This window comes from Methylocystis sp. L43 (assembly GCF_015709525.1).
Classification (GTDB): Bacteria; Pseudomonadota; Alphaproteobacteria; order Rhizobiales; family Beijerinckiaceae; genus Methylocystis.
Genome location: NZ_JADNRA010000021.1, coordinates 1 through 56453, shown reverse-complemented (window position 1 = coordinate 56453; position 56453 = coordinate 1). Strand labels below are relative to the sequence as shown.

Below are 56453 nucleotides of genomic sequence, written 5' to 3'. Positions count from 1 at the left end.
CGCCATTGTTCTCGCCGCATCGGCTGTCCTTGAGCCAGATTTACCTGTCGTCGTTTTCGATTTGGCGGCGACGGACGCAATTTTCTTTTTGCGTCGATTCGTGGGACGAGCGCGCGCCTCATTGATGTATTTGTTCAATGTGCCGGGCGCGATGACAAAGCCATTGCGATGCATGATTTCGGCGAGTTCCGCGCTGGTGTATCCTTTTGCGCGGAAAGCGAGCAGATCCGGCAGCAACTGCGCGACCGCGGCTTTGAGAGGGCTGCGCGAGCGTGCGCCTTTTTTCCGCGGCGCCGAGCGTAACGCCGATCGCAAGGCTGACATTTTATCGGAGGTCGCTAGGCTCGCTTCAACCGCGTTTTTGTCCACAGCGTCGCCGTCCTTCAACCTTTGCGCGATCGTCATGTGTTTTGCTCTATGTGCAGTTGAAGAGGGCGGGAAATACCAGCTCGGGGTGGCGCGACGATCACGAATCGAATCAAGATGGCGTGCGAGAAAAAATATCGCGCCATTTGCGACGAGATCGCGGCATGAATAATGAAATCTTCAAATATCGACGCTGCTCTCGCCGCGGCCTCCGTAGCGGGGCGTTATCGATTCCGATAGGCGCGCCCTGTGCGATCCGCATCTGTGGTTCTTGCAAAGGACTTCTTTGCCGACGCCCGCGACTGCTTGGTTTTTCCCTCGACGATTTCCACTCGATCGAAGCGAGCGCCACGATGGCGATGATGCGCCATGCGTTCGCGCGCCGCGTCGAGAATGCGCTTGCGCGCTTCGGCGTCTTTGGGGAAAGCTGCAAGCGCGATGCGCTCGATTAGAGCGAGATGGGAGCGGTCGTTGCGGTCGTTCGCTCCGCCATTCGAATTCCGCTCGGTTGACGGCGACCGCTGAGCCGGCCCTCCTGCGCTTCTCTGGTCGTGTCCGAAGGCATGCTGCTGGCGATTTTCAAATCGCCCTTGCATCTTGGCGAGCGCGGCGCGATCGAGCTCTGACGGATCATAGCCCTTTGTCTCGATCCCGTGTCGGGATGCAGCGAGCCAGGCCTCCCGCCGAAATTCTAACGAGCCTGTCAGCTCGACCCTTTCCCAGCCGCGATGCGCGGCGACGGCGACAAGGTCACGGACGATTTCGACGCTGGCGACGAGCGTCATCAGGCGGTCGCGGCCGGCCTTCGCGATGAGATATTCGCCGTCGCGATCGGCGTATATTTTTGCCTCCGCCGGATCGACCTCTACGACGTAATATTTGCGGCGCAAATGCGCGGGCAATAAATCGAATTCGACTGCGCCGCTCGATCCGGAAGCCGAGCGCCGATCGGTTGCGTGTTCCCGCCGATCGTCGTCGCTGTCTTGCGCCGCTCGCTTCAACTCGAAGGCGCGGCCGTCGTCTTTGTCGTTCTCAGCCACGGCTCAACTCCCGACTTCGCCGGCGCCGCTGGCCGCGTCCAGACGCGCCCTTGGCGCGCGCGTCTTCGCTCTCAACGGGCTGGGGCGCGCTCGAATTCTCGCTCGCCTCAGTGGCTTCCGAACTCGCATCATAGCGGGCGGCGCCGTCGATATAGCCCGCAACCCAATCGTTTAACGCCTCCTCTGAGACGTTCTCCAAGTCGAGCGGCACGTCGGCGAGACTTGAGAGCGCGTCGGCGGGGATCGACGCGGGATCGTCAATTTCCGCCTCGGTCAATGGGCGGCGAATGACGATGGCGCGCAATTCGGCGACGTTCTGTTGTAATTGGAGCACCTGCGAGGCGAGCGCTTCATTGGCAGGCGCCGGCATCGGTTCAATGATCGGCGGCGGGAGCAGCCGGGACGTAAAGCGGCGGTCCTCATGATAGACGAGCTTGTCGGCGAGGATCGGCGGAACGCCGGCCATCAACACGAAGGCCTTGGCTTTAGGCGTGAGCTTCAATTCCTGCGGCAGGAGCAGGGGGCGCCGGTGATCCGAGATCGTCTCGGAACAAGAGCGATTGGAAAAGCCCCAAGGCCGCGATCGGCTCTTCGCCTCTACCGTCTGCGTTCCGAAGCGCTCCGAGAGCTCGACGGCGACGTCGTGCTCCTTTGGCGTAAACACGATCTCGACGGCATGATTGGTCAGAAAATTTCTGGCTTCGTCCGCGCCATAGATTGCCCGCAATTGCGAGGGGCTTTGCAGGACGGTCAGGAGCCTGACGCCATAGCCGGCGACGAAGGCGACGCTCTTCGCGAGCACGCCGACATGGCCGAGAGAGGGGAATTCGTCGAGGAGTAGCAGAAGCTGGCGCGAATGCGCCGGATTGTGCTCGGGCAGTTCGCGGGCGTTGAGATCGACCACTTGTTGAAAGAAGAGATTGAGGAGCGGCGCCAGCCGGTCGAGATTGTCAGGCGTCACCGCGAGATAGATCGAGATCGCCTCGGAGCGCAGCTTGCTCAAATCGAAATCGCTCGCTGAGGTCGCCGCATCGATGCGCGGATTGAGCCAAAGCCCGAGGCGCGCGGTGACGGTCTTGCGGACAGATTGCAGCGTATTCTCTGAAGCCGCGAGAAAATCGTTGAGCGCGGCGACGCAAGAGGTGGAGAGCGGGTCTGGTCCTGCCTTTCGCGTGGTCAAAACGCTTTCGAAATGCGCTTTCACGTCGCTCGCGACTGTGAGCTGGCGCAGGATTTCGCCGATGGTAAAAGGCAGTTGCGGCGTCTCGGCGATGTAGCCGCCGATGGCGATGAAGGCCGAACGCGCCGCTTCCGTCCAGAAGGGATCGCCGCGGGGTTCGGGCGGGAACAGCATGCCGGCGATCCGCTGCAGATCGTCGTAGAGGTCGGCGGGATCGCGGCGCACGAAGGAGAGCGGGTTGTAGCGCGCAGTGCGGCCCTCGGGATCTACGGGATCGAAGAGATAGACATTCTGGCCGTGCGCCGCGCGAAAGCCCGCCGTCTTAATGAAATTCTCCTTCTTGACGTCGAGCACGACGACGCTGTCGCTCCAGGAGAGGAGATTGGGAATGACGACCCCGACGCCTTTGCCTGATCTCGTCGGCGCATAGACGATGACGTGCTCCGTTCCGCCGAAGGTCAGAAGCTTGCCATTCACCTGGGCGAGCAAGAGGCCGTTTTTTGCGCGTAGGCCCGCCGCTTTGATATCGTGCGGCGTGGCGAAGCGCGCGGCGCCATGGAGCGGCCTCGGCCTGGCGCGCAAGATCATGCCGAGCAGGGCGAATGTCGTGACAGCGCCAGCGATGAAGCCAATAGTCAGCCAGCGGTCGAGGCGTTTGTCGGCTCCGAACTGCGGCGCCAGGGTCAAAATATCAAAGAGATGCAGGCCGCCGTCATGGGCGCGCAGGCCGATCAACAGCACGTTTGACGCGACAAGGAGAAAGATCGCCGCCGCCAAGAGCGAAAGACCTATCGCGAGCGTCAGCCGCGGCCAGGATCGCTCCCATTCGGACCGCGCAATCTTGCCCAGAGCGGAGAGACCTCCGAGCGATCGCGAGTCAGAAGGCATTTCGGCGCTTGGCCTCGGGATCATAGTGGATTTCCGTGATGCGGTAGCGGCCATTGCTGCGGTTAATCTGCACCACGACGTCGACCGTGAGATGCAAGAGCCGCCTGATGTCCTCGCGCGCGAGTTTTCGCCCCTCGGCGCTCTCCTTGACGAGCAGAGTGAGCTGTTCGAAGGCGAGCCGTGCGCTGTCGGCATGGACGGTGGTGATCGAACCCGGATGGCCGGAGTTCACGTTGCGCAGATAGTAGAAGGCCGTGCCGTCGCGCAGCTCCTGCAGCAGGATGCGATCGGGGCGCATGCGCAAGGCCGATTCCAGCAATTCGCGCGGGCCGATCTTGGCGACGCCGGAGCCGTCCTTGGCGTAGAGCAGGCGGACGTGATTAGGCTGCGGAATAGTGAGCTCCGCGGTGTCCTCAATGGTGAGGATGCGCTCGTCATCAGAGATCAGAGCGACGAGGCCCTTGGCGAGCGTCGTCTTACCCGAACCTGTCGCCCCGGAAATCACGATATTGCGACGGCTGGCGACAGCGCGTTCGAGAAATTCGCGCCAGTGGCCTGAATCTCTGAGCCGCACAAGCGCCTCTTCGTCGTTCGAGAGTCCGCCGCTTGCCTGGCGAACATCGGCAAAAAGCGAGCGGCGTTCGAATTCCTCGAGGGTCATCGTTGCCGCGGCCACTTTGCGGATCGTGAGGCTCACCGTGTTTGCAGGGACAGCAGGCGGAATGACGATCTGGCAGCGCTCGCCCACCGGCAGAACGGTCGAGACGATTGGATGGTCGGTGGCGATATCCTGGCGAGTGAAGGCCGCGGCGGCGGTCGCGAGGTTCATCAAATGCGAAAAGGCAAGGCCCTTGCGCACATGGCGCGTCCAACCCTGCGGGCCTTCGGTGAAGACTTCGCCCGGCCGGTTGACGACGATCTCGGTCAATTCGGGGTCGGCGAGGAGATCGGCGATCGGCTCGAGCAATCGCAGCAGGACGCGGCGCTCGGCCGATGATTCGGCGCCATTCAATCGGTCCGTCGCAAGAAACTCGTCGAGAACGGCCGCTTCTTCGCCGCTCATGGCTTCGTGATCCGTTGCGGTCCTAGGACGCCGCCGGCAATCGCGCGGTCAAGAATTTGCGTGCGCCCTTCGATGATCCGCAGGCGATAGACAGAAGAGAAGTCAAGGTCGCGGGCGACGAAGACCGAAACGAGTTCGCCTTGATTCTTGTAGAGCGTTGGCGGGATATTGATCGATTGTTCGGTGGCGATCGCCGCGGCGCCTTGCCCCGAGTTTTGGATCGAATTCACTTGCACATTGGCCTGCGACAGCCGAGTGGCGGCGATTTGTCCGGCGTCGTTGACGATCGACAGCAAAAGAGCGCCGCCGAAGCGCTCGAAGAAATGATTGTCGATTTCGCCATCGAATCCGGAGCGCCCAAGCGCGTCGGTCGCCGGGCTCGAAAGCGCCACGATCACGCCGGTCGGCGTTTTTACCCTGGTCCACAGGACGAACATGCGCCTCGATCCGCGTCGCAGAGTGCTGCGATATTCGCCGACGATTTGCGTCCCTTTCTCCATCAGCACGACTTGGCCGGAGTCGGACATGACATCGCGTTCAACAACGCAGGAGACGAACCCGGCTACGTCCGACGACATAGCTGTCTCCAAGACGCAGGGGATGGCGGTTCCCTGCGTTACCATGAGATGACGATTGGGGAGGCGCGCCGCGCGCACGCCTTCGATCGCGGTTGGCCTGAGGTTGCTCGCGAGTTCGTTGCGAGCCTCAGAAGCGCCGTAGCCGTTCGCGTAAACGGAGCCCGTCGGCTCAGCGTCTACGTCTGGAAACGGGACCGTCGGCGCGCCGGATCTGGCTTGCGGCGGCCGATTGAAGGCCAGCACAGGCGCGCGCCGCGCGCTGTCCATGAGTTCATCCGCCTTGGATCGCTCGGCTGTTGCCGGGATCGCGACCGGAAGCGCGACCGGCTCCAGCCGGGCGATTGGCGGATCGCGCGGACGTTCGAACGCATTCGCCACGGAAATCGTCGGCTTCTGTCGTGCTTCTACTTCGGCTGGCGTGCGCTTCCAGCTCGCCCAAAGCACGAGGCCACACAGCGTGACAAGTCCGATGACGCCCAATCCTTTGCGCCATGGCAGCTGCGCGTCTCCAACGGAGGAGACCGGTGTGATGCGACGCTCCTGATCGAGTGGCCCGGGTGCCGGATCTTCATTCATTGTTTTCGCTCTTGAAGGTGATTGCGATCGTCATCGCGTCCGCGCGGCGCGCTGTGGCAGCCGGGCGACGCTGGGGCTCGTCGTTCGTGTGATGTGATTGACGCCTACAGGGTCGAAGGCTTCATTGAAGATGCAGAGCACCTCCGTGCCTTGGCGCAGGCGCAATTCACGCCCGACTGCGTGGATTACGACGAGTTCGCCGCGCACGTCTTTCGGCACGAGACTTTCGGTCCCGTCGGAGGCGACGAGAAAGATCGCCGGGACTTCGCGATTGCCCTCAAAGCGCAGCGTTGTTTCCTTACCATCGTCGTAAACGGCGTCGGGCTCCAGGTTCGGCGTCCCCTGCGCCGAATAGCTCCAATTGCGCGGCGCCGTGGCATTGTGGAGAGCGAAGGTTTCATCGACCGCGCGCGCCTCCATCTCATTGCGCCTCGATGCGGCGGCGTAGTGACGAGCCTCCGCCTCGTCGCCGGGATAGGCGAAGCGAACCATGAAATAGCTTTCCCCAAGCGAGCTTTCGGCGATTGACAGCTCGAATTGATAGGACCGCTTGCGGCCATCGCGGCGCGTCGTCACCACCTGCAAATTGGTTGGCGGATGCCTTTCACGCGGCTTGAGGAAGAGAATGTTGCCGGCGGGCGCGACTTCCCAGGAGACGGAATCGCCGATCGCGACATGGGCGATTTCTTCATCTTCGGAAAAGACTACCTGGGTCGAGGCGCGGATGACGCCGTTGATTTTGACCACGTTGAAGGGATCGTAGGCGACCATGCGCATGCGCGCGTCGCGCGATCCAGCTATCGGCTGCTGCAGGGCTAGACTCGGCAAGGGCGCGAGCGAAAACCCGATAGCGACCATCGCCATCGCGCGGGCGATGGAGAAGCGGTTCATCATGGCGCGGTCTCCGGATCGGAGCGGTATTCGGAGACGAGAAAACCGAGGGGATTGATCAGGCGATCGGAAGAGGAGATCGTCGCCTTCTTCTCGAACGAGAAGGCGACCGTTGCGATCCAGTGAGAAATCTTAATCTCGTCGCCATGACGGATTTCACGCAAATAGCGCACCGAGGCGAGATTAGGACCGAGGAGCGAAATCGCCTTGATGCGGATTTCGGCGACGCCGCTCTTGCCATAAGCGACTTGAGGACTGTCTGGATTTGAGCCGCGATAAAGGGTCGAAAAGCGCGTCTGCTCGCCCTGCGTCGAGAGCAACGAAATAGTGCGGAAATTCACGGGCGCCTCGACAAAACTGTAGCCCTCCCGAGCTCTCACATATTGAGCAAGAAAATATTTTGCGATCGCTTCGTCATAGGCTTGCGGCTCGTCCTTTAGCGCGGAAACCACATCGACAATGCCGGTCGCGTTGTCGACGCGAATAACGAAGGGCTCGACGGTCTTGAGCGGAGTGAGCGCCGCGACTGCGCCGATCGAGACGAAAGCGAGAGCCGAGGCCGCCGCCGCAACGCCCCAGGCGATGCGCTTCGAGCGTTGCGCCGAGCGAAGGAGATCCTGCTCCCAGAGGCGAGCGCGTTCGAAATAGGCCTTCAAATCGCCGCGCTCAACCATGGTCTCTATCCCCACAGCGCCGCGCCGAAGCGGCGATATCGAATACGGGGAGAGCGGCGGTTCGCTCGTTCGCATGCGCCCTGCCCTTGCGAATGATTGGTTCGCCAATTGCGGGTTGCGTCGGCGCCTCGATCGGCGCAGCGTTCTCCCAATCCCACAGCGACCGATTGAGCGGACGTCGCGTCCAGCCGTCGCAGGAGGGCGCGCCCGCGCCCGTGAGACTTGCGCAACTGGTTAGAGGCGTGGCGAGCGCCAGCGCCAGAAATCCCATTCGTGCCGTCATTGCGTCTCCGAAAACCATGATCTTCGAGATGGCGAGTAATGCGTTATTCCGCGGGAACGTGGCGGATGCTGCCGCCTCTCCGCCTTCGTTGCAGCGCCTGCAACGATCGTGTCGCGGCGACATGGGCGCCGGCATAGGCGCCGATCGTCGCACCCAGAGTGGCGGTAGTTGCAGTGGCAGCCATCCAGCGGTTGAGCATATGGGCGGCAAGCGAGGCGCCGCCGCCGGCGAGCGCCCCGGCGATTTCGGGCAATTGCAGAGCGATATAGGCGGCGAGGCCGAGCACCGCGCTGATCGCCACGGCGCCGACGATCAACTGGCCGCCGGTCGCGGCGTTGGCGCCGTATTTGTCGACGAAATGCCCGACGGTCGTCAGCATCAGCCCGATCAACGCGACGACGAGGACATGCAGGATCACGAAATTGGCGAGCTGGCGCGTCCAGGCTTCGCCGAAGGTGCGCGTCGCCTCGAACAGCATGAGCGCGATGAAGATCGGTCCGAGCGCCAATACGAGCGCGAGGCCGACTTTGGCGTAGAGCATGATCGCGAATTGCAGGAAGCCGCTCACGGCGGTGAAGACCAATAGGATGGCGGCGACGAGTGCGGGTACGATATCGGTCAGACCGGCTTGATCGTATATTTGCTGAGCGACCGCAATTCCCCTGGTCAGCAGTTGGTCGAAGGGCTGGCCGGACTTCATGTCGAACCCCCCGCCGGCGATCGCGCCGCTGATTTCCTTCGGCAGCGACTCGAAAAAGAGCCCCGTTACATATTGCTGATAGGAGGCGGCGTTGGTCGCGAGCAGGATGACGGAGACGATACGGATCGAACGCCAAGCGAAATCGAGAATCGGTTCCTGGATCGCGCCGCGCATGACCGCGATCCCATAGATCACGACGTACAGCATCACCGCGACGCGCAGTGGCGCATCTACGTAGGAGGTGAGATTTTGAACGGAGTTCGACACGAATAGCGTAATCGGCTGTTCGAACTCTCTCAAAAATTCGTCGAAAACCGTGACGGCCATGCTCAGTGGCCCTCACGCGAGCGGCGCAAGGCTTCTTCGCGCCCCCAGACGAAAATCTGCTTTTGCGCTTGATCGGCGTTTATGCACTCCGCCGTCTCGCGTAGCGCGCCCGGATTGGCCTTGCATCGCCGTTTCGTTGCGTCGTGCTCGGCCTCGTGCTCGAGATACCAGGCGACGTCATGGACCGGTGCCGCCGTCTTCGGTGCGGCGTCAGAAGAACTGGGTTCCTTATTGCATCCTGCGAGGCAGGTCGCGATCAGCAGAGTCAAGATAAGCGTCTTCATTGGAGGGCGGCCTTCATTTCGTCGATTGTTTGGCGCCGTCGTTCGTGTTCGCGCTCGACGTCCATGTCGGCTTGCGCGCGCTGAACCATTGCGAGGCCTTGCAGGCGTAGCACGTCGTTTTGCAGCAGCGCCTGTTCGGCCTGAAGGCGGGCGGAAAGATCGAGCACTTCCTTGGCGTCCTTGGAGGCGCTGATCTGGCGGCGCAGTTCCTCGAGTTGATCGATGCGCCGAGAGGCCGTGTCGTAGACGGCCTGACCGAGCGAGTGCTTGGCGCCCGTTTGGCGGGCGATGCGATCAAGCTCGGAGGCGTAGAAAGAGTTTCCTGGGTTTTCCGTATAGACGCGGTTTTGCGAAAGATAGCTATCGATGGAGGAGCCGAAACCGCCCGAGCCTGATCCCTTGATAAGACCCTCGATCTGCGAGAATTCCCCCGGCAGATATTTGCGGAATTCCGACGAGTTCAGGAGACTTGCGACGTCATTGGCGTTTGTGAGCCTGTTGAAGGAATCGTAGAGTTGTTTCGCCTGCGAGAGCTGATCCTGCGCGACTTTCAATTGCGAAGTGAGTGTCTCGACCTCTTTCTTCATTTCGATCAGCTGGTCGAATTGGCGGGCGAAGACGCTCGGATCGAAAACGACCTGACTTGACGCCGGAAAGGGCAGGGCGGACATGATCACGAAGGGAATGAATCGAGCAGGCGCATTCATGCGAGCCCCTTTCGGCGAGGGTGAAAAAGTGGGAGCCAGTTCGCCGGATCGTCGCCGACCTCCGCGCGCAGCTGATCGAGTAGCTCGACGGTCGCGGTGCGCCCGGAAAGGACGGCGAGGATGTCGTCCATTCCCTTGAGATCGAGCTCTGCGACCACCGCGTCGTGGCCTTGTTTCAGAAGGAAGCGACGGCTTTCGGTCGAAAGCTCTTCGCGGATGAGCCTGAATTCCGTCTTGGTAAGATGGAAACCATCGACATAATCCCGGGCCTGACCGCGGGCGTTCGGAAAGAAGATTTGCGTCGGGCATTGCTCGACGATCGTATGGGCGATCGGCGAGGCCAGCGCATCGCGCGGCGATTGCGTCCCGAACACCATCACGCCATTCTTCTTGCGGATGGTCTTTAAGCCGTCATTGGCAAGATCTCGAAAAGCCTCGTCGCCGAGCGCCTTCCAAAATTCGTCGATCGCGATGATGATGCGCCGGCCATCGATCAGCTCTTCGACCCGTCGAAACAGAACCATCATCAGCGGCGTGCGGATCACCGGGTCGTCGAGGACCTCGGTCATGTCGAAGCCGAAGGCGTGGGAATCGATGCTGATCGCGTCTTCGTCAGCGTCGAGAACCCACCCGAGCGCGCCGCCTTTGCACCAGCGTTCCAGCCGCGCGCCGATTCCTTCCGTGTCGCGTTGGCCAAGAAAGACGCGCAGCGCCGAGAAGGAGCGCTCATGGCGCGGCATAGCGCTCAGCGCCAAGAGGCCATTGTCGATCCTCTGTTCGTCGGCGACCGTTAGCGGCCTTCCCTCGACGCTGACGAGCTTGCGCACCAGCGCGCCGAGGAAGGCGAGGTTCGACGGCGTCAGATCGAAGCTCTTCAAAGGCGCGCAGCCGGTAGGCCTGCCGCTCGCCAGGGTCAGGTAAGAGCCCCTGATCGCCCGAATGAAGAGCTCGGCGCCGCGATCCTTGTCGAAGAGGACGAGCTGGCAATCGAGCTTCTCCGCCTGCGCCAGGGCGAAAGTCAGGAACGCGGTCTTGCCAGACCCCGAGGGACCGCAGATGAATGTGTTGCCGAGATCGCCGACGTGGAATGAGAAATGAAACGGCGACCCCGAGGCGGTCTTCAACGCCGCGACGGCGGGCCCCCAATGATTGCCCTCGGCCTTGCCTGAAGGATAGGCGTGGAAGGGCGAGAGCCCCGCGAAATTACGCGAAGTGATCGCGCCGGCCCGCGCCCGGTATTTAAAGAGGCCCGGTAATTGCGCCCAGAAGGCGGCCTCTAACCCCAGGTCTTCGCGGGTGACCACCGCTCCGGCGTCGGCGAGAATGCGCCGCGCCTGGCTCATCTTGTCAAGGAGAGCCCTTGGCTCATCGGCTAGGATCAGAAGCGACAGATGATGATCGCCCATGACGAAGCGGTTCGATTCAAGATCATCGAGCGCCGCGTCGAGCTCGCCAATCTGCGAGGCGGCGGGATCGTTCGTGGAGAGAAGCTGATTCTGCTTGCGCGTCATCACCGTCTTCGCTTCCGCCTTGCCAAGGAAAGCGAAGCTCTGCGCTAGGACGAGTTCGAAAGGCGCGGCGAGAAGGCCGTCGAGCAGGCCCGGCCTGGTCGTCGCCGGATAATCCTTGAACGCCAGCATGCCGGCGTAGCGCGAACCGCCGGGGCCGCGGATTTCGATCGTCTCGCGCCCGAAGATCAGGCGGTTGGCATAGAGGGCCGGTCCGATCGGACCTTTGACGAGCGGGAAGGGGAGCCGCTCGCATGCGACGAGTTCCTGGAGGAAGGCGCCAGTCTCGGAAAAGATTACGCCGCGCTGTTCAATGAGGCCGAGGCGGCGAGGGCCATAACGATCGAGCGCCGCCATCAGATCGCGCGAGACGTCATCAAGCTTCTTTAGCCCATATGCGTCAATTTCGACGCGGGCGCGCTCTGCGCGCGCGAGGCGTGAAAAGAACAGCGAGGCGCGCTCAGTTGCGTCACGTCCTGGATGCCAGACGAGCGTCAAATAGAGCTCGTTGCTAAGAAGCGTCTCGGAGACGAGCCGCGCCCGATAGGCTTCATCGAGCTCGCGTGCGAACGCTGAGCGAAAAGAGCCTTTAGGATAATCTGCGGTCCGCCGGCGGATGACATGCGTCCACAGCGCCAGCCGTTCGTCAGCTATGTTGCGCAGAGTCAGATTGAGCTTAGCGTGGAGGTCGTTGAGATCGGCTGCGTCGGCTGTCTCGAAGGAGACGCCGGAAAGTCGAATCGTAGTGATTAGCGCCCGCGTGGAGAGCGAGATCACATGCTCGGTGACATGGCGTAGGTAGGGGAGGTGAGCGCCAGCCTCCACCTCTCGCGCTTTGATACGCGCAGCGACGCTAGCCATGAGCGAGCTCCTCGGCGCGGAAGCGGCGCACGAGCCGCAATGGCGTGCAGGAAGAGCCGCCCCAAAGATTCGCATTGCGGTGACGGCCCCGCGTCTCAAACCAGGCGAAAAGAATCCGGAATTGATTGGCGTCACGCCGGCAGACGAGCCGGCAGGCGAAGTGGATCGGCAAGGCGGCCAGCCCGTAAAGCAGGCTGCCGGCCAAGACGAATAAGATCGACGAGAAGATGACGTTGAGGCCCATGGCCTCCATCGTCACGCCGAGGATCATGGCTGGGCGCGTGCAAGCGAGAAAAAGCGTGTCCTCGACGAGGCGTTCGTCGCTCATGAGCCGTTCCGATCAAAGAGATGGAGGGAAAGAGACGCAGCTCTGCGCCTATCTGCCAGTCAGCGTCGAGACGATCTCGGCGGCGCCGAACAGGATCGCGACGCCGAGAATGACGTAGCCGGCGCGCCTCAAGTCGAGATAGCCGAACATCCAAGTCATGCCGGTGATGATAATTGCGAGCGTGGCGAGCAGCTTCGCGACATTGCCGGTGAGCGCATCGACAATATTCTGGAGAACTCTTTCGACATTGGCGCTTTGCGCTAATGCGGGTTCAGTGAGAACGAGCGTGACAGCAACGCTGGCGAGCAAATGAAAGGAGAGATGACGAGGAAAGGAAAGCATCATGGATTTTGGACTCCATTTGAGACGGCCAGATATGGTTCGCAGGCGGCATTACCGTGGGGAGGGAGACGCCCGATAGACAAGGAGCGATTTTCCGGAGCCGCCGCCAAACACGTCCCATTGCTTTTTGGGCGTCTCGTGCGACTCCGCTAGAGCGGCGAACTCTTCTGGTGGAGGCGAGCGCTCCTCGCGATGATAAAATTCATCATTAACGGAAAGCTTCGCGCCTGCCGCGCTCGGAACAGCCGGGGTTTTCTGTCTTGAAAAATGTTTGGGGTCATCGTTGAGAATCTGCGCGGCGGCGCGCAGCGACGGGCAGCTCTCGAAGGCGTCCGCGACGCTGATTCCCGTCTTGTCCAAATCGCCAAATGTTAGACCGGCGAGACCGAGCCGCACATTTTGCTTGCCGACTTTCGCCTGCATCGCCAGAGCGATAGCTTCGTCCTTGGACGTCGCGAGTATTTTGATCGGCTTGCTCTCATCGATCGTGAGCGAAAGAGGCTCAAAACCGCTCGCCGCTCGCACGATCTCGATCAGCGGCACTATGTCGACGCGGGGCGCGCAACGTTCAGTGAGCGCCATGAAAGCTGAGAAGTCCATTCGGTTGCCTCCGCGGCGTCAGGCGGCGTCGCGCTGCGCTTTTAGTCCGAGCTGTCGTGGGCGGATGTTGACGGCGGCGCTGGCGCGGCGGCGGTTTAGTGAGGCGAAGCGCATCGTTCAAAATTTCCGAATCACGGATGAATTCGGGCGCAGGGAACCAGAAGCGCCGCGGCGATAAACCTGCGAAATTTCACAGGTATGGGCCAAACCCGTTCACAAAATCGCCGCATCATTATCACAGACACCATTCGCAAATTGGCGGCGGTCTTCAAAAGGATTGTGGAGGCTGTTGTCCGAACTGGGAGTGGGGGGCGCGTCGAAGCAACGGCGAGAGGCCCAAAAATGCGGCGAGTTGAAAATGCTTTTCAGGAATTCATCGATGGCGTCAGCACAGCGTCAGACAAGGCGGCGTTTCGCGCGGTCGCCGAGCGGGCGACTCAGAGATTGGGCTTTCGCAGTTTTGCCTACCTCGGGCTCTCTGAGCATGGTCCCACATTGATTTCGACGTATCCGAAGCAATGGACCACGCGCTATTTGAGCCAACGCTATGATCTTATCGACCCGGTTCTCATCCGAGCGCGCCGCGACCGTGATCCTTTTCGATGGAGCGGCCCGCAGATGGCGAAGGGTCGAGGAAATCAGGTCAAGCGGTTTTTCGGCGAGGCGGCAGAGTTCGGAATAGAAAGGGGCGTCACCGTTCCGATTCCGGCGGGCTTCGATCGGTTCGCCCTTCTCACTTTCGTGGCCGATAGGCACGGTCCCGACCTTAACGAGAAGGTTGCGAAGGCAAGGGACATCTTGCAACTCATGGGCATGTATTTTCATGCTCATGTCGAAGCCACGTTGAAGCTGCCTGTCAGCCTCGATACATCGTCCCCTCTGAGTCAACGCGAGGCGGAATGTCTCGCTTGGACGTCACGCGGCCGCACTATGGATCAGATCGGTCAGATCCTCGGCGTTAAGACGCGCACCGTCGTTTTTCATCTCGACAGTGCGCGCGCCAAACTTGATGCTGAAAACGTCGCACATGCCGTGGCGCTGGCATTGAGGCGCGGGCTGATTCCTTGAAGGGACTCAGTGCGACGTTATCGAGCTGCAGCACGAAGGGAGGCCGGATCGGGTTCTAACCCGATGCGAAAAAAAGGATACAGGGATCGCTGCTTTTTTTGGGGCTATCTCTCGCATAACTTCACTCTTCGGGACTGTCGCCCGCATCCTTCACGTTCGAATCGATCGCCTCCGGAACTGGGAGGTAGCCCAATGCGTCGTCGAAGGCGGCAAGAATCGTGAAAGCCGATTTCAACTCCGCCGTCGCTTCGCTCATTGCGAGGCGGATGTTGTGCAGCCGAGAAATGGCCTCGTGCCCGGCTCCGAGGAGATTCGATCTCGCGATCGAAGCGGCGGGATCGGAAGTCGACTTTTCTATGCGACTGCGCAATTCGACAAGCGCCTGGTGCGCCGTCGCCTCTTCCTTTTCCAAGGCTTCGACCCTGGCGAGCGCTTCGCGATAATGGAGCAAGGCTTCGACGGCTCTCTTTTCGAGATCGGAATTCTCGCTCATGCTCGCTTCTCTGAGGGCTGAAGAGGTCGCCATTTACGCCTTGAACCCGTAAAAGGATTTTTAACGCTGAGCCGACGGGCTCGTGGTCCGCAAGTCCCAGCCTCGCGAGCGCGGTGCGATCGAACTAATACGCCCGCAGTTTCTGCGGGCGTCCGTTTTGGCGGCGGCTTGTCCGCTCGCTCAAGGGACGCCTAACGCGCATCCCCTATCAGCCGGTTCCCGGTCCGGGCGGTTCTGGGTAGGCTGAGGCATTGCCGCGCCCGTTCCTGTCCTATCAGCTCGATTACCCAGTCAATGTAATGCGGCAGCACCCTCATCCGCGCTTGCAGAAGAGCGGCAAACACCGCGTCGGCGAGGCCAGTTACTCCAAGTGACATTTTGACGCTCGCGTGAGCAAGCAGATCGACTGTGCATCCGACGCGCATCATCGGATACCGCTCGTCGCAGATGCGTTTGGCTTTTCGCTCGTCGATTAAGGCTGTTGCTCCGGTTTCTGCGGCGTACGCGATGGTCGCCGCCTCGCCGTCGTCGAGCGTGTCAACGCCTCGACCGATCACCAGCGATTCAAAGTGACGTTCCTGTGATTCCGAGAGCGGAGCGACTTCAATCAGCCCGACTATTTGCAACTCGGCAATCAGCTCAGAATCCCGGCGTCCGGAACGCCGGTCCTCCGCTAGTTCAGCCATCACGACCTCGGTGATGGCAATCCGGTTTGGCAGCGCGCGCAGAATCTGCGCAGCGTATCCTGTCGCGTTCACGTTGATTGCGGTGCTGGCATCCATGACGATTACGGCGGTTGAATCAGTCAGGCAGGAGAGCCCCATCGGCCTCACTCCCTTCGATTTCCAGGCCGTCAAACATCCGGCGCAGTTCAATCCGGTCGACATGCAGCATGCGCGAGAGCTGGCCTTCAGTCAGAAGTCCGCGCCGCCAAGCCTCACCGGCTAGCAGGCCGAGACGCAGCGTCGTCGGCTGGTCAGCATCTGCCTTGTGAATATCCGGGCCGGGGAGATCACCAAGAACCTGATGCGCCTGTTCGTCGGTAATGCCGCCGTACTGCTCAAACCAATCCCAGGTTCCATCTTTGGTCAGCCCAAGCTCTTCAAGTCGCCGCACCATTGCCTCGCGCGATACGCCGAACGTATGCCCAAGGACGATTACGTGACGGCGCGTGAGTTTGGAAGATCCCGCCGTCACCTCCCGGAATTTCTGCATCACCGATCGCGCCGGCGTCAAAAACGCGCGAGCAAACGCAATCGCATAACGTTCCTCGCGGGAATTCGTCGAACCGCCGTCCAGAATTTCCGCATGCCGACGCGTGGAAACAAGGTGCGCCAATTCGTGAGCGGCAGTTTGCGCGCGCCGCTCGCGCGGGTGGTTTGCATTCAGGAGGATACAGGCCCCGAGGGAATCGTCGTAAGCAAACAGACCGGAAATGCGCCCGTGCATACGACGAACATACACTCGAACTCCAAGCTCCATTTCAAGAAGCGTTACAATGTCCAGGATGGGACTTGGCCCTAGCCCGAGCCATTGCCGCAGTTCGAGCGCATCTTGTTCGGCTTGCGCGCGCACATCGCCGTGCAGGATCGTCCGCTCTGGCGGGTAATTCCTTACGCGCTTTACCCCGAGCAGATTTTCAAGCTCGACTTCCGCTTTTGCGAGATCGGAAAGAAGCTGCGCCGCATCGGCAACAGCCTCGTCGAGCTGAATGCCAAGTTTGCGAAATTGCGGCGCCAGATCGACCTGGATTGCTTCTTTCCGCAGCAACGCATTGACAGACGTGCGGTATAATTTTGCAAGCTGTTGCAGCTCGCCAAGCCGCACGCGCCTTTGCCCCTTCTCAATAGCGATAAGGGTCGTCCGTGCGATATTCAGGGCCGCTGCAGCTTCGGCCTGCTTGAGTCGCGCCGACTCGCGCGCAAGGCGCAAACGCTCCCCAACTTCAACAGAAGGCATATCTTCAAGCAACGTGGTCATACGCGCGCTCAGTCCATCTGGACACAAATGAATCAGGCCCTAGGAATTCCATGAAGTCTTTCCACTCCTTTTCGTGTTGGGTCAGCATGCGTTCGATCCCCGTTCGCACTTCCTGTTCCGGAAGTTGAAGAGATCGCGCGAGATGACGGGTGTTTGATTCAAGTGCGGGTGCGTGAATCCGCGATCGCCGTAGGCCGGCAAGATGATCGAGGTGGAGCGCGCCTGCAATGGCATAGTTGCGCTGGGCGGCGATCTTCTTGAATCCAACCGCCGCCCCGTCCTCAAATGATCCGGCGCGCAAGTCTTCCCAAATGTAAGTCTCGGGCGCTTCGGATAAGCCCGCGGCGTGCACGCTCAGGCGCCGTAACATACAGGCCGCGCAAATGCCGCACTGACGCCTGTGCTCGTTGACGGAAGCATAGCGGTTGTCCTGCCAGCAGGACCGCGTCTCCTTCCAGTCCGCCGCCTGCGCGCTTCCCGAAACATATTCCAGCAGCGTTTCGCCCTTGGTGAACCAGAGGCGCGGAAATTCAAACCGAACGTCGTGACCGAGAAGCGACTTAAGGAAGACGCTCATTTTCGCGGTAAAGGCCGGATGGTTGCGATAATCCTCATAAGCCTGACCGACGGGCACCAGTGACGGGCCGAGGGCGCCCTGGCCGCTTTCGGGCACGAAGACGCGGTCAGCTTTCGCCATATAAGCGGCGAGCCCGCTGAGAAGCGCGAATTTGAAGCCGCGGGAACGCGCGCTCGATTCGACAAAGCGATGTTCGCCGCGGCGCACATTGTAGGGTACGCCAGCGAACGGACTCCTGCGGCCCGATGAATCGCTGGGCCGGTCGTCCGACTTCGTGCCAAGCCGCACGCGAATGAGGCGGTCACCAAATTTCCGCGACATAAAGCCGGCAACCGCCCGCGAATCTAATCCTTCGCTGAAGGGGATAATGGCTAATGATTCCGCCGGTGGAAGATTGAAAAGCCCCTGGCGCGGAGGGGTAATTGCGTTCTTGCGTTCCGTGAATTCGACGCGCCAGCGATCTCCGGTCAAAAATTCGAGCGCGTCATGAAGACTCTCGGTCACATCCCTCTGCTTCCACACTGCGGGAGCGTGGACAGGGATTCGCAGTTCGATTTCGCGCGACCACTGAAACGACGGACGGCGTTTGATCCTGTCGCAGAACTCGACAGCCGCGGCCAGCAGCAGCGCATCGAATACAAGCGGTTCCCACTTCGCAAAGAAATACGACGCGAGCGGCTCGGCCGAGAACCGCAGATTTTCATCGATGCGGCATTTAATCCAGCCCGGGCGCGAACGCACATCGCTTTCGACAACGGCGACACGGATCGCGGATTCATCATCCTCACATCTTTTCGGCATCAGAACCTCACCCCGTCATCAAGGCCTTGCAGCTTCGGCGTCGGGGACGCCGCGTCGCGATCCATCCCGAGCAGGCGACGAGCCGTTTGTTCAATCGGCGCACCGGATATGCCGTCTTCCATTCTTTCCCCCAACTTTAACGCTCGGGCCTCTTTGGTCCTCCGCAAGTAGTGCTCTTCAACCTGGCGCACGCCTCTGGCGCCGCGATCGAGCAAGGCCTTGGTAGCGCTTTGCAGCAACGCGTCCTCACCGCTTTGGCCGCTCGCAACGGCCTGCGCGACGGCGTCCACGACGGCATGCCAAAGGGAATTGCCGGGGCTGAGGCGCTTCAACGATTCCAGCTCGGCACTATTCGCACCGCCAAACAGTGAGGGCTGATTGCTGTTGCCGAGGAGTTTGCGGAGCGCGCCAAGATGAGGCGCAACATCTTCGCGCCAGTCGCCTTCCAGCGCGGGAATTGCGAAGTCTGCAAGTTGTTCGGGCTCGAATGCCGCCTTGTCCGCGCACTTCGCGAACTTCTTCCAGCCGACCCGCATTGGCAGGCTCTTATGAGGACCGTCGCTCATTCCGATTCTCCATGTCAGAATAGTCTCATAAAATATATGACAATGTCAAATGAGGGGTTTGGTTTGAAAATTAGCCTTCCTGACCAAGGATATTTGACAGAACAATAGATATTCAAACTAGCGATGAGTTTACGAATCTGGTATATTGTCAAATATGGTTGGACAAAAATCAAAACGCTCAAACCTGGAGCAGGAGCTTCCCGAAGGCCTTCTCGTCGACGCCGCTTGGCTCAAGCGGCAAGGTTATTCGCGCCAGCTCTGGAACCACTACGTTGCCACGGGTTGGCTGAAGCAGCCGGCCGCACGCGTTTTTCGCCGCGCACGGGGCGCTCTGAGCTGGCAGCAGGTCGTCATTTCACTTCAAGCCCTGCTTGCATATCCGCTTGTGGTCGGCGGCCGTACAGCGCTCGAACTGGAAGGCTACGCCCATTACCTGCCGCAAACCACCAAGGAAGTGCATCTTTACGGCCCCAAGGCTCCGCCGGGATGGCTCTCCAAGCTGCCGCTGGCGGTCCGGTTTGTCTCCCACAACGACCGCAGGCTTTTTTCCGGCGAAGCAGCCGTTCAGGCGCTGCCCGGCCTGAACTGGAATGCCGAACGCGAAGGAGGGACCGCCGATCCCCTAGATATGAGCCTCACGGTCCAGCCTTGGGGCCAGTGGGACTGGCCGTTGACCATATCGGCGCCCGAACGTGCCATACTCGAATTGCTTGATGAACTCCCTGCGCATGAGAGTTTCTATCAGGTGGATAAGCTGATGGAAGGCCTTACAAACCTGAGCCCGCGCCGGCTTCAAAAACTTCTTGCCGATTGCCGCAGCATAAAGGTCAAGCGGCTCTTTTTCTTCTTTGCCGACCGCCATCATCACGCGTGGCTGAAACATCTCGACAAAAACAAAATCGATCTCGGGAAAGGAAAGCGCATGCTGGTGAAGGGCGGCAAGCTCGATCACGCTTATCAGATCACGGTGCCGGAGGATCTTGATGGCGTTCTCTGAAGAATATCGAAGGCAGGTTGCGCTTCTGATGCGCACGCTTCCGCAAGTCGCGCAGGAAGAGTGTTTTGCATTGAAAGGCGGAACCGCCATCAATCTCTTTGTCCGCGACATGCCGCGGCTGTCGGTCGACATCGACCTCACCTATCTTCCGGTTGCCGGACGCCAGGACTCGCTCGTGGCTATCGACGCCGCCATGAAGCGCATTGCCGTCCGCATAAAACAGAATATTCCTGGCAGTCGGGTCGCTGAGTCTCAAACGGAAGGGACAGCGACGAAGTTGAATGTTCGGTCCGAGGGCGTGCAGACGAAGATCGAAGTCACTCCCGTCATGCGCGGCTGCGCTTATGAGGCGCAAACCCAAGGCGTATCTCAGGCTGTCGAAGAGCAATTCGGATTCGCCGAAATTCAGGTGCTTTCGTTTGAAGATTTGTATGGCGGCAAGATTATCGCTGCGCTCGACCGTCAGCACCCTCGCGATCTATTCGATGTACGCAATCTGCTTGCCGGCGAGGGCATCAGTGACGCCCTGCGCCGCGCCTTTATCGTCTATCTGCTAAGTCACGACCGGCCGATGGGAGAAGTGCTCGCATCCGGACAAAAGGACATATCCCGGGAATATGAACGCGGATTTCAGGGCATGACGGCGCAGCCGGTTCCCCTTTCCGATCTGCTTGCGGCCCGCGAGGAGTTGGTCGCCCGCATCGTCGGCGACATGCCGGACGATCACCGCCGATTCCTTCTATCGTTCGAGGGCGGCGAACCCGATTGGTCGTTGCTGGATGTGGCTGGCGCGAAGGATTTGCCCGCGATCAAATGGCGCCAGATAAACCTGGATAAGATTTCAAAAGAGAAGCGGCAGCAGCTCGTAGCGGAGCTTGAGGCTGCCCTGTTTTCTGCGCAGTGAGGAAAATAGGAAACAAGGAATTTTACGGAAATTGCGCCCCAATGTTGCGGATCGCAATGAAGGTTGCTGATTGTATGATGTGCGCATGAACAGAAGCTTTTCGGACAGGCACGGCTACGGTCCGCGCGACGCGGAAATCACTGTGCGAGAGGATGCGCCGGAGGACTTGCGATTCGCAGTCGCCCAGATAGCAACGGCGGCGGGAATGAGCCCGAAGACCATCCGCAATGTCGTTTGCCAGGTAATGCTCGTCGCACCCGACCGGAATAACTGGTCCGATTATCCGAATATCTGGGAAGAAGTTCTCGGCCTGCTTCAAGGCTGCGAATGGTTCAAGGTCTACGACATCGCCGAAGCATTGTGGAGAAGCCTTCAATATCAGGACGAGAATCAGAGTGTCTTTCAGGACGAGCTGAACCGGTGCTTTCGGGAAAAGGGTATTGGCTGGGAGCTAAAAAACCCGGATGGGATAATTTTCCGCGGCGGAGAGACATTCACGGCCACAACAGGTGAGGCCTCGAAGGTTTTAAAAGAATCGGGGCGCAGCGTTGCCGCGAATGAAATTCACGAGGCGCTGGCGGATATATCACGCAGGCCCTTTCCCGATCGGACAGGAGCAATCCAACACGCCATCGCCGCGCTCGAATGCACGGCGCGTGACGTGACAGGAAAGCCGAATGCTACCCTTGGCGCGCTCCTGTCTCGGCTTGATCTCCCGGAACCATTAAATACGGCCGTGGAAAAGCTCTGGGGCTTTGCATCAGATCGCGCGCGTCATTTGCGCGAGGGTCAAAATGTCGACGATCTTGAAGCGGAACTCATCGTTAGCGTTGCGTGCGCCGTCAGCGTCTTTCTTGTCAAGAAGAAAGAGTGCTAATTGGGTCGGACAGACTCCTTGAAGAGGCGCAGGGTCCGGTTGTTGGGAAACCGATTAGTTGCAGTATGATTGATATTCGTGACACGAACTACATTTTCGCCGCGCCTAGTAAGATTTTCATAAGTCATTGTTTTAGTTACATAATCCAAATTATGCGAATTTTATGATTTTCGCCGGAACACAATTGAGTAGAAAACGACGCTCATATTGTTCCACGAAAGCTTCGCCCGCATGGCATTCGTGAGGCTTCACCAACAAAAGCGACATTGCGAACGTGCTCGAAATGGCGCCTGAGACATTTTCTGCCATTCGCCGGAGGTTTGCCTCCACGCTCTTGGTATTGGAGGTAGTGACCGCGCGTTTCCGCATGAGAGGACGGGTTGCGATTTCTTTCCCAAGAGCGGATTGGGACTATACTCAGCTGAACCCCACATCAGCCTGTGATCCTGGTGCACGACAATCCCACTCGATACCCCATCTGAATGCTCGATCACGATCCATCATTTTTAGGCAGTGATTGAGCGTGATTCTTAGCCCCTTCGATCGCAATAGCCGCAAGCGTGCCACATCGGCTCTTACATGCGAATCACGGCGTTTGCATACAGCCGCGGCGACGTTCGATTAGCACCATACGACGCGGCCATTTCGGAACCAAAAATGCGAACCGCAGTCCTTTTTCCTCCAGACCGAGGGATGGAGAGTGGTAGTCCCGTCGTCATGGCGCGTAACACGCCAGCAAGGACGTTCATCGGGGAGAAGATTCATGTGTAAAACAGAGTGGCAACCGCAAGGGCAGATCATCGCTGCCTGCTCTTGGAAACCATCCTCCTCGACGATGTAGAGGGTCCGGCGCTTCAATTGCTTGGGAAGGGTGTCTTCGACCAACAACGTCGCATACGGGGGGACGATCCAATTATGTATACGTCGGTATGCACCCCGCAGAAACTTATCTGCACGCCGATATGCATTCACCAGAAGCCGAAGAAATCGGTTCACGCCTTTCGCCTTTCCGCAAGCTCCATGAGCCCCAGGAGTGGCGTAGTATCGCCGAAGCCTACCTTCGCTCCCAAGATATCACAGATTCCCTCTTCGGGGTCGTAGATGAGCTCCATACTCGCCAAACTAAACGTGACGGCGGCATAAGTGCCGTTCGGCTCCTCACGGTAGGGATGCAGGCGCGCGAGCATTTCGTTGACGGCGAGGGCCGAGGCGAACATGTTGACGCTGATGACTGCGGGCCGGTGCCCGGCTATGCCCCTGATGTAGCCATCCTCGACCTGCCGGTTGTGAGCTGTCGGGTCGTTGCGGCGCAGACCGGCGGCGGCAACATCGCTCATCGTGAAGAGGCCTCGGCTGACCAGGCTCGAACGCCCGGGACGCAAATAGTTCACGGTACCGCAAACTTCACGGATGTGGGCCAAGCCGTCGAAATCCTTGATCGCGTCCAGGCGTACGCCGATATCGAAGTAGGGAATCGAATAGTAGGACGCGATAGCGTTGAGAAGATACCGCCCGTCGATCGTGTCCATGCATCCGAAGATGATGTCACACTGAGCGACTTCGCAGATAACGTCAGGGTCCCACAGGTTTTTCTTTATAGGGATGAACCGGGTGCCGAGATCGGTGCGCTCAACCGCATCAGCAAGAACGTCGACTTTCGGACGCTTCTGCTTCACGTCATCCATGGTGGAGTTCAGGATGCGGTTGACGTTGCGCTCTTCCATGTCGTCGTCATCGACGCTGACAATCACGGCCGCGCCCAGTCTCATGAGCTGTTCAACCGTCGGGCTGCCGGTCCCCGACGCGCCGACCACCGCGAAGGACAGGCGGCGGAAGCGTTCGATCGTACCTTTGTCGAATGCTTGCGCATGCGACGCGACGAAGTTGGGCAGTTCGATGCTGCCCGCGTCCGCGTACCAAAAGTGGAGATCGTCTCCCGCGACGCTGATACAATGAATCGCATCGAAGCCGCCGGCCGCGTTCAAGACGCGCCCGAACATCTGGCCGTCCGGCAGCATCACGGCGCTGCCGTGTGGCATATCCGCCTCGACCCATCCGCGGATCATCGGCATCAGTCGTTCGTCGCCCTTATCATCCGTCATTGAGAAGGCGGCGTAGCCGCCGGGGTGGCTGTGAACCTTGACGACCGTGAGCGCTTCAGCGGCCGCCCGGTCGAGCATCGGCGCGATGTAGTCCGGCGGCCAGGTCACGCGCATCGGCGTCCGTTCGGAACAGTCTTCATAGGGAATGCCATGAATCTCGCGCACGACGAGCCTATGGCTGCGGTCGCCTGCGCGGCTGCCGCACAGTAGGATCGCGACGGCTTCGTTCCCGTCGCCGGGGAAGAGGAAGCTCTGTAAGTGCTCGTGCTGGTCGCCTGAGAAGGCCAGGGTGACGGGGGCGTTCATTTCTCGAACTCCCGGTCAAGCCAATCTTCGATCAGGATGACATGCGTCCCGATGTGATCGCGCCCGATCTTCCACGGGTTCGCGCCCGTGCGGTGGCGGGACCAGCGCTGGTAGGTTTTTCCGTCGAGTTGCTGCTGCGCCTCGGTCGCCCCGATCTTCTTTCCGTCCGCACGCACGAGCGCGGGAAAGAAGTACACCATGTTGAGTTCGGTGTTGGGGTAGCCGGTCTCGATGCGAATGGCGGCCGTCACGGTGGCGTGGTTGTATCCACGCGGCACCGGGAAATCGTGGATGAGGACCCACTGGGAGCCATCCACGATCGTTTCCCACGGCAGGCCGTATTCGTCGAGAAATTCCCGGTCGACGGGCAGCAAGTCAAATTGACGACGGAGGGTCATCGCTTAGCCCTCCGTCTGGTCGCGCGGCAGCGCCTTGAACTTCTCCACACCGGCGTGGCGGAGATCGACCTTTTCGTCGAGCCCCACCTTCCTGGGCTTCTCGCCCGCGAGCTTGATGCGGAGCGTGTAGTTCTCGGGGGGCAGCAGGCCCGCGAGGGTCAGAATGGCGCGGCCCGTCGGGTTCGGATCATGCACCACGAACGGATCGCCGTTCACGCGGATGCGGTAGCCCTTCGTGAGCGGAGGGCGCTTGCCCAGCTTGGCGTACTCTTCGAGATCGATGATCTCGTCGAGGACCTCTTCCATGCCGGGGTCGGCCCTCCTGTCTTCAAAGTTGTCAGTCATTTAACGTTCTCCATATTGGACGTATCTGGGCCACCCGGCCCTTCCACAGTTCCAATATGACATAGCGCGCTAAGGATATCAAGCATTCGCTTTGCGCGCTTGACACCTGACGAGGGCTGCGCCATAATTAAAATGAAAACAGCAATTTGCAGGAGCAAGCCGTCATGCTGGCCCCGACCGATGAAAGGAACACATCGAAAAGGACACTTGGTCAGTATCTCGCGTCGATTCGCGTGGACCGACGGATGAGCCTGCGCGACGTCGAGGAAGCCACGAGCAAGCAGGTTTCAAACGCGTACCTATCCCAGATCGAAAACGACAAGATCAAAAAGCCATCGCCGAACATTCTGCATGCGCTCGCCGAGCTCTACGCCATCAGCTTCGAGAACCTGATGGAAATGGCGGGGTACATATCCGGGACCAAGCGCGCCGATACCGAGCGGCACGGACGCGTCGCGACCTTCGCCGAGCATAATCTGTCGGCTGAGGAAGAGACCGAGATGCTCCAATACCTTCAATTCATGCGCACGAGGAAAAAGCCGGGTGACAAAAGCTGACGATAGCAGCCTCGACCCCGAAGATCGTCGCGCGGTCGAGGAGCGAGCACGGCAGCTCCTCGACCGCGCAAGCGCATGGGAAAGATTCCCCGTGCCACTCGAAGATATCCTCGCCGCCGCAAATGTGCGTGTCGCGCAGACCAGCCTTTTCGATCCCATTGCCGTCATGGAATACTTGGCGGGCAAGGCGATCCAAACGGCAACCATCGTTAAATCCGCGCTTGGCAAGCTTTTCGGGCTCTACGACTCCGCCGAAACGCTCATCCATATCGATGACAGCGCCATCAAGTCGAAATCCAAGAAGGTTTTCCTGACGCTCCACGAAACAGCGCATCACGATCTTCCCGTGCATAAGCGCATGTTTCGCTTTTTTCAGGACAGCGAACAACATCTCGATCCCGAAATCTCGGACCAGTTTGAACGCGAGGCGAACAACTTTGCCCGGTTCGCCCTGTTCAAGGGCGACATCTATGCGCGATATGCCGCTGACTGTAAGTTCGACATCAAGACACCGATCACGCTCGCTAAGAAATTCGGCGCATCCAACTATGCCTCAGCACGGGAATTTGCCCGCACTCACCATCGCGCCTGCGTAGTATATATCCTCGAACCTATCGAGATCGTTCTGGGTCACGGCGCACGGGCCACCGTCCGTCGCATCGAACCCTCGCCTTCTTTCATCCTTCAGTTTGGCAAACCTACAGACACCGTCATAACGACCGATCATTGCCTTGGCCGTATTCTTCCGATCGGTCGAAAGATGACACGCCCCACAGCCATTTCAATGACGGATCGCAACGGCGTTTCTCACGAGTGCGTGGCGGAGGCTTTCGACACGACGCACAATGTCATCATTCTGCTTTATCCGGTGAAAGTACTTGGCAAACCGACAATCATCCTTCCGCCGGATTTCAAAAAAGTCGTTTAGCCGGCATGACTAAGGCCGCGACAGAACGATTCGGATATTGCGCAGGTTGAAGCTCTCCGCGCGCAGCTCCGGAGAATCAGGCAGAGGCCGCAAAGGCGCCGATTACGGGGTCATCTAATGTGGTGCGACAATCTCCCGGGAAAATCATGGACAAGCCTTTGGTCAGATTACGTATTGTGCGGAGGGGACTGTCCCGGCATTCGCAGGATTGATGCGCCCTGCCCCGCGTGCGGTTCCGACCCGTTCGATACTTCACCCTCCATCAGGACCATAAGTGATGAGCGGATGGTCATCCATCCCACTTTCGCAGGTGCTGAAGGTCGCTATGAGGACTACATCTATCTCCAGATGCTCCAGCGCGAGTGGGAGCGGCCAACGGCCGAGTTTGAACGCTTCTCACATTTCGCAGATTCGGAACGTCCATCCGCTCGGGCGGCTTTAGTGGTGCTGTTCTGGGGCTACTTCGAGACGCGTGTCGAGCGGCTTCACCGAACCGCGATGCGCGGGCTTCCACAACGAGTTTTAGATGACGAGCTTCGGCGTTACTCCGGAATCGGGAGCCGCCTCCACGACCTGTACAAAATATTCTTTGGGACGGACTATTTCGAAGATCTTCGAGCGCACGGATTTTCGGTAGTTGCCGATTTGCTAAAAGACATCCACGAACGCAGAAACGAGTTCACTCACGGAAAGCCGCAGGCGATCAACGACGCGACGGTGAATGCACTCGTCGAGAACCTTAAAGGCGAACACGAGGCGTGGATCGCGGTATACAACAGACGAGTAGGGTCCCAAGATGACCGAGGCGCTCCCGAAGGTTGATCGCCAGTTCCTAAGCATTCTTGTGCGCGGCGCCGAAGAGACGTTCGACAACGCCGAGCAGCTCTATTTTGAGGCAGAAATTTTGGCAAAAGCCGGTGCCACGGCGCGAGCACTTTGCCTTCATCAGATTTCGCTCGAGGAATGCTCGAAGGTCGAGAACATCGGCGCATGGGCAACCAGCTTACTGTCTGGCCTTCCGGTGGATCAGAACAAAGTTCTTGCGTCATTCAGGCGTCATTCCTCCAAGAACAAGAGCAATGCATATATGCTGGAGGGATCGCAGGCAGAGAAACACGCGAAGGCACGCGGTGATTGGAAAGCTGTGCGCAAGGAATTCAAGAAGCTGCAGATGGAATTTCATGAGGCGTCGAATGATGCGAAAAATGGGTCCCTATATCCGCCGCAGCCGGGAGGAGAGTCGCGAGGCGCCCGTCGCGAACCCGGTGCATGTGATTTTCTATCGCGCGATACAGCCGGGCATCGTCGAGATCGTCCGGGTGCTGCACGACCGTATGGAGCCGAGTCGGCATTTCGGGCCTGAGGCGGCGTTAGCAAAGAAGTAGGGGAATAATCGATGCCTGTTCGGCCGGGGATTCGAACGCGCAATGACTGAACTGTTCAGTTCGTTTATTTCGAAAGCGTTCCTGCGTTCCGTTTGGGCGCTTGAGTTCGAGGCTTTCAAGGGCTCGGAGGAGGAAGCGGCACTCGATGATCGGCTGCGGCGTTGGTCCGAACGGAAGGACCTTCGGGAGACTTCCGCCGAGGCCGCTTTCATCCATGAGTTTTTTCACGACACGTGGGGTCACACGCAAACCGGACAAGCGGGTGCTGAGGGTGGCTCGTTCACGCTGTGGCCGAAATTTCCGATCGCGGGGGCGGGCGAGCGAGGCGGAGTGGGGACGGCGGACCTTGCCATCGGGTTCTTCCAAAAGGATGAGCAGAACCCAATTCCGCAGATTGTATGCGAGTTCAAAGATATTCGATCAGACCTGGATGCGCCGCAGAAGCGAAAAGGCAATAACCGATCGCCCGTTCGGCAATGTCTCGACTACTTGAGCTACGCCCGACGCGGGCTATTCCCCACGGACCCGATCCTTCCGACTTGGGGGATCGTGACCGACATGAACGAGTTTCGCCTTTATTGGTTCGATAAGGGGCACCACCAATCCGTCCGCTTCACAATCCGAGCTGAGGAACTGTTCAAAGGCGGAAGTCTGATCTCAGCCGGCGAGGCTTCTCGCTTCGACCGCTTTCTTTTCCGCAAAATCCTCCATCGCGATACGCTCATATCGCCGACCGGTCGCTCGTTGCTCGTTAGCCTCATTGGGCAGCAACGGTTCAATGATCGGCAGCTCGAAAACACCTTCTATGCCGAATATCGGAAATTTCGCGAACGCCTCTATCTCACGCTGCTACAGCACAACGGCGAGGGCACGCCCCGCTTCCCAGGCACGCGCGGGCGTCTCGTTCGGCTCGCGCAAAAAATCCTCGATCGATGCATCTTCATCTTCTTCTGCGAGGACATGGGCCAGGCGCTGGCTTTCCCACCGAAGCTGCTCCAAGAGTTTCTTATCGACCGGAGCAATGACCCCTATTTCGATGCGGACGGTACAACGATTTGGCAGGACATGCTTCGCCTTTTCAAGGCGATGAACGAAGGGCGGGCTTTTGGCGGAAAGGCACTCAATCAATTCAACGGCGGTCTCTTTGCCCAAGATGACGCTCTTGAGAAGCTCCATGTGCCCAACTCGGTCTTTTGTCAGCACATGCAAGGAGCGAACGAGGGGAGCCTGTGTTCGTTCAGAGAAACGCTCCTTTATCTTTGTGCCTCCTACAACTATGCTACCGACCTCGGCCGCGCAGACGGGGCGCGATCATTTGACCGCGATCCGTCCAAGAGCCTCGGGCTTTACACACTCGGGCGAATCTTCGAGCAATCCATCACCGAGTTGGAGATCCTAGAAGCGGAGGCCGACAACCGGCCTTCGATCAACAAGGAGAGCAAGCGAAAGCGCGATGGCGTTTATTATACGCCAGAGTGGGTGGTTGAACGGATCGTGGACGAGACGCTCGGGCCGCGGCTTGCCGAGATCAAGAAGGAGTGCGGGTGGCCGGCCAAGGGTGATCCCTCGCTCGAAGTCATCGACGCGTATTCGGCACGGCTGAAGAGCCTAACCGTAATTGATCCGGCCTGTGGTTCCGGCGCCTTCCTCATCACCGTTCTGCGCTATCTCGTCGAGGCATGGCATGAGGTGCAGGGCTTACGGCGACAGATCACAAAAGGTCGGGCAGAAAAGGATAGCGACGACGAGCTCATTGCCGACATCCTGAAGTCAAATATCTACGGCGTTGATATCAATCCGGCGTCAGTGGAGATTGCTCGCCTCGCGCTTTGGCTCCACACGGCGCGAGGCGATAAGCCCCTCTCCTCGCTTGATGAGAACATCCGCGAAGGCAATAGCCTGATCGGAAGCGAGTTCTACAAGGGCCAGATCGATCTCGCACTTTACGATGACGTGCAGAAGGAGCGCGTAAATGCGTTCGATTGGGAGACCGCCTTTCCCGAGGTGTTTGCCAGAGGCGGTTTCGATGCGGTCGTAGGCAATCCGCCATACGTCAAGCTCCAGAATTTCCGAACGGTTCACGCTGACATGGCGCTGTACCTCCGTGACGGGCGCGCTGGCGTTGGAACGAAGCCATATGCAAGCACTCAAACGGGAAATTTTGATCTCTACCTGCCCTTCATCGAAAAGGGGATCAGGCTTCTCAACGACAAAGGGCGGCTAGGTTACATCGCGCCGAGCCTATGGACCGCCAACGAGTACGGCGAAGGCTTGCGCAGCCTAATTTCTAAAGGTCGGAATTTGGACCGTTGGATCGACTTCAAGGCGTTTCAAATCTTCGAGGAGTCGATCACTTACACCGCGCTCCAATTCTTCACGAAGATGGCCAACGAATCGATCCGCGTCGCCGATGCTCCGGCAGGGGACATTCCGCCTGAGCCTTGGGCAGATGGCGGCCTGGCCCTGCCTTATGGCCGCGAAGTATTTGGAGGCCGATGGCTGCTCCTTACTGGGCAAGAGCGGGCCTTAATGGACCGATTATATGAGCACTGCAAGCGATTGGACGATCCGACTATTTCGTCAGATATCTTCCAGGGCGTTAAGACTGGCGCCGACCAAGTTTACAAGCTCAAGAAGATAGCGGGTGGTCGATATCTCTGCATGCCTGACGAAAGCGCTCCATATGAAGTGGCGCTCGAAGACGCGCTTTTGTTTCCAATCCTTAGCGGGCCCGAGTCGAAAAGGTACAACAAGCCCGACACGCAAACCTATTTGCTCTTTCCGTATGAAAGAAGCGACGGCGTGGCGAAGCTCATCCCGAGTACGAGGATGCAATCGACGTTCCCGCGATGCTGGAAATACCTCGAAAGTTGGAAAGAGCTTCTGATCCAGCGAGACAACGGAGAGCTGAACGACGATGCTTGGTACCGGTTCAGTCGCTCTCAGAGTCTGAACAGAGTTGGCGCACCCAAGCTTGTCGCAGCGGGAACGGTTCCCTCACTGCGGTTCTCTTACGATGAGGATGGCGGGTTTTTCTTGACCGGCGGACGGGTTGACGGTGTCGTTCCTGTCGGAGGCATGGACCCATGGTTCTTGCTGGGAATCCTCAATGCACCCGTAGCTGATTTTGTATTCCGGCGCATTGGAAGGGTCAAAGCCGGCGGCTTCTTTGAGGCCAATAAGCAGTTCATAGCGCCTCTACCGATTCCTCCAGCTTCTGACGAGGAGCGAGCTATCGTTGCGACCAAGGCGAAAGCGCTCCAGCGCGATCATACAGCGCGTCGTGATACGCTTGAAAAGATTTCACGCCGTCTGTCGGCCGCACGTACTCGCAACAAGCCGGAAACGTGGTTGTTCCCTGAGCTTAAGTCAAAGCGTGATCTGATAGCGGACGCGCCCGTTCGTCTCGATGCTGGCAAGAAGCGGGAATGGGCAGAGCAACGATACAATCTCGATCTCACCACTCGCCATGACGCGATCTCGGCCCGCCTTATACCGGGCTCATCCCTTTCGGCTTCATTCAAAGACGGCGAGTTATCAATCTTGATCGATGGAGTGCCGGTCATCGACCGCATTTTCGTTGACAACGCTGAAGGCGAATTCGTACTTGCGCAATGGAAGCTTCTGGCCGCTACCTTCGCCATCACAGAGAAGACGGATAGCAAGAAGCTTGCCAATGCTCTCCGCAAACTCGTTGTCGCAGACAACCCTGCTCTCGTGCAGCAAATCATCACCCTTGAAGGTGAGCTGTCCGAGCTGGAAACCAAGATCGAGCGCGAGGAGGCGGAGATAAACGCATTACTCAACGGCCTCTACGGCCTGACAGAGGCTGAAGCTCGGTTGATTGAGAACGGATAGCTGTCATCGAAAAGGCCTCGACGCATGCCGAGGAGCTTTCGGCTCGGCGACCACGAACAGCCCGCGGTCCTGTCGCGTATGTCGCCGATTGACGCGACAGCGTCAACGGTTGCGCATCATCCCGAAACGCTTCGAATAGTCGCGCGCTCGTGCCCACCCGATCCAGACAGGCATGTGGTCGCGGCTTGCTTTGTGCTCGGGAAGGACTCTGCTCACGTCGAAACGCAAGTGCACAACTTGCCTTTGGTTCCAAGCGGCCGCGGCGGCAGCCTGAGAGGAAGAGAAAGGTTCGTTTTTTCGTGGCGGGCCAGAGGGCGAAAGAGAGGCTTTCGTCCGCCCGTCGCGGAGACTGGAGAGATGTCGAAGATCACGTTGACCTCGGCGCAGGACATCGCGCTCGATCGGCTGGTGGCGTCGGATGCGAATGTGCGGCGGATCAAAGCGGGAGTGAGCGTTGAAGAGCTGGCGCAAGATATCGCGCGGCGTGGATTGTTGCAGTCGTTGAGCGTTCGACCACTCCTTGGCGATGCCAGCGAGGAAACAGGCAAATTCGCGGTGAGCGCGGGTGGCCGCCGGTTCGCCGCGCTGAAGCGCCTTGTTAAACAAAAGCGGCTCGCCAAGAACGCACCGGTCCCTTGCATCGTGAAGGCGGACGGAATCGGGGAAGAGGATTCGCTCGCCGAAAATACGATGCGCGAAGCCCTGCACCCGCTCGATCAATTCCGCGCCTTCAAGACGCTGAATGACCAAGGGTTGACCATCGACGAGATCGCCGCGCGGTTCTTCGTCGCGCCGCAGGTCGTGCGTCAACGATTAAAGCTCGTGGCGGCGAGCCAGAAACTGCTCGACCTGTATGTCGCACAGGAATTGACCCTCGACCAGCTCAGCGCATTCTGCGTCACGGATGATCACCAGCTCCAGGAACGGGAGTGGGAGGCGCTTCAACGCTCCTATAGCAAAGAGCCTTACATGATCCGGCGGATGCTGACCGAAGGCGCGGTCAGGGCGTCGGACAAGCGCGCGATCTTTGTCGGGATCGAAGCTTACAAGGCAGCGGGCGGAGTGGTACTGCGCGATCTCTTCGCCGCGGATCAGGGCGGCTGGCTTCAGGACGTCGCGCTGCTCGATCGCCTGGCGCGCGAAAAACTCAGCGCGGCCGCCGATGCTATTCGTGCTGAAGGTTGGAAATGGACCGAGACCGCGATCGACTTTCCTTACGGCCATACGAACGGATTGCGCCGGTTGACGGCGAGCTACGCGCCGCTCTCGGAGGAGGAGCAAGCGTGTCACGAAGCGGCGCTCGCGGATTATAATTCGCTCTCGGATGAGCACGAAGGCGCAGAAGACCTGCCCGAGGAGATCGACCAGGGGCTCGCCGAACTCGAGCAGCAGATCGCAACCTCCGACGAGCCTCCCGCGATCTATGATCCGGCCGACATCGCCCGCGCCGGAATTTTCGTCAGCATTGACCATGCCGGCCCCTTGAAGGTCGAACGCGGTTTCGTGCGTCCTGAGGACGAGGCGCCCGCCGCTATCGAGGAGGCCAGCGCCGAAGGCGGGTCGACGACTGAACGAGATGGTTCGCGGGGTGACACAAGGCACCAAACGATCGGATCGCAGACGGCCGCTGCCCGGTCTGCCTCGCCTTCGATTGACGAGGAGGAAACAGATGCCTCGCCAAAACTCTCGGATCGGCTGTTGACCGAGCTCACCGCGCATCGCACGCTCGCTTTGCGCAACGTGTTGGCGATTGATCCCGAGGCGGCGTTTCTCGCGGCGACCCATGCGTTAGCGCTCAGCGCCTTTTATAGGCCCGGCGCATTCGAGACTTGCGTCGAAATCGGCGCAAAGAGCTTTCTGCTCGGCTCTCATGCGCCAGCTTTGAGCGATGCGCCGGCGGCGCGAGCGCTCGACGACACTCATGGACACTGGCAGTTGCGCTTGCCGGAGAAAGCGGAAGACCTCTGGGCCTGGCTCATCAAGCTCGACCACGACGCACGCGCATCGCTTTTCGCCCATTGCGTCGGGTTGAGCGTCAATGCGCTCTATCTTCCTTACGACAGAAGACCGCGCGCCCTCGCTCACGCCGATCGATTGGCCGAGCATCTCGCTCTCGATATGAGCACTCACTGGAGCCCGACAGTCGAGAGCTATTTCGGCAAAGTCACGAAGGCGCAGATTTTGGCGGCGGTGCGGGAAGCGAAGGGAGCAGCCGCGGCGCAAATAATCGACCATCTGAAAAAATCCGACATGGGGGCGGAGGCCGAGCGGCTGCTCCAGGGATCGGGCTGGCTCCCAGAAATCTTGCGCGCGACAAATCTCGACGCCCCTGCCCTGACGCAAGACCGCGAGTCCACGGGCGGAAATGCAGCCGTGGCGGGCAAAGCCGATCTGCCGGCCTTCCTCGCGGAAGTTGAAAACGGGGATGCCGACGATCTGGCAAGTTCTCAGTTCGAAGACTCCTCGCATTCGGCAATCGCCGCGGAATAAACGCGGCGGAGATCAAACCCGCCTCTCATCGATCATCTCTCCTGAGCCCGGTCCTCGCGCCGGGCTCTTTCTTTGATGGAGCCCCCGAATGAACTCTCCCGATCGGTCTGTCGTTTCCTTCCACCGCACGCGCGACGGCTTCCTCGCGGCGCGCCTCGGCCAGCGCGCCTTTCTCGCCCTGCCCTCGAAATCCGGCGGCATTTCTGTTGCGAGCGCGCATTATATCGACAAGTCGCCCGAGGAATGGCGTCCATCCGACTTTTATATCGTCGAGCGTCTTCTCGCAGACGAAGCCGCCTTTCGCCGATATGTTGCAGAAATCGCCGATCATGAGCGCCAGCTGCTCACGCTTGATCGCCGAGAACTCAAAACAAGCGCCGTCACGCCATGGGGAACGGCGCAGATTTCTAAGGTATATAACGAGGGCATCATCTCCCATTCGACCGCCTCGCATGGCGGCTTCCATCTCGACGAAGCGCGCAACTACCTCGTTCATCCGGCCTATCGCAACGCCGATGGCTGGTACGAGGAAGACTGTGAGTGGTCGAAGGTCGCGGCGATGTTTCCGCCTCTCTTTACCGATTATGAGCGAAAATGCGCCGACCAAACTCTGCGCGACTGCGAACCCGACGCTTATGAGGCCGTCAACAACGTCGTTCTCGGCCCTGGCGAATCCCACGCGAAGGACGCCCGCCAGTTTCGGCTGAATCATGCGCGCGACTGGCTCGTGACGTTGGCCATCAAATCGCGACAGCGCTCGGGCTTTGTCGAATGCGTCGCGACATTGGGTGGCGATCGTCGCGGAGCAGAGCGGCGCTTTCTCGTGCCTGAAGCCGAATACGATCCTGGTCGCCATGGTTTCGTGATCCATCCGGCGCGACACGAAGCGCATGAGGGACCGAGCAGCTTCGTCGGTTGGACTCGATAGGTCGGGAGTGGGGCTGAGGGAAAGGGAGAGGGCTTTGCCGGGAAGGGCGAGCCCGGAAGGCGTGAAGAGAGAGCGATCCGGGCTGGTTTGACCCAACCCGGAGATGCTCGATGAGCCCGATCCTCGCCACAGCCCTAGCCCAGACCGAACAGGCTGAACTTTCCTTCACGACAGACGACAAGCCCACTGCGCTGATCATGGCGGCGCAGGCGCTCGTCGCCGATCTCGCCAAGGGTCGCACGATCGACGCCGCGGCTCTGCGCGCAGCGATGGAGAACGCCTTCGGCGCGAGCGATGCGCAAGGCGCCTGGAATTGGAAGGACGCCTATGAGGCGCTCGAGGCGGCGCAGGTGCTGTTCCTGCGTCGCTACGGGCCGGCAATCAAGGCGCGCGCTCAAAACGAGCCTTCGCGCATCCTCGCGATGCTCGCGAAGATCGGCATGTTGCTGCCGACGCAGACGCGACGCTCGGAAGAGAGCCATGCGCTGCAACAATTTTCGACCCCGTTGGAATTCGCCTATGTGGCGAGTCTCGCCTCGGGAATCGGCCCAAACGACGTTGTGCTGGAGCCTTCGGCCGGTACCGGAATGCTCGCGATCTTCGCCGAGCTCGCCGGCGCCAAGCTCATTCTCGGTGAATGGGCCGAGACCCGCGCAGGGCTGTTGAAGCTGCTTTTCCCGGGCGCGCCGGTTAGTCGTTTCGACGGCGCGCAGATCAACGACCGCCTCGGCGCTGACCTTCGCCCGAGCGGCGTTTTGATGAACCCGCCCTTTTCATCCTCCCCCTTGATCGAAGGGCGGCACGCGCCGGCGACTTTCGAACATATTCGTTCTGCTTTAGCGCGCCTGCAGCCAAATGGCCGACTCGTGGCCATCACCGGCGAGAGCTTTTCGCCGACTTCGCACGCTTGGCGAGGCGGTTTCGCGCGCTTGCAGGAGAAGGGCAGTCTCGTCTTCACCGCGTCACTGGCCCGCGGCTTTTTCGCGCGCCATGGAACGAGCGTCGAGAGCCGCCTGACCGTCTTCGACAAAACGCCGGCCAAGAAGCGAGAAGCGTTTCGCGAAGGCTTCGGGCCCGTCGCCACTCTCGAAGAATTGTTGTCGATCGTTCAGCGCGAGGCTCCGCCGCGTCTGGCACCTGCGAAGAGCGAGCGAGCCGGCGGCGTTCCCCCTGCCCTTTCGAAACAGGTCGCTTCGATTGCGTTCCACCGTTCGTCGCAGCTGCGGTCGTTGCGCGGGTCCGATCACGCGCGTTTTCGTTCTCCGGACGTCGCCATCGCCGAAAGGTCTGCTGCTCGCGCCTCGAGTGCCGCGACCGAATTCGTCGAGCTCGCCTATGAGACGAGAGATTGGAAGGCGCCGCAGGGCGGCTCTCTCAGCGCCGGGCTCTACGAACCCTATGCCGTGCAGTCGATGGTCGTTGCAGACGCCAAGCCTCATCCGACGACGTTGGTGCAATCGGCCGCCATGGCCTCGGTCGCTCCGCCGAACCCCTCTTACCGGCCGCATCTCCCGAAATCCGTGTTCGATTCCGGGCTGCTCTCGGACGCCCAATTGGAGAGCGTCATTTACGCCGGCGACGCGCACAGCGGACATCTTTCCGGTACCTTCATCGTCAACGAGAGCTTCGATTGCGTGTCCGCCGCGCCGGATGATGCGGACAACTCCGTTCAATTTCGCCGCGGTTTTTACCTTGGCGACGGCACCGGCGCCGGCAAGGGCCGCCAGGTCGCGGGCGTCCTCGTCGATAACTGGCTCAAAGGGCGGCGCAAGGCGCTGTGGGTTTCGAAATCCGACAAGCTGATCGAGGACGCCCAGCGCGACTGGGCGGCCTTGGGCCAAGAGAAGCTGCAAATCGTCCCCTTGTCGCGCTTCAAGCAGGGAACGCCGATCGGACTCGACGAAGGAATCCTGTTCACGACCTACGCCACCTTGCGCTCGGACGAGCGGCAGGGGCGCGACGGCTCGCGCAAGGCCTCACGCCTTTCACAGATCATCGATTGGCTCGGAGAGACATTCGACGGCGTCGTCGTTTTCGACGAGGCGCACGCCATGGCGAACGCGGTGGGCGACAAGGGCGAGCGCGGCGAAAAGGCCGCTTCCCAGCAAGGACGCGCGGGCTTGCGGCTGCAAAACGCCCTCCCCGACGCCCGCGTCCTCTATGTCTCGGCGACGGGCGCGACCACCGTCTCCAATCTCGCCTATGCGGCGCGATTGGGCCTCTGGGGCTCGACCGACATGCCCTTTGCGACGCGGCAGGATTTCGTTTCCGCCATGGAGGCGGGCGGCATCGCCGCGATGGAGGTGCTGGCGCGCGATCTCAAGGCTCTCGGGCTCTATGCATCCCGCGCCCTCTCCTATGCCGGGGTCGAGGTCGAGATGCTGGAGCATCGGCTCTCGTCCGAACAAATCCGCATCTATGATTCTTACGCCTCGGCCTTCGAGATCATTCACAATAATCTCACCGCAGCCCTGGAGGCGGCCAATATCACCGGCGAGGGCGGCAAGGCCTATAACCGCAATGCAAAGAGCGCCGCGCGTTCGGCCTTCGAATCCAACAAGCAACGCTTCTTCAATCACCTCATCACCGCGATGAAGGCGCCGAGCCTCATCGCCTCGATCGAGCGCGATTTGGAAGCGGGTCACGCCGCGGTGATCCAGATCGTTTCGACGAGCGAGGCGCTGATGGAGCGCCGCCTTGCGGAAATCCCGACCTCGGAATGGGGCGATCTTTTCTGCGACGTCACTCCGCGCGAGTACGTGTTGGATTATTTGGCGCACTCGTTCCCGACCCAGCTCTACGAGGTCTATTCGGACGAGAACGGTGATCTGCAATCGCGGCCTGTCGTCGACGAGAACGGCAATCCCGTCCAATCGCGCGAAGCGATGGAGCGGCGCGACCGGTTGGTCGAACATCTCGCCGCCCTGCCCGCCGTCCAGGGCGCGCTCGATCAGATCGTGCAGCGCTTCGGAACCGAAATGGTGGCGGAGGTGACCGGCCGCTCGCGGCGGATCGTGCGCAAGACTAACGCCGACGGCTCCGATCGTCTGTGCGTCGAAAATCGCCCCGCCTCCGCAAACATCGGCGAAACCCAAGCCTTCATGGACGACGAGAAACGCATTCTCGTCTTTTCCGACGCCGGCGGCACGGGGCGCTCCTATCACGCCGAGCGAAGCGCCAGAAACCAGAGGCTCCGCGTCCATTATCTCTTGGAGCCCGGTTGGAAGGCGGACAACGCCATCCAGGGCCTCGGGCGAACCAATCGCACTAATCAGGCCCAGCCGCCTTTGTTCCGTCCCGTCGCGACTGACGTGAAGGGCGAAAAGCGCTTCCTTTCCACCATCGCCCGGCGGCTCGACACGCTCGGCGCCATCACGAGAGGCCAGCGTCAGACTGGCGGACAAGGGCTGTTCCGGCCGGAGGACAATCTCGAATCGACGTATGGGCGCACGGCGCTGCGCCAGCTCTATCAGCTGCTTTACGCCGGCAAGGTCGAGGGTTGTTCCTTGACCCGCTTTCAAGAGGCAACTGGGCTCGATCTCACCGATCAGGACGGCAGTTTCAAGGAAGAACTGCCGCCGATCTCGACCTTCCTCAATCGCATCCTCGCTTTGCCGATCGCCTTGCAGAACCGCCTCTTCGAGGTGTTCGAAGCGCTGATGGTGGCTTCGATCGAGGCCGCCGTTCAGGCGGGCACGTTCGATGTCGGCGTCGAGACGGTGACGGCGGAGAGCCTCGTCGCCATCAATCACCAAACCATCGCCACTCATGAGCGCAGCGGCGCACAGACCTCGCTCGTCACCATCGCTCGCAAGGACAAAACGCGGGTGACAACGCTCGACGAGGCGTTTGAACTTGCGACCGCCTCGCAAAGGTCACGGCTGATGATCAATGAACAATCGGGCCGCGCCGCCGTCAAACTGCCGGCGCCCGGCCTAATGCACGACGACGGAACGGTTCAGCCGCGCGTGCGGCTGTTGCGCCCCCTGCATCGGGATCTCGTGATCGTCGAAGCTCTGGAGCGCTCGCATTGGCGCGAGGCGACCCCACAGGAGTTTCAACGCGCCTGGGAGGCCGAAGTCGCCGCCCTCCCGGAATTCACCGAGAGCACGTTCCATATCGTCACCGGCCTGCTGCTTCCCATTTGGAACCGCCTGCCCGACGAGACCGCGCGCGTCTATCGTCTGCAAACCGACGAAGGCGAGCGCATCATCGGCCGGCTCGTCTCACCGGCGAGCGCCGCCGCCCTCGTCGAGATCCTCAGTGACGAGGCCCCTGCCCTGTCGCCGAATGAGGCGCTCGCTGCCGTCATGCAGGATGGCGCAAGCCTCGTTCTCGCCGAGGGGCTTGTTCTGAAACGTTCGCTCGTGATGAACCGCCAGCGGCTCGAGCTTACAAGCTTCTCGGACAGCCTTGTCGAACGGCTTAAGGCGCTGGGGCTCGTTTCGGAAATCATCGCCTGGAAGCTGCGGCTGTTTGTTCCGCTCGGGGAAGAGGGCGCGAAAATTATCGCGAGAATTCTCGATCGCTATCCGCTGCTTCGCGTCGCGCCGTCCGCGCGGTTGAGCGCTTGAACGGCGGAGGCGAAAATGGAAAGCCCCGCCGCGGCGCTGTCGCGCGGCCTCGCCGAACAGGTCGAGGCCGTGTGCAGGCATTATCTTTCGAACGGCCGCCGGTCCGGCAATTACTGGATCGTCGGAGATGTCAACAATCATCCGGGCCGCAGTCTCTATGTGCGGCTGAAAGGTCCGCTCTCGGGCAAGGGAGCGCGCGGGAAATGGGTCGATGGCGCAACAGGTGAACATGGCGATCTTCTTGATCTGATTGGAGCGCGCGAGGGATTTAGCTCTGTCGGGCGCGCACTTGACGAGGCGCGGCGCTTTTTGGGGGCGCCGCGCGAGACGCCGACAGAGCGTCGCAATGACAATTCGAGGAAATGCGACACGATTGCGCTCGCGCGCAAAATCTGGGCGGCCTCGCAGCCGATCGCGGGAACGAAAGCCGAGGCCTATCTGCGTGCGCGAAACATCACCGCCGATCTGAACGATACGCCGCTGCGTTATCACCCGGCGCTGATCTATCGCGAACACCCCAACTCGGCGCCTCGTAAACTGCCCGCGCTTGTCGCCGCCGTCACCGACAACAGGGGACAGATCACAGGAATTCATCGGACGTTTCTTGATCCAAAGCGAAACGCAAAAGCCAGTGTTTCGTCGACGCGTCGTGCGCTTGGCGCCATTTTGGGCAATGGCGTGTGTTTCGGCGTCATCGACGATTTCGCGATCGTTGGCGAAGGGATCGAAACCGTGCTGTCGCTCAAAAGCGTCGCGCCGCATTTGCCAATTGTCGCGGCGCTCTCGGCGGCGCATCTCGCGGCATGGGAATTCCCGCCTGATCTGCGGCAACTCGTTATCGCTGCCGACAATGACAACGCCGGGTTGCACGTCGCGCGCCGTCTCAGTGCAAGAGCTGAAGCGGCCTCCGTCAGGGCGACGACCATCATGTCGCTGCGCGCCGACTTCAACAGTGATTTGCGCGCCATGTCGGCAGGCGCTTTCCAAAAGTGGCTGGCTTCGCTTCTCGATCCAGGTCGTTATTACGAGTGACTGCCGCAAAGGGGGAGGCCGTCGCCTGACGCTTGTCGCCTCAAACCGCGTCGGCGGCTTCCACTCCCAGGCGCGGCGCGAATTTCCGCCCGGCTTCGCGGCCCGCTTCATAAGCGCCGGGCTGGACAAGCCGCTTGCGGCGGGAAGCCTTGGCGTGGAAATCGAGACCGAGCTTTTCCAATTCATCCTCGATGACGGCGGCCTTCAGCGGCACGAGATCGCGGCCCGACGAGCGCCTCGAGGCGGCGTCGCGCTCGCCCTTCATGAGCTTTAGTTTCTCGCAAATTCCGTGGGCGAGCCCGATCTGGAAGGAATGCGCCGAGCCGTGCCGCACGCTGGACGTTATGCCTGCGTCCTCTCTCTTGAACCGCGCCGTTTCGGTCGCGAAGGTCACGGCGATGAGATCGTAAAGGTAATGCGCCGCCTCGACGTCCGCCGGCAGAGCGAAGAACACGTAACGAATCGCGCCGTTCGCCGCGGTTTCGCTCCACACCTTGCAGTCGCAGAACATGGCGATCGTGGGAATGCAATCGTCGAGCGGGGCGCGCCGCCGGCGGCCGGTTTCGATGCCGACGCCTTCGCAGGCCTGATCGCGCATTTCCACCTCGCCGAGCGACAAGCCGTAGCGGTCGAGAAGCTCCGCCACTTTTTTGGCCGCAGCGAGCGCCTCTTGCTCGGTGCAGCCCTGCTCCACCGTCTTGGCGCGCAGCGCCTGGATGCGTTGCAGCACGCGCGCGAGTTCCGCGTCGCCCTCGCGCTTCTCGGCGCCGGCGCGGTTCGACGCGCCGAGCCGGCGGCGCAAATCTTCATAGAGGGCGCGGGCTTCCGCCGGCAGGCGCTTTTCCGCGACGGCGCGATCGAGGGCCGAGGCGATGAATTCCAGCGGCTTTTCCTCATCGCCGGTTCCGGCGGCGGCGCGGCGCTCGAAGGTCTCAATCATGATGAAGGCGAGCCGCGAAAAGGCCTCCGCGAGATCGCCGCGCTTGAATTGGCGGGAGACGACGCTTCGCGCCAGCGCCTCCGCGAGGGAAGCGAAGGAGGTCAGGCGGCGCGCCGCGCCGATGTGATCGGCGGAAGGCTCCTCGCTCTTCTTCTTCGTCGCCGCCGCTAAGGCGTGGGCGAGGCGGTCGAGTTCGTCGTATTCCTCCTCTTCCACGCATTCGAGTTCTTCGATCAAATCCTCGGGAAAGGCGTTCAGGCCCTCGAGCCGCAAGCCGCCGTGGCGCATGACATGCCGATAGACGGTGCCGGCGCAACGTTGCGGATTGCTCAGTCCCCTGCCCGGCCGGACGAAAGAAAGGCCCTCGGCGAGCGCCTCCCCGTCGAGCGGCGTCAGCGGGCCGACCGCAACGAAGCTCCCGTCCGGCAGCGGCGCGAGACGCGCCGCCAGCGCCGCGCCGATGGCGCCGTCGGGAATGTCCGCGTCGAACAATGACAGAAGTTCGCCGCTCGCCAAATCCTCAGCGAGGAGCATCTCCGGCGTTGCGCGCGATTTCAGCCGCAGCAGGCGGAAGCTCGATGTCGCGAGCGCCGCCATCGCGGCGCGCCCTTCAGGACTGGCGTCCGCGCGACGCTGGCGGAAGTAGCGGTCGATGGGCGTAAAGCCCGTCAGCGAAGGCGCGAACAGCAACAAATTGCTCGAAAGCGCGAAGGCCTCCATGATCAAAACGGCGCTGGAGGCGTCGTCGCGATTCAAGCTCTTCTTGGACAGCCATTGCAGCGCGGCTTCTTCGATCTTCGCCGGGGAGAGGCTGCCGATGGCGTCCAGGCAATATTCCTCGATCAATCGCGCGAGACGGGCGTTTTCGCCTGTCGGCGCGTCGTCGCTTTCAGGCGTCGCCTGCGATTTTGCTTGCCGTCGCGCCGCCTGCCGCATTTTTCTCGAGCCCCTCGAATCGAACGCAGGCGCTAAGCGTATCACGCAGCAAACCTCCTTCGAGGGGCGCGCGCGGGCCGTCCACTGGACATTTCCCCAGATTGACGTCGCCGCGCGTAGATTGGGCGAGGATGGTCGCGTGAGGGGCGCTTCGTCCAAGAGAGCCGACTTTTCGGCGATCGTCCGTTGGAGTCGTCAAGAGACTCTTCTTGCAAAACGTTCTTCCCTCGTCTCCTCAAACAAGGGTCGGGTGAGAGCTCTCTTGGCTCGAGTTGATCGTCGACGGCCGGGTGCGGGACAAGTTTGCCGTTCGTTCGATGCAATGATTTGAATGCGCCATGAGCGGCGGCGGCGACAGGACCGCATCGCGCCGAAGACGCCAAACGCGGCTCTGGTTCGGATTGACAATATGTTACCATTATGACACCCCTATGAACATGGACGACCGCCGGCTTCAGAAATCAGCAGTTGAGGCCGTCACCGAGTTGATACTGGAGACGTTTCGGTTGAACGGCCGCCTCTTGGAGGCAGGTGACGAACTCGTTCGCCATCTTGGACTCACCAGCGCGCGCTGGCAGGTGCTCGGCACAATCGACGCCTCGCCCGTGCCGCTGCCGATTGCTCACGTCGCGCGCAACATGGGGTTGTCGCGTCAGGCGGTGCAGCGGTTGGCCAACGAGATGGAGAAGGACGGCCTTGTCCGCTTCGCGCCCAATCCTCATCACGAGCGGGCAAAACTCGTGCTTATGACAGATCAAGGCAAGGCGGCGTTCCGCTCCGCCATGGCCAAGCAGCGTCGGTGGGCCGAGCGTTTAGCCGAGGGGTTGTCTGTCGACACGATCGCGGATGCGGCGCGCGCGGTCCGTGAACTGCGTCAAAGGCTGGAGAAAGGCTGACCCCATGGAGTACGGCTTGTTGAGATTTTTCCACGTCCTCGGCGCGGTTCTCATTGGCGCCGGGCTCATTGGCGTGTGGCTGGCCGATTTGCGCTCTCGGCAGCTCAGCGAGCTGAAGCCTTTCTCGGAAGCGGTACGCAACATCGCGGTCTTTTACGACGGCCTTGTCGTGCCCGGCGCCCTGCTGCTGCTGATTTCCGGAACTTGGATGATCGTGAAGTTCTATGGAGGCTGGAATTTCTTGCATATCCCATGGCTTGCCGGGATGGTCGGGCTGTTCGCCTTCGAGTTCGTCGAGGGCAACACGATCACGCGCCTCTATTTCATGCGGCTGCGCCGCCTGACGCGATCGGCGCTGGATGCCGGCCATGCGACGCCCGAGCTCGAGCGCGCGCGGGGCGAGCTGGCGCCGACGTTCACGCATTTCCTCGACCTGCCGATGCTGTTTCTCATCATAGCGCTCGGGACGATGCAGCCTACGAACTGGATGTTGTTCTTCGCGGCTCGATTGCAGCGATCGCAGTTGCGACGCTGCTGACGCTCGTCGTCCCCCGTCTCTATCCTTGGGGTTCGGAGGCGCTGTCTCCCTGACCGCGGCGCCGGAAAGGGGAGCTTTACACTTACTCGCTGGTTCCAGATCCGAGGGCGCGAAGTCGAGATCAACGAGCGGCGGCTCGAGGCGCCGATCCGGGAGGGGCTGGGGCGGCCGGTCCCTCTCTTGTCACGAGCGTCCTCTCTCGCGGAGAGGGCCGCGCGCCGGCCTGAGAGAGCAGCGATGTCGCCACAAGCAGACCGCTTGCCGCAACGCTCCCCGCCGACTTCTTTCCCCTGCCCGGCGCATTTCGCGCCAGGCATTCCTCGCCGAACAAACAAGTCGACGTCTCGCGTCCTCCGCGTGCGCTTCGGCCCTTCGGGTGCGGCGCGGTCCGCCCGTGGCTCAGGATCGCTGTCAGGCCCGATCGGCGCGGCCTTAAGCGAAAGAGCAAACGCCATGAGCTACGAGATCGCTTCCCTTCCCTTCGACTCCCAGCCTTCGGATCATCACGAGAGTTCAGCCTCCTCGCAACTTCTCGACGAACTAGCCTTGCATGGCTATCGTCCCTTCGAGGACGAGCCTGATCCGCGTCCCCTGCCCTCCTCCGACGCCGCAACGCTCGCACTCGAATCTTTGGTCGAAGCCCTGTCGGGCCTCTTCGTCGACACGCGTCTCGAAGCTGATCTTCCCGATTTGCTTTGGTCGGTCGTCAATCTCTTCCACCGCAAGGCGGAGCGCATCGGCCGCGACCTCGATGACAATGAAAGCGCGCAACGCCGCTCCCATGGCGAGCAGGACGGCTCGGAAATTCGTTCGGTCGAACTCGAACGGCGGATCGCGCAAGGGCTCACGCTCACCGAGCGGCGCAACGCCTTCGAATTCTTCCGCGATCATCTCACCGAACTCTACGCGACTGAGACCGGCTCATCCTGGCGACCGCGCGCGGGTTCGGTCGTCAATCACCGGGCTCTGACCTCGGCGATGATCGACAGCCGCGATTTCCTCAACGCGAAGAAGCTCGCCGAGACGCAAGTGTTGTTGCCTCCCGGTGTGCGCATCGCTTTCGCGGGCGGACCCGACTGCAACGACCACGCGCGCATCTGGGCGACGCTCGACAAGGTGCGCGCCAAACACCCGGACATGGTCCTGCTCCACGGCGCCGGCCCCAAGGGCGCCGAACGAATCGCCGCCTGCTGGGCGGACAATCGCAAGGTCGCGCAAGTCGCTTTCAAACCGGACTGGACTAGGCACAAGAACGCTGCGCCCTTCAAGCGCAACGACGTTATGCTCGAAGCGCTTCCGATCGGCGTCATCGTCTTCTCAGGCTCCGGCATCGTCGAGAACCTCGCCGACAAGGCCCGAAAGATGGGCATTCCCGTGTGGCGCTTCGGAAAGGACGGTGCGTGAGCGTTGTCCAGGCACACGCCTTTGTTGGACAGCTCAAATGTAAGCGTCGTGTTCCGACCGACGCTCGCTCGCATCGGACTGTTATTTTGACAGCCGTACATAATGACGAAAAATTGCATTAAATCAGATATTTGTTTCATGAGAGGCTTCTCGTTGCGCGGAAAATGGCGGTCCTCAGCCGCGTTAACTTTTCGTTAACTCAAAAATCGTTGCGACATAGAGAGAATCGGGCATAATTCCCGCTTGAAATTCGGTATCGCGCGGAAAAGCGTTATTCCGGGAAATGGCGCCGATGAACGTGACGACATCTGTCGACGAGATGGACGGTTTCAGCTTCCACGAGATTATTCTCCAGCAAGGGGAACTGATCTCCGACAAGCTTAACATGCTCCGCTTTGAGCACTATCCGCCTGACGCCACCAAAAGCTTGCGCCCGTTCTCGCTGGCGGAGGTTGCCTATTTCCTGGGTGTAACGCAGTCCAACATTAAGAAGCTTCATCTCGAGGGGAAGGGACCGACTCCGACAACCTCCGTTTCGGGACGGCGGACCTACACTGCCGAGCAAATGCTCGAACTGCGGCACTATCTTGATCGCCATGGGCGCGCCGATTTCAAAAATTATGTTCCGCACAGGAGGAGTGGAGAGCGATTGCAGGTCATCGCCGTCGTTAATTTCAAGGGCGGCAGTGGAAAGACGACGACGGCTGCTCATCTCGCACAGCACCTGGCCCTCACTGGACACCGCGTCCTGGCCATCGATCTCGATCCACAGGCTTCGCTTTCCGCGCTTCATGGCATTCAGCCCGAACTCGACAGGAATCCCTCACTTTACGAGGCTCTTCGCTATGACGAGGCGAGAAAGCCAATCTCCGACGTTATTCTATCGACGAATTTCCCCGGTCTCGACATCGTGCCGGCGAATCTGGAACTTCAGGAATACGAATATGACACCCCCCTCGCGGCGTCGAACAAGTCGTCCGTGGAGGGGCGGATGTTCTTCACCCGCATTACCGATGCCCTGAAAGAAGTTGACCAGCGTTACGACGTCGTTGTGATCGATTGTCCGCCGCAGCTTGGTTATCTCACGCTGACGGCGCTGACCGCGTCCACCTCTGTCCTGATCACCATCCATCCGCAGATGCTCGATGTGATGTCCATGAGCCAGTTTCTGCTCATGTTGGGGGGTATTCTCCAGTCTATCAGCAGCGCAGGAGCCGACGTGCGGCTCAAATGGTTTCGATATCTCGTGACGCGCTACGAGCCAACCGATGGTCCTCAGGCTCAGATGGTTGGATTCATGCAGTCTCTTTTTCCCAAGCAGATGCTGAAGAACCCGATGGTGAAATCGACGGCAATCTCGGATGCAGGCATTACCAACCAGACGCTGTACGAGGTCGAACGATCTCAATTCAACCGTGCGACCTATGATCGTGCTTTGGAAGCGCTGAACGCCGTCAACGAGGAAATATCGGCTCTGGTTCACCAGGCTTGGGGGCGCAAATGACCTTTGTTTTGACAGCCGTGCAGACATCTGGAATCGCCTGTAACTCCGGTGCCTTTTCGCCGAAGAAAGGGGGATAGCGTGGCCCGCAAGAACCTCCTGGCGAGCGTCACAGGTACGGAGACGCCCAAGGCCGATAGCGAAGCCCGATACGAGTACGCCCGTCGAGGCGCGTCGCGCTCTATGATGATTTCGATCGATGAGATGGCGGAGAACGCCAAGAAAATGATTGCGGGAGAAGCTATCGTCAATCTCGACGTCGGCGTGCTCGATGAGTCTTTCGTCTCCGACCGCATCGAAGATGACGACGAAGACTATGTCCTTCTTCGGGAGGCGATCAAAGAGCACGGTCAGTCGACGCCGATCCTGGTGCGACCCCACCCGCAGATTGCGGGCCGCTACATGATCGTGTTCGGCCACCGCCGCGCGCGGGTCGCCAAGGAGCTCGGCATCCCTGTTCGAGCTGTCGTCAAGAACCTTGAAGACATCGCTCATATCGTTGCGCAGGGGCAGGAAAATAGCGCCCGGGCAAATTTGTCATTTATCGAAAAAGCGCTGTTCGCCAAAAAGCTACTCGATATGGGGCAGAGCAAGGACACGATCAAGTCCGCATTGACTGTCGACGACACCTTGTTATCCCGAATGCTTTCCGTGGCGGAGACAGTTCCTGCCGCCGTGATCGAGGCAATCGGCGCGGCTAGGACCGTCGGTCGCGACAGGTGGGAGGAACTCAAGAAGCAGGTGAAGCAACCTGCGAGCGCCGACTTTGCTAAGGAGATCGTGCGGTCGGATGAATTCCAGTCGAAGGACGCGATAGATCGTTTCAATTATCTCCTCGCGCGACTGAAAATGGCGCGAAGGGGGTCCCGGAAAACGGTGCGTTTGAAAAACGAATCAGCCTCCTGGGCACCTGAAGATAAGACGGTCGCGGCGAACTTCCGCAACACGGGAAACACTTTCAGCCTCTCGCTCAAATCGAAGAATGCGGGCGAGTTCGGCCGATACATTTCGTCCAATCTTGATTCGCTCTATCGGGCGTTCAAGGAGGCGAAGGTCAGCAGTGAAACAGGAGACTGAACCGCAAAAGAAAAAAGCCCCCGAACGTCGCCGCCCGGAAGCCTTTCTCTGATTTAAGCACTCCGAGAATCTCACTTCCGCGAATCACAGTCAAGAGTTTTGGCGCCAATTTCGGCGAGCGGATTTCTTTTGCCTGAACGAGGCAAAAGTTCATGCGCACACATTCAACGACGCCCTTTGGGCGGCGACCGCTGTCGCTTGCCATGGTGGCGGCGCAGGCGGCGACGCGAGATTTCGCGGCAAAACCCGACGCGTCCGAGACTGTCGTCCATAAATGGCGGCTGTTTCGCGCGCTCACTGAAGCCAAAGCGCCGCTCGGCGTCACCGATCGGGCGCTATCGGTCTTGCACGCATTGCTCAGCTTCCATCAGGAAACGGCGCTGACGCTGCCCGAAAGCGACCCAAAAAAAGCCGAGAGCGAGGATGATTCGCCTGGCCCCGGCGTCGTGGTGTTTCCGTCGAACAGAGAGCTCTCCATCCGCGCCCACGGCATGGCGCCGGCGACGCTGCGCCGGCATCTGGCGTCGCTCGTCGAGGCCGGGCTGATCATCCGGCGCGACTCGCCGAACGGCAAGCGCTTCGCGAGACGCGGGCAGGGCGGCGAGATCGAAAGCGCCTTTGGTTTCGATCTGACGCCGCTGATTGCGCGGGCCAGCGAGATCGAAAATCTCGCCGAAGAAGTCCGTAGCGAGAACCGCGCGATCGCGCTCTTACGCGAGAAGATCACGATCGTGCGGCGCGATATCGTCAAGATGATCGAGACCGGCATGGAGGAAAGCGTTCGCATCACGCCGCTCTCGATCGAGGGGCAGGATGTAAGCGACTGGGAAGGCCTTTACGGGCGTTACCAGGCCCTATCGGCGCGCTATTCGCGCAGCCTCGGGAGAACCGGGCTGGTGGCTTTGGCGGGCGAATTGGCTGCCTTCGCGATCAATATTCAGAACTTGCTCGAAACACACATAAAACAGCAAAAAAGAAGCGCCAATGAGTCCCAGACTGAGCGCCATATACAGAATCAAATCACAAACATTCCTGATCTTGAACCTGACCTTCAAGAAGGCAGGGCCGAACCGCCCGGGTCAATGCGGAAAGACGACGGAGCCGAAACAGTCGGATCGACGGAAACAACGACGCCTAATTTGAGAAGGGGCGATCGCCAACCGCCCTCGCAACGAACCTATCCGCTAGGCATGGTGTTGCAAGCCTGTCCCGACATCGTCGATTACGGCAAGGGCGGCGAGATCTCCTGCTGGCGCGATCTGATCGACGCGGCGGCGATCGTGCGCTCTGCTCTTGGCGTCTCGCCGGATGCCTGGTCGCAAGCGCTGGAGGTGTTGGGCGAACATGACGCCTCGATCGTCATTGCTGCGATCCTCCAGCGCGGCGATGAAATTAAATCCGCCGGCGGCTATTTGCGGGTTCTGACTGGAAAGGCGCGGGAAGGGGAGTTCTCGCTGGGGCCGGTGCTGATGGCGTTGTTGCGCGGCAAGGCCGCAAAGGCCGCGCGTGAACGGCGGCAGGCGGGGTGATCGGACTGTTCCGCGACGCGTTTTCATGGTCCGATCTTGGTGACTATCGTCTCTGTTTGACGGAGCGCGGACGCCATGACCGATACGACGACCCAACTCGCCATCCTTTCCGATGCGCTGGTCAAAATCATCGAGCTTGGCCCAATGGCCGCGGAAGGGAAGGCGTCGCCCGCCGATCTTTTGACCCGGTCGGGCGACATCGCCGCACAGGCGCTGACGGCCGCCGCCACCTATGGTCAGTTGCCGCCATTCGCGGAGCCATTGGCGCCTCAATTGACCGACGACAGGCAATGAAGCGTCCGCAGGCGTTGCGCGTCAGAATCGAGACCGTGATTGACAAAGGCGTCCATCGGATTTCCCCAAGCCGCAACGAGGGTTCAGCGGGGGAGGGGATGCGCTTTGGCGAAGAGGAGGGCCGCTACGAAAGCTTCACGCGGTATATCAGGGTTCTCGGCGGCGATCTCGTCGAGGCTGTCGCCGTGCAACAACCGCGCTTCGATGGCATACGCCGTGATGCGCGTGCCCTTGATAACCGGCGCGCCGCCCTTGATTTCTGGGATGCTTTCGATCCAGGCATCGCGCACGTCGGCGTCATCCCATGCTCGATTTTCTGAGCGGATTGGATGAGCGCGCGCGCCAGGGCTTTTATGTCCCTTCGCATAGGCCAAAGCATCGTCGAGGCCCGCGATCAGATTGCCGAAATCTTTCCCGTCCATACCGCTACCTCCCGAATTGGGCGCAAATTGCCGTGGTGAGCGCCGTCGATCCTTTCGGCGAAGCCAACATCGCGGCTGTCGAACAATCGCGAATGGCGCCGGGATTTGAGGCTCTCAACTAAGAACGGAGAGCGTGCCGCTAAGCGCCAAGTGATGTACTTCGCGGCGTTGTCTCTAGGCAGCGAGAGCTTCGAGCACTGCTTTGGGATTACGTCTCAGAACAAGGAGCAGGGTGCGAGCTGCGCCACTCGGCGCGCGGGACCCATCCTCCCACTTTCGAAGCGTGCCGACGGCTGTTCCGAGAATCGCCGCGAATTGCTTGCGCGTGAGGCCAGCCTGCTGACGAATCGAAATAATATCGGCGGCGGTTGGCGCCGGGTGGACCTGGAGGCCAGGAACCGCCTGGCCCCGCGCATGCGCCGCCGCTTGTTCCAAACTCTTCACAAGATCGTTGAACAGTGCTTCTTTCATTTTACTGTTTCCTTGCGAGGATGGTTTCAACGAGACGCCGCAGCACGGCCTTCTGCTCGCTGGAAAGATCGTCTCGCTCGTTTTTGGCGTAGGCCAGCAGCAGATAAATCGGCAACGTCTGGTCATAGACGTAGTAGATGACCCGTGCGCCGCCTCTTTTTCCTCGTCCCGCCAGGGGAACCCTGACTTTTCGAAGGCCGCCAGTTCCCGGGATGAGATCGCCGACTTCCGGGCTTGCAGCCAGGAGGTCAACAATTGCGCTCCGCTCGCTTTCGGTCATCAACCCTTCGGCGCGAGACAGGTAGATTTGCGTCTCAGCGACGGTATGAAGCGGCTTCTTCACGAGCCGAATATGCCCCAATGGGGCACTTAAATCAAGGGTGGTTCGCGCCGCGCAAAGGCTTTTACAAACCTGCGGCTTTGGTGAGATTGACCCGGAACCGGTCGCGTTTCCTCTGGTATCGACGCGTCATTTCGGCGGAGGCGTGGCCGAGATGTTTTTGCACATGCCCTTCGTCGATTTGCGCCGAGGAGGCGAGGCCGGCGCGCAAGGAGTGTCCAGAGAAGGCGAGACGGCGCTCACCCTCGCTCAGATCGCCGCGAATGCCGGCGGCGAGGGCGGTTTTCTGCACCAGGCGGGCGACATGTTTGTCGGTCAGCCGCTCGGGCGAGACGCCGCCATTCTTCCGCGCGATCGGCCGGAAGAGGGGGCCTTGGCTGATCCGCCCGAGCCGCATCCAGGTTTCGAGAAGTGCGACGGGACAGGTTTCGGGACGCGAGCCACGACCGATTTCGACCTCGCGCCAGCCGGTTTTGCCGGATATCTGCAGCACCGCGCCGCCTTCAAGAATCTCGACCCACCCCGAGCCGTCTTCGGTCTGGTCGGGGCCACAATCGAGGCCGACGATTTCCGAACGGCGCAGACCGCCGGCGAAGCCTAGCGCGAGAATTGCGCGGTCGCGGATCCCACGCAGATCCATCTCGAGCGTCGCCAGCATCGCCAGCAGCTCGTCGGCGAAGATCGCCTCCTTCTGGACCGGCGGGCGGCCATGGGCGCGGCGGATCCCGGCGAGCACGGTGGAAATGTGCCGATCTGACGTATCGAGCGGCGCGCCGCGCTGGCGGTAATGCCAGCAGATGCCGGCGAGCCGGCGCTCCAAAGTAGCCACCGAAACCGGCTCCCGGCCCCGAACTCCCTCCATACAGGCGGTCAAATAGAGGCCGACGGTTTGCGGATCCGGGGGCAGGGGATCGAGCCCCTGGCGGCGCAGCCAGGCGGCAAACTGCCGCCAGTCCGCCTCGTAGGCGCGCCTTGTGTTTTCGGAGCGGGCGTTACGGGCGTAATCGCGCGCCTTTTCGGAGAGCGCGGCGAGATGGGGAGCCGCCGGTCGCTCGATGAGCCGCGCGTCGGTTTGGACGTCTTCGTCGGGCGAAGAAGTGGCGGTTTCTTCCGACATGGGCCCTCGGCAGTTTTCGACATTTCCAACGGCGGCTCGGAATCCCGATTCGACCGGTCTCATAAGTCCTGCCGCCAAATTTCGGCGGCCGAAAAAAAGGCGACATCGGCCGGACTTTCCCATGGGTGAGAGTCCGATTGTCGGACTGCCGCCCCCCGATTGCCGGCGCGGTTCCATAAATTATGCTCGAATTCCCGAAATATTCGGGCGGTTTCGTCCCATAAATTGTGAATCGGCTTCCGGCAGCATTGAGCCTCGGATCCCATAAAATTGCGGCTCTCCGACATTTCCCAAGGGGGGAGTCCGGTCGTTCAAGCGGAACCTTGGCCGGAAGAATCCGACGCGTCAGAAGGCTGTCCACCGATCAAACGCGAAATTTTTCACGGAACTCCGAGCCTTTCGAATCATGTCCGATAAGCCCACATTATCGGACAAGAGAGAGGGAAGACAAGCGCGGCGGATGTGGCGCAAAAAATCACAAAAAAGCGCCGCCAGAACTTGCCGCCAGACTCGTTCCGAGCTTAGGATTCCGCCATGCTGCAGGTTGATTCGGACGAGTTTCTCGACGCCAAATCATCGTCTCGCCGGGAGAGGGCGCTGCGCGCTCGATCACGCCGTGACAATCCACCAAACCCGCAAACTCTCCCAGCAGTCCGGCCGCTGCCGCGTTGGGCGAAAGGCGACGCCGCCGACGGCGCCGGGTCCGCGTTTTTCGCCGGCGCCGGCATCGCTCATCTCGACCAGCTGTTGCGCGCCGGAGAGGGTGGCGGCGAACCTGTTTTTTCAGGCGCGCTGCGCCAGCGTCTGGCGCTCAAAGCCGCCGCGACCTGCGCGCGTCTCGCGCGGCTGCGCGAGGACGAAGCGGCATTGCGCGACGCCGAGCATCTCGGGGGCGCGGTCGTCGAAACCAGTCCAGCCGGACGGCTTCATCGCCTGTGGCGGTATTTCGCCCATCGTCCCATGAGATTCGACGCAGCGACATTGTCGATCGTCGCCGAACACGTCGGGAGGCCGAGCGCTGTGGACGGGGAGCGTCTTGCCGAGTCGTTCCGCCAAACCACCGTCGCCAGCGCCGACAATCCACTCGCCACAGCGGCGGGCGCGAGCGCAGCGGCGATGCACGACCTGGCGGCCGGTCCCGGGGTCGAGGCGGAGATTCTCGCGCTTTGGCTCGCCGACGCAGCCCTGGCGCAAAAACTCGGCTGGCAGGCGCCGGTTCCGCTGCTGGCGACGGTGATCGCTCACCCCGTATTGCGCCGCGCGCCAAACGGACGTCGACCGCGCCCCGGCGACCGCGACTGGTCGAACGCGCTGGCGAGCGCATACGCCCTTGCGGCGCGAGAGGCGGTTGATCTTGCCGTCGATCTTTCACGCCGCGCCGAAAAACTTTGCGACGCCGCGCCAAAGCTGCGCGCCAAGGGAGCAGAGCGTGTGATCGAAATGCTGCTTGCCGACGATTGCGTCGGTCCCGCGCGCGCCGCGAAATACGCTAAGCTTTCCGACCGCAGTTCGCGGCGTCTGTTCGATCGGCTCGTTGAACTAGGCGCCGCGCGCGAGCTGACGGGGCGGTCGAGCTTTCGGCTGTACGGGCTTTAAGGCATCGCCAGGCGACAGATCCGAGTTGGCGGGTAGGGTCGACAATCAGGGTTTGGCGACTTGAGAAATTGGTCGGGCGTTCGAGTGAAGCACATTGAGGAACAAGGTGAGGCGCGATCATGGGCCGACCAAAGACGCGCGCGTTTCAGACAGGCGAGGTCGAAGAATCTTTCGACCTCAGTCTCGTCGATCTGCCGGAAGCCGCGCGCTGGCGTGAGTGGATGGGGCGAATCGAAGCGGTCATCTTTGCGTCGCGCGATCCGGTTCCGCGCGAGGTTTTGGCGCGGGTTGTCGGGTCAAATTGCAATCTCGACGACCTGATCGCCGACATCCGCGACGAGTTACGCGCGCGGCCCTATGAACTCGTCATCGTCGCCGGCGGCTATCAATTGCGCACCAGGCCGCGCTTCGCGCCGGCGATCCGCGCGGTGGGCGGCGCCGATCTGCGCATTGCGGGCGCGCCCGAGCTGACGCCGACGGAGATTTTGGCCGTGACCGCGATCGCCTATCTACAACCCGCCACCCGCGCCGAACTCTCTCGGCTCGCCGGCAAAGAGATCAGTCGCGACGTCATCGGCGTGCTCAAGCGCCATGGCCTGATCGACGGCGTCCTGCGCGCGCCGCAGCCCGGCGCGCCTTTCGCTTATGTGACGACCAGGAAATTCCTGGAGGTTTTTGGGCTGGCGACGCTGCGCGATCTTCCCGACATCGAACGGCTCGAAGACGAAGGGCTCTTGGAGATGCCAAAGCCCGAGGCCGATCTCGATGATGTTTTGTTCGCGGGAGAGGAGGATCTCTTTGCGGCGAACGAAGCCGGGGAGCATTGGGAATGATCTGTGAGGGGAGTTTCGCTACTCACGGTCTGCTCGCCGCCCTTTCACGGCGAAAACAGGGGTTCGAATCCCCTTGGGCGCGCCAATAAAATCAATAAGAAGTATGCGTATCCTGAGCCGATGCGCGGTTCGTGCCCAACATTTGCCCGATAAGCATTGGCGAACACTTGCGGACGCAAACGCATATCCGCGACAATTTCCTGGACTGTCGTTTAATTGGGCCGACTGATCGAAATGCATCTACCCCCTCCGAAGAGAGCCTATCTTCGCGCTCAATTGGAAAAAGGAAAGCGGTATGGGCGAGAACGCGGCGCGTCCCATAACGGTTAGTAGGGAAGAGCTTTTTCGTCAGGTCTGGGAGACGCCATTAATCCAGCTTGGCGAGACTTACGGCATCACCGGTAGCGGTCTCGCCAAAATTTGCGACCGGCTGGCCATACCCTATCCTTCACGCGGTCACTGGGCCAAGAAAGCCGCAGGCAAGCAGGGTTCGCAGCCTTCGCTGCCACCTCTAGAGCCAGGAAATCCCTCCTCGGCAACGATTAAGCCGACCACGCCAAAATCCCGCCCAATTTTCCTTTCCGCAGAGCGGCAGGCATTAGCAGCTAGAGCCGCGCTGGATGGACCTATTTCTGTCCCGGAACGCTTAGCACGACCGCACCCTATCATTGCTGGTTGGATTGCAGAACACGAGCGACAGCGACGTGATGCCAAACGCGAACACCATATCTTCGGCCCCATCTTCACTGAGTGGACCGACACTGATCATCGTCGTCATCGCATTCTCGATGCCCTCTTTAAGGCGGCCATGCGACAGGAGCTAAGAGCCGAGACAGGCGAGCGTGGCAAAACGTATTTCAGCTCGGGACAGGATCAAATCGAGTTCAAGCTCCGCGAAAAACAGAAACAGGTTCGCAGACCAAAAACAAAAAGCGAGATGCGATGGTCGCTGCCGGGCGAACGCAATTGGACGCAGGTGCTCGAGCCCACCGGAATCCTTGTTTTCAAGATCGACAGCTATTTGGGTGACAGCGCAATTCGAAGTGAATGGATAGAAACACCCGACGCGCCGCTTGAGAAACTGCTCCAGGAAATCGTCTGTTCGCTCATCCTCGCTGCGTCAGCGCTCGCAAAATTGCGCAATGAACGCGAGGAGGCCGAACGCAGGCGGCTTGAATCGGAGCATCGCCCCCAAATCGAGCGTGAGCGTCGCCAAAGGGAACACAATCAGTGGCGCCGCTTTATAGACCTCGCTCACAGATGGGAAGAGGCAACAACAGCTCAGTGTTTCCTTGAAGAGCTGAAGGCCCACGAGTCCCATCTGACCCAAATAGTGTGTGGGCGGTCAATTGCCGAATGGTTTGATTGGGCACAGGATCATATCCGCAATCGTAATCCGATGAATGGTGGGGTTGAAGGCATTTTCAAAGACGTTGACGGGTGACACCGTGGACCTATCGAGATTAATGCGAACTCCGAAGACCCGGATCTGGACCAGCCTTTCGATGGGCAACCTCGCATCGGCGGCTCAGTTCTTGCCCATCACAGCGAGGTCGCACCTTCGACGCAATGCGGATGGCGCCGCAGATACCGTTCATCACTCTGGCGCGGTCGCGCCGCTTCGTCTGTTCGGCGTGCGGCTCGCGAGACGTTCACCAGATTGGCCGTCGTATCGGGCCGACAAGTGTTACTCACTGGTCGGTAATATAGGCGACACTTGGCGCCCTGAAGAATGACCGAACGAGTTCAGGCGCTTTCTTGATCTGGGCCAATTGCGTCTCGATCTTATCGAGCAGCCTCTCGCCCTTGCGGAGAGGCGCTCTGGCAACGCCAGTGCGCTTAACATGGCTCCAGATCAGCTCATCAGGGTTCAGCTCAGGCGCATAGCCCGGTAAGAAATGCAGCGTGAGCCGACCCTCCGTCGATTCCACGTAACGTTTCACCAGCTTCGTCTTATGGGCCGGAAGACCGTCCACTACCAGATGGACCGGCTTCGAGCGATAGCGCATCATCCTGCGTAGCAGTTGGACGAACAGTTCAGCGGTGAGGCCGCCTTCATAGGTGCAATACCAGAACGCGCCCTTGGCATTCACCGCTGAGGCGGCGCTGATCGTCTGCCGTTGGCCGGGGCGTTCGACAACAGGCGTCTTTCCCTTGACGCCCCAGGTACGACCATGCACGGCGTCTGCGCGAAACC

The 56453-nt window shown here is 60.4% G+C and carries 53 protein-coding genes (1 of these 53 running past the window's edge); 24 read left to right on the top strand and 29 right to left on the bottom strand.

Translation table 11 applies throughout. The annotated features are described in order from the left end of the window. The 15 genes from IYX23_RS04935 to IYX23_RS04865 form a co-directional block, all read right to left on the bottom strand. Positions 1-405: the 5' portion of a hypothetical protein gene (locus IYX23_RS04935; protein WP_196392130.1), read on the bottom strand. It extends 93 nt beyond the left edge of the window; the window shows 405 of its 498 coding nt (coding positions 1-405); the start codon lies at positions 403-405; the stop codon falls past the left edge of the window. A 185-nt stretch (positions 406-590) separates the two neighbouring features. Further along, positions 591-1406 (bottom strand): LPD7 domain-containing protein, encoded by an 816-nt coding sequence (locus IYX23_RS04930; RefSeq protein ID WP_154453943.1) that lies wholly within the window; start codon positions 1404-1406, stop codon positions 591-593. After that, a complete protein-coding gene (locus IYX23_RS04925) occupies positions 1399-3474 on the bottom strand; it encodes a type IV secretory system conjugative DNA transfer family protein (RefSeq protein WP_154453942.1) in 2076 nt (691 codons plus the stop codon). Before IYX23_RS04925 ends, IYX23_RS04930 begins: the two co-directional genes overlap by 8 nt. Next, a complete protein-coding gene (gene virB11 / locus IYX23_RS04920; RefSeq protein ID WP_154453941.1) occupies positions 3464-4537 on the bottom strand; it encodes a P-type DNA transfer ATPase VirB11 in 1074 nt (357 codons plus the stop codon). Before virB11 ends, IYX23_RS04925 begins: the two co-directional genes overlap by 11 nt. Further along, on the bottom strand, positions 4534-5691 hold the full coding sequence (gene virB10 / locus IYX23_RS04915; protein ID WP_154453940.1) for a type IV secretion system protein VirB10: 1158 nt from the start codon (positions 5689-5691) through the stop codon (positions 4534-4536). The genes virB11 and virB10 overlap by 4 nt, the downstream gene beginning before the upstream one ends. A 30-nt stretch (positions 5692-5721) precedes the next feature. Continuing rightward, positions 5722-6585, bottom strand: coding sequence for a P-type conjugative transfer protein VirB9 (virB9, locus tag IYX23_RS04910; RefSeq protein ID WP_154453939.1), 864 nt, complete (start codon positions 6583-6585; stop codon positions 5722-5724). After that, positions 6582-7256 (bottom strand): virB8 family protein, encoded by a 675-nt coding sequence (locus tag IYX23_RS04905; protein WP_154453938.1) that lies wholly within the window; start codon positions 7254-7256, stop codon positions 6582-6584. The genes virB9 and IYX23_RS04905 overlap by 4 nt, the downstream gene beginning before the upstream one ends. After that, positions 7249-7539: a hypothetical protein gene (locus tag IYX23_RS04900; protein WP_246695814.1), complete on the bottom strand. Its 291-nt coding sequence runs from the start codon at positions 7537-7539 to the stop codon at positions 7249-7251. The genes IYX23_RS04905 and IYX23_RS04900 overlap by 8 nt, the downstream gene beginning before the upstream one ends. Before the next feature lie 43 nt (positions 7540-7582). Next, positions 7583-8566 carry a type IV secretion system protein gene (locus tag IYX23_RS04895; protein WP_154453937.1) on the bottom strand — a complete coding sequence of 328 codons (984 nt, stop codon included), beginning with the start codon at positions 8564-8566 and terminating at the stop codon, positions 7583-7585. 2 nt (positions 8567-8568) lie between these two features. Then, positions 8569-8850 (bottom strand): EexN family lipoprotein, encoded by a 282-nt coding sequence (locus tag IYX23_RS04890; protein ID WP_154453936.1) that lies wholly within the window; start codon positions 8848-8850, stop codon positions 8569-8571. Next, entirely contained in the window at positions 8847-9557 is a 711-nt protein-coding gene (gene virB5, locus IYX23_RS04885; RefSeq protein ID WP_154453935.1) for a P-type DNA transfer protein VirB5, read from the bottom strand. Before virB5 ends, IYX23_RS04890 begins: the two co-directional genes overlap by 4 nt. Beyond that, entirely contained in the window at positions 9554-11926 is a 2373-nt protein-coding gene (locus IYX23_RS04880) for a VirB4 family type IV secretion/conjugal transfer ATPase (RefSeq protein WP_154453934.1), read from the bottom strand. The genes virB5 and IYX23_RS04880 overlap by 4 nt, the downstream gene beginning before the upstream one ends. After that, positions 11919-12254 (bottom strand): type IV secretion system protein VirB3, encoded by a 336-nt coding sequence (locus IYX23_RS04875; RefSeq protein ID WP_154453933.1) that lies wholly within the window; start codon positions 12252-12254, stop codon positions 11919-11921. The genes IYX23_RS04880 and IYX23_RS04875 overlap by 8 nt, the downstream gene beginning before the upstream one ends. Positions 12255-12302: 48 nt before the next feature. Continuing rightward, entirely contained in the window at positions 12303-12596 is a 294-nt protein-coding gene (locus tag IYX23_RS04870) for a TrbC/VirB2 family protein (protein ID WP_154454008.1), read from the bottom strand. A 51-nt stretch (positions 12597-12647) separates the two neighbouring features. After that, on the bottom strand, positions 12648-13196 hold the full coding sequence (locus IYX23_RS04865) for a hypothetical protein (RefSeq protein WP_154453932.1): 549 nt from the start codon (positions 13194-13196) through the stop codon (positions 12648-12650). Between the two features lie 198 nt (positions 13197-13394). On the opposite strand from IYX23_RS04865, the gene IYX23_RS04860 reads away from it, so the two are divergent. Beyond that, positions 13395-14264, top strand: coding sequence for an autoinducer binding domain-containing protein (locus IYX23_RS04860; RefSeq protein WP_246695837.1), 870 nt, complete (start codon positions 13395-13397; stop codon positions 14262-14264). Between the two features lie 121 nt (positions 14265-14385). Here IYX23_RS04860 and IYX23_RS04855 read toward each other — a convergent pair whose 3' ends face one another. The 5 genes from IYX23_RS04855 to IYX23_RS04835 all read right to left on the bottom strand — a co-directional run bounded on the left by IYX23_RS04855 (position 14386) and on the right by IYX23_RS04835 (position 18681). Next, a complete protein-coding gene (locus IYX23_RS04855; protein ID WP_154453931.1) occupies positions 14386-14757 on the bottom strand; it encodes a hypothetical protein in 372 nt (123 codons plus the stop codon). 191 nt (positions 14758-14948) lie between these two features. After that, entirely contained in the window at positions 14949-15581 is a 633-nt protein-coding gene (locus tag IYX23_RS04850; protein WP_154453930.1) for a hypothetical protein, read from the bottom strand. Continuing rightward, the gene (locus IYX23_RS04845; protein ID WP_154453929.1) at positions 15559-16737 is read right to left on the bottom strand and encodes an XRE family transcriptional regulator; all 1179 of its coding nucleotides are present in this window, start codon (positions 16735-16737) and stop codon (positions 15559-15561) included. Before IYX23_RS04845 ends, IYX23_RS04850 begins: the two co-directional genes overlap by 23 nt. After that, a complete protein-coding gene (locus tag IYX23_RS20140) occupies positions 16721-17434 on the bottom strand; it encodes a 7-cyano-7-deazaguanine synthase (RefSeq protein WP_246695836.1) in 714 nt (237 codons plus the stop codon). The genes IYX23_RS04845 and IYX23_RS20140 overlap by 17 nt, the downstream gene beginning before the upstream one ends. Positions 17435-18114: 680 nt before the next feature. Further along, positions 18115-18681: a hypothetical protein gene (locus IYX23_RS04835; protein WP_154453927.1), complete on the bottom strand. Its 567-nt coding sequence runs from the start codon at positions 18679-18681 to the stop codon at positions 18115-18117. 154 nt (positions 18682-18835) lie between these two features. Here IYX23_RS04835 and IYX23_RS04830 point away from each other — a divergent pair, with 154 nt between their 5' ends. The 3 genes from IYX23_RS04830 to IYX23_RS04820 all read left to right on the top strand — a co-directional run bounded on the left by IYX23_RS04830 (position 18836) and on the right by IYX23_RS04820 (position 21459). Then, entirely contained in the window at positions 18836-19678 is an 843-nt protein-coding gene (locus IYX23_RS04830; protein ID WP_154454006.1) for a type IV toxin-antitoxin system AbiEi family antitoxin domain-containing protein, read from the top strand. After that, entirely contained in the window at positions 19665-20582 is a 918-nt protein-coding gene (locus IYX23_RS04825; protein ID WP_154453926.1) for a nucleotidyl transferase AbiEii/AbiGii toxin family protein, read from the top strand. The genes IYX23_RS04830 and IYX23_RS04825 overlap by 14 nt, the downstream gene beginning before the upstream one ends. An 85-nt stretch (positions 20583-20667) precedes the next feature. Beyond that, positions 20668-21459 (top strand): hypothetical protein, encoded by a 792-nt coding sequence (locus IYX23_RS04820; RefSeq protein WP_154453925.1) that lies wholly within the window; start codon positions 20668-20670, stop codon positions 21457-21459. Between the two features lie 621 nt (positions 21460-22080). On the opposite strand, the gene IYX23_RS20135 is transcribed toward IYX23_RS04820, so the two are convergent. From IYX23_RS20135 to IYX23_RS04805, 4 genes are all read right to left on the bottom strand, one after another. Beyond that, positions 22081-22260: a DUF6527 family protein gene (locus IYX23_RS20135; RefSeq protein ID WP_246695838.1), complete on the bottom strand. Its 180-nt coding sequence runs from the start codon at positions 22258-22260 to the stop codon at positions 22081-22083. Between the two features lie 191 nt (positions 22261-22451). After that, entirely contained in the window at positions 22452-23867 is a 1416-nt protein-coding gene (locus IYX23_RS04815) for a ThiF family adenylyltransferase (RefSeq protein WP_154453924.1), read from the bottom strand. Then, positions 23864-24265: an E2/UBC family protein gene (locus tag IYX23_RS04810; protein ID WP_154453923.1), complete on the bottom strand. Its 402-nt coding sequence runs from the start codon at positions 24263-24265 to the stop codon at positions 23864-23866. The genes IYX23_RS04815 and IYX23_RS04810 overlap by 4 nt, the downstream gene beginning before the upstream one ends. A gap of 3 nt (positions 24266-24268) precedes the next feature. Then, complete coding sequence (locus IYX23_RS04805) at positions 24269-24610, bottom strand: multiubiquitin domain-containing protein (protein WP_210330494.1); 342 nt, start codon at positions 24608-24610, stop codon at positions 24269-24271. 164 nt (positions 24611-24774) lie between these two features. Between IYX23_RS04805 and IYX23_RS04800 the strand changes: the two genes are divergently transcribed. The 9 genes from IYX23_RS04800 to IYX23_RS04760 all read left to right on the top strand — a co-directional run bounded on the left by IYX23_RS04800 (position 24775) and on the right by IYX23_RS04760 (position 40362). Further along, positions 24775-25167, top strand: coding sequence for a helix-turn-helix transcriptional regulator (locus tag IYX23_RS04800; protein WP_154453922.1), 393 nt, complete (start codon positions 24775-24777; stop codon positions 25165-25167). Then, a complete protein-coding gene (locus tag IYX23_RS04795; protein ID WP_154453921.1) occupies positions 25154-26095 on the top strand; it encodes a hypothetical protein in 942 nt (313 codons plus the stop codon). Before IYX23_RS04800 ends, IYX23_RS04795 begins: the two co-directional genes overlap by 14 nt. 285 nt (positions 26096-26380) lie before the next feature. Continuing rightward, the gene (locus IYX23_RS04790) at positions 26381-26917 is read left to right on the top strand and encodes a hypothetical protein (RefSeq protein ID WP_154453920.1); all 537 of its coding nucleotides are present in this window, start codon (positions 26381-26383) and stop codon (positions 26915-26917) included. Next, the gene (locus tag IYX23_RS04785) at positions 26892-27458 is read left to right on the top strand and encodes an AbiV family abortive infection protein (RefSeq protein WP_154453919.1); all 567 of its coding nucleotides are present in this window, start codon (positions 26892-26894) and stop codon (positions 27456-27458) included. Before IYX23_RS04790 ends, IYX23_RS04785 begins: the two co-directional genes overlap by 26 nt. A gap of 64 nt (positions 27459-27522) precedes the next feature. Then, positions 27523-31338 (top strand): DNA methyltransferase, encoded by a 3816-nt coding sequence (locus IYX23_RS04780; protein WP_154453918.1) that lies wholly within the window; start codon positions 27523-27525, stop codon positions 31336-31338. Positions 31339-31695: 357 nt separating this feature from the next. Then, positions 31696-33828 (top strand): ParB/RepB/Spo0J family partition protein, encoded by a 2133-nt coding sequence (locus IYX23_RS04775; protein WP_154453917.1) that lies wholly within the window; start codon positions 31696-31698, stop codon positions 33826-33828. 88 nt (positions 33829-33916) lie between these two features. Beyond that, complete coding sequence (locus IYX23_RS04770; RefSeq protein ID WP_154453916.1) at positions 33917-34756, top strand: hypothetical protein; 840 nt, start codon at positions 33917-33919, stop codon at positions 34754-34756. A gap of 110 nt (positions 34757-34866) precedes the next feature. Then, positions 34867-39330, top strand: a complete 4464-nt coding sequence (locus tag IYX23_RS04765) for a strawberry notch-like NTP hydrolase domain-containing protein (RefSeq protein WP_154453915.1) — start codon at positions 34867-34869, stop codon at positions 39328-39330. A gap of 15 nt (positions 39331-39345) precedes the next feature. After that, positions 39346-40362 carry a toprim domain-containing protein gene (locus IYX23_RS04760; RefSeq protein ID WP_195838303.1) on the top strand — a complete coding sequence of 339 codons (1017 nt, stop codon included), beginning with the start codon at positions 39346-39348 and terminating at the stop codon, positions 40360-40362. A 40-nt stretch (positions 40363-40402) separates the two neighbouring features. On the opposite strand, the gene IYX23_RS20130 is transcribed toward IYX23_RS04760, so the two are convergent. After that, a complete protein-coding gene (locus IYX23_RS20130) occupies positions 40403-42238 on the bottom strand; it encodes a DUF2786 domain-containing protein (protein ID WP_246695835.1) in 1836 nt (611 codons plus the stop codon). Between the two features lie 431 nt (positions 42239-42669). On the opposite strand from IYX23_RS20130, the gene IYX23_RS04750 reads away from it, so the two are divergent. From IYX23_RS04750 to IYX23_RS20125, 8 genes are all read left to right on the top strand, one after another. Next, entirely contained in the window at positions 42670-43134 is a 465-nt protein-coding gene (locus tag IYX23_RS04750) for a MarR family transcriptional regulator (RefSeq protein ID WP_246716489.1), read from the top strand. Positions 43135-43150: 16 nt separating this feature from the next. Next, positions 43151-43672, top strand: coding sequence for a DUF2269 family protein (locus IYX23_RS04745; protein WP_210330493.1), 522 nt, complete (start codon positions 43151-43153; stop codon positions 43670-43672). A gap of 453 nt (positions 43673-44125) precedes the next feature. Beyond that, positions 44126-45076, top strand: a complete 951-nt coding sequence (locus IYX23_RS04740) for a DUF2493 domain-containing protein (RefSeq protein ID WP_154453914.1) — start codon at positions 44126-44128, stop codon at positions 45074-45076. Between the two features lie 292 nt (positions 45077-45368). Then, positions 45369-46580: a plasmid partitioning protein RepA gene (repA, locus tag IYX23_RS04735; RefSeq protein WP_154453913.1), complete on the top strand. Its 1212-nt coding sequence runs from the start codon at positions 45369-45371 to the stop codon at positions 46578-46580. A gap of 78 nt (positions 46581-46658) precedes the next feature. Continuing rightward, on the top strand, positions 46659-47654 hold the full coding sequence (gene repB, locus IYX23_RS04730; protein WP_154454001.1) for a plasmid partitioning protein RepB: 996 nt from the start codon (positions 46659-46661) through the stop codon (positions 47652-47654). Between the two features lie 152 nt (positions 47655-47806). Beyond that, entirely contained in the window at positions 47807-49183 is a 1377-nt protein-coding gene (gene repC, locus IYX23_RS04725; protein ID WP_154453912.1) for a plasmid replication protein RepC, read from the top strand. Between the two features lie 75 nt (positions 49184-49258). Further along, a complete protein-coding gene (locus IYX23_RS04720) occupies positions 49259-49477 on the top strand; it encodes a hypothetical protein (RefSeq protein ID WP_154453911.1) in 219 nt (72 codons plus the stop codon). After that, positions 49474-49797 carry a hypothetical protein gene (locus IYX23_RS20125; protein ID WP_246716487.1) on the top strand — a complete coding sequence of 108 codons (324 nt, stop codon included), beginning with the start codon at positions 49474-49476 and terminating at the stop codon, positions 49795-49797. The genes IYX23_RS04720 and IYX23_RS20125 overlap by 4 nt, the downstream gene beginning before the upstream one ends. Positions 49798-50073: 276 nt before the next feature. Here IYX23_RS20125 and IYX23_RS04710 read toward each other — a convergent pair whose 3' ends face one another. From IYX23_RS04710 to IYX23_RS04700, 3 genes are all read right to left on the bottom strand, one after another. After that, positions 50074-50370, bottom strand: a complete 297-nt coding sequence (locus IYX23_RS04710) for a helix-turn-helix domain-containing protein (protein WP_154453910.1) — start codon at positions 50368-50370, stop codon at positions 50074-50076. A gap of 1 nt (position 50371) precedes the next feature. After that, complete coding sequence (locus IYX23_RS04705) at positions 50372-50713, bottom strand: type II toxin-antitoxin system RelE/ParE family toxin (RefSeq protein WP_246695833.1); 342 nt, start codon at positions 50711-50713, stop codon at positions 50372-50374. Positions 50714-50774: 61 nt separating this feature from the next. Beyond that, positions 50775-51827, bottom strand: coding sequence for a tyrosine-type recombinase/integrase (locus tag IYX23_RS04700; RefSeq protein ID WP_154453909.1), 1053 nt, complete (start codon positions 51825-51827; stop codon positions 50775-50777). Between the two features lie 534 nt (positions 51828-52361). Between IYX23_RS04700 and IYX23_RS04695 the strand changes: the two genes are divergently transcribed. The 3 genes from IYX23_RS04695 to IYX23_RS04685 all read left to right on the top strand — a co-directional run bounded on the left by IYX23_RS04695 (position 52362) and on the right by IYX23_RS04685 (position 55700). Continuing rightward, positions 52362-53423, top strand: a complete 1062-nt coding sequence (locus IYX23_RS04695) for a DUF1403 family protein (protein WP_154453908.1) — start codon at positions 52362-52364, stop codon at positions 53421-53423. Between the two features lie 119 nt (positions 53424-53542). After that, complete coding sequence (locus IYX23_RS04690) at positions 53543-54256, top strand: SMC-Scp complex subunit ScpB (RefSeq protein ID WP_154453907.1); 714 nt, start codon at positions 53543-53545, stop codon at positions 54254-54256. 295 nt (positions 54257-54551) lie between these two features. Beyond that, entirely contained in the window at positions 54552-55700 is a 1149-nt protein-coding gene (locus IYX23_RS04685; protein ID WP_154453906.1) for a hypothetical protein, read from the top strand. A gap of 247 nt (positions 55701-55947) precedes the next feature. Here the strand turns inward: IYX23_RS04685 and IYX23_RS04680 are convergent. Next, on the bottom strand, positions 55948-56453 hold a 506-nt coding region (locus IYX23_RS04680), incomplete at its 5' end, for an IS630 family transposase (RefSeq protein ID WP_196398826.1).

What these genes read in the sequence shown, in the direction of transcription:
- IYX23_RS04925 (WP_154453942.1), bottom strand. Translation starts at nt 3,474, where the DNA reads ATGCCTTCTGACTCGCGATCGCTCGGAGGTCTCTCCGCTCTGGGCAAG.
- virB11 (WP_154453941.1), bottom strand. Translation starts at nt 4,537, where the DNA reads ATGAGCGGCGAAGAAGCGGCCGTTCTCGACGAGTTTCTTGCGACGGAC.
- virB10 (WP_154453940.1), bottom strand. Translation starts at nt 5,691, where the DNA reads ATGAATGAAGATCCGGCACCCGGGCCACTCGATCAGGAGCGTCGCATC.
- virB9 (WP_154453939.1), bottom strand. Translation starts at nt 6,585, where the DNA reads ATGATGAACCGCTTCTCCATCGCCCGCGCGATGGCGATGGTCGCTATC.
- IYX23_RS04905 (WP_154453938.1), bottom strand. Translation starts at nt 7,256, where the DNA reads ATGGTTGAGCGCGGCGATTTGAAGGCCTATTTCGAACGCGCTCGCCTC.
- IYX23_RS04900 (WP_246695814.1), bottom strand. Translation starts at nt 7,539, where the DNA reads ATGACGGCACGAATGGGATTTCTGGCGCTGGCGCTCGCCACGCCTCTA.
- IYX23_RS04895 (WP_154453937.1), bottom strand. Translation starts at nt 8,566, where the DNA reads ATGGCCGTCACGGTTTTCGACGAATTTTTGAGAGAGTTCGAACAGCCG.
- IYX23_RS04890 (WP_154453936.1), bottom strand. Translation starts at nt 8,850, where the DNA reads ATGAAGACGCTTATCTTGACTCTGCTGATCGCGACCTGCCTCGCAGGA.
- virB5 (WP_154453935.1), bottom strand. Translation starts at nt 9,557, where the DNA reads ATGAATGCGCCTGCTCGATTCATTCCCTTCGTGATCATGTCCGCCCTG.
- IYX23_RS04880 (WP_154453934.1), bottom strand. Translation starts at nt 11,926, where the DNA reads ATGGCTAGCGTCGCTGCGCGTATCAAAGCGCGAGAGGTGGAGGCTGGC.
- IYX23_RS04875 (WP_154453933.1), bottom strand. Translation starts at nt 12,254, where the DNA reads ATGAGCGACGAACGCCTCGTCGAGGACACGCTTTTTCTCGCTTGCACG.
- IYX23_RS04870 (WP_154454008.1), bottom strand. Translation starts at nt 12,596, where the DNA reads ATGCTTTCCTTTCCTCGTCATCTCTCCTTTCATTTGCTCGCCAGCGTT.
- IYX23_RS04865 (WP_154453932.1), bottom strand. Translation starts at nt 13,196, where the DNA reads ATGGACTTCTCAGCTTTCATGGCGCTCACTGAACGTTGCGCGCCCCGC.
- IYX23_RS04860 (WP_246695837.1), top strand. Translation starts at nt 13,395, where the DNA reads ATGGGCCAAACCCGTTCACAAAATCGCCGCATCATTATCACAGACACC.
- IYX23_RS04855 (WP_154453931.1), bottom strand. Translation starts at nt 14,757, where the DNA reads ATGAGCGAGAATTCCGATCTCGAAAAGAGAGCCGTCGAAGCCTTGCTC.
- IYX23_RS04850 (WP_154453930.1), bottom strand. Translation starts at nt 15,581, where the DNA reads ATGGGGCTCTCCTGCCTGACTGATTCAACCGCCGTAATCGTCATGGAT.
- IYX23_RS04845 (WP_154453929.1), bottom strand. Translation starts at nt 16,737, where the DNA reads ATGACCACGTTGCTTGAAGATATGCCTTCTGTTGAAGTTGGGGAGCGT.
- IYX23_RS20140 (WP_246695836.1), bottom strand. Translation starts at nt 17,434, where the DNA reads ATGGCGAAAGCTGACCGCGTCTTCGTGCCCGAAAGCGGCCAGGGCGCC.
- IYX23_RS04835 (WP_154453927.1), bottom strand. Translation starts at nt 18,681, where the DNA reads ATGAGCGACGGTCCTCATAAGAGCCTGCCAATGCGGGTCGGCTGGAAG.
- IYX23_RS04830 (WP_154454006.1), top strand. Translation starts at nt 18,836, where the DNA reads ATGGTTGGACAAAAATCAAAACGCTCAAACCTGGAGCAGGAGCTTCCC.
- IYX23_RS04825 (WP_154453926.1), top strand. Translation starts at nt 19,665, where the DNA reads ATGGCGTTCTCTGAAGAATATCGAAGGCAGGTTGCGCTTCTGATGCGC.
- IYX23_RS04820 (WP_154453925.1), top strand. Translation starts at nt 20,668, where the DNA reads ATGAACAGAAGCTTTTCGGACAGGCACGGCTACGGTCCGCGCGACGCG.
- IYX23_RS20135 (WP_246695838.1), bottom strand. Translation starts at nt 22,260, where the DNA reads ATGATCTGCCCTTGCGGTTGCCACTCTGTTTTACACATGAATCTTCTC.
- IYX23_RS04815 (WP_154453924.1), bottom strand. Translation starts at nt 23,867, where the DNA reads ATGAACGCCCCCGTCACCCTGGCCTTCTCAGGCGACCAGCACGAGCAC.
- IYX23_RS04810 (WP_154453923.1), bottom strand. Translation starts at nt 24,265, where the DNA reads ATGACCCTCCGTCGTCAATTTGACTTGCTGCCCGTCGACCGGGAATTT.
- IYX23_RS04805 (WP_210330494.1), bottom strand. Translation starts at nt 24,610, where the DNA reads ATGACTGACAACTTTGAAGACAGGAGGGCCGACCCCGGCATGGAAGAG.
- IYX23_RS04800 (WP_154453922.1), top strand. Translation starts at nt 24,775, where the DNA reads ATGCTGGCCCCGACCGATGAAAGGAACACATCGAAAAGGACACTTGGT.
- IYX23_RS04790 (WP_154453920.1), top strand. Translation starts at nt 26,381, where the DNA reads ATGGTCATCCATCCCACTTTCGCAGGTGCTGAAGGTCGCTATGAGGAC.
- IYX23_RS04785 (WP_154453919.1), top strand. Translation starts at nt 26,892, where the DNA reads ATGACCGAGGCGCTCCCGAAGGTTGATCGCCAGTTCCTAAGCATTCTT.
- IYX23_RS04780 (WP_154453918.1), top strand. Translation starts at nt 27,523, where the DNA reads ATGACTGAACTGTTCAGTTCGTTTATTTCGAAAGCGTTCCTGCGTTCC.
- IYX23_RS04775 (WP_154453917.1), top strand. Translation starts at nt 31,696, where the DNA reads ATGTCGAAGATCACGTTGACCTCGGCGCAGGACATCGCGCTCGATCGG.
- IYX23_RS04770 (WP_154453916.1), top strand. Translation starts at nt 33,917, where the DNA reads ATGAACTCTCCCGATCGGTCTGTCGTTTCCTTCCACCGCACGCGCGAC.
- IYX23_RS04765 (WP_154453915.1), top strand. Translation starts at nt 34,867, where the DNA reads ATGAGCCCGATCCTCGCCACAGCCCTAGCCCAGACCGAACAGGCTGAA.
- IYX23_RS04760 (WP_195838303.1), top strand. Translation starts at nt 39,346, where the DNA reads ATGGAAAGCCCCGCCGCGGCGCTGTCGCGCGGCCTCGCCGAACAGGTC.
- IYX23_RS20130 (WP_246695835.1), bottom strand. Translation starts at nt 42,238, where the DNA reads ATGCGGCAGGCGGCGCGACGGCAAGCAAAATCGCAGGCGACGCCTGAA.
- IYX23_RS04750 (WP_246716489.1), top strand. Translation starts at nt 42,670, where the DNA reads ATGAACATGGACGACCGCCGGCTTCAGAAATCAGCAGTTGAGGCCGTC.
- IYX23_RS04740 (WP_154453914.1), top strand. Translation starts at nt 44,126, where the DNA reads ATGAGCTACGAGATCGCTTCCCTTCCCTTCGACTCCCAGCCTTCGGAT.
- repA (WP_154453913.1), top strand. Translation starts at nt 45,369, where the DNA reads ATGAACGTGACGACATCTGTCGACGAGATGGACGGTTTCAGCTTCCAC.
- repC (WP_154453912.1), top strand. Translation starts at nt 47,807, where the DNA reads ATGCGCACACATTCAACGACGCCCTTTGGGCGGCGACCGCTGTCGCTT.
- IYX23_RS04720 (WP_154453911.1), top strand. Translation starts at nt 49,259, where the DNA reads ATGACCGATACGACGACCCAACTCGCCATCCTTTCCGATGCGCTGGTC.
- IYX23_RS20125 (WP_246716487.1), top strand. Translation starts at nt 49,474, where the DNA reads ATGAAGCGTCCGCAGGCGTTGCGCGTCAGAATCGAGACCGTGATTGAC.
- IYX23_RS04710 (WP_154453910.1), bottom strand. Translation starts at nt 50,370, where the DNA reads ATGAAAGAAGCACTGTTCAACGATCTTGTGAAGAGTTTGGAACAAGCG.
- IYX23_RS04700 (WP_154453909.1), bottom strand. Translation starts at nt 51,827, where the DNA reads ATGTCGGAAGAAACCGCCACTTCTTCGCCCGACGAAGACGTCCAAACC.
- IYX23_RS04695 (WP_154453908.1), top strand. Translation starts at nt 52,362, where the DNA reads ATGCTGCAGGTTGATTCGGACGAGTTTCTCGACGCCAAATCATCGTCT.
- IYX23_RS04690 (WP_154453907.1), top strand. Translation starts at nt 53,543, where the DNA reads ATGGGCCGACCAAAGACGCGCGCGTTTCAGACAGGCGAGGTCGAAGAA.
- IYX23_RS04685 (WP_154453906.1), top strand. Translation starts at nt 54,552, where the DNA reads ATGGGCGAGAACGCGGCGCGTCCCATAACGGTTAGTAGGGAAGAGCTT.